The organism is Catellatospora tritici, assembly GCF_019083965.1.
In the GTDB taxonomy this organism is placed as follows: Bacteria; Actinomycetota; Actinomycetes; order Mycobacteriales; family Micromonosporaceae; genus Catellatospora; species Catellatospora tritici.
This window is the reverse complement of record NZ_JAHRCY010000002.1, coordinates 518,464-575,690: the sequence shown is the minus strand read 5'-3', so window position 1 is coordinate 575,690 and position 57,227 is coordinate 518,464. Positions and strand designations below refer to the sequence as shown.

Genomic DNA, 57,227 nt, shown 5'->3' with positions numbered 1-57,227 from the left:
GGTGCACCCGCTGCCGCTTCTCCCACTCGGTACGCCAGAAGATCTCCCGCACGGTGTCGGGGTCCGGCAGGGGCGTCGCGCCCTCGATCCGCCCGACCAGCTCGGCTGCCTCGTCGGGGCGGACCCAGTCCCAGGTGTCGTCGAATTCGGGGCGCAGGACGCGGCCCCAGCCCGGGTCGTACACCCAGCTGCCCTGGCGGTGCAGCCAGAGCAGGCAGTGCTCGTAGCCGGGGTAGCGCGCGTCGGCGACGCTCCGGCCGCTGATCAGGACGGTCATCGGCGGGGCATCGCGGCGGCGGTCGGCCTCGGTCGCGTAGACGACGAGGTAGTGGAGTTCGGCGTTGTAGCCCTCCGGCGGCCGCCCGGGGTCGGGCGGGAGCGGGTCAGAAGGCCGGGCGGGCGGGGGCACGGCGTGGGGCCAGGGCGATGACGGTCGTGACCAGCAGGCCCACCACCACCGCGATCATCGCGCCGAGGTACGCGTCGGCCTGGTAGCTCAGCGAGCGGGACAGGCCCGGCCCGCCGATGCCGTACGCGATGGCGATCAGCAGCGGACCCGCCGCGCCCGACAGCGCGATCAGCGTGCGCGAGCGCCCGGCGCGCCGGGCCGCCAGCCCGCAGATCAGCGCCACGAGCACTGCCAGCACCGGAGCGGTGAACGAGGCGCGCGGGATCGGCTGCAGCGAGCTGATGTCGAGCACGCCCAGCCGGATCGGGTCGTAGTAGTCGCCCAGCGCGTCGCGGTTGCGCCCGAACTGGGCCGTGTCCAGGAACGACACCACCGCCAGCAGCCACATCCCGGCGGTGAACGCCCACAGGTTGGTGCTCAGCGGGCTGCGGGCGACCACGAACAGCGACAGCAGCAGCCCCGCGAGCACGCCCGCGCCGACCGCGAGCGCGGCGGTGAGCTGCGGGTCGAACGACGCGTGCAGCACGGCGTACCGCGCGGGCTGCAGCGTCAGCGGCAGTGAGACCGTGGCGGCGCCCAGGGCGGCGGTGCACGCCGCGAGCGCCCGGACGCCCGCACTGACGCGTCCGGTCTCCCGCTGCGCCATCCCGGCGGCGAAGGTGGCCCCGCCGACGGTCGCGCACAGCGCGAACCAGGCGATCCAGCTCAGCTGCAGGTTCCAGTCGTTGTCGGTGCCGGCCAGGAACTCGCGGTCCAGGCGCAGCGCGTTGAGGCCGTACACGACACCGAACTGTGCCGCCGCGACGAGGGCGGCCAGGCCGAATCCGGCCGCCAACTGCCGTACCCAGAAACGCATCACGCGGGGACCATACGTCGGGTCGGCCGGTCAGTCCACCGGGAGCCGGTAGCCTCTTTTGACCACCGTCTGTACGAACCCGGGGTCGCCCAGGCCCGCCCGCAGCCGCGCCACCGCCATCTCCACCGCGTGCTCGTCGGCGCCGCGTGGCAGCGCGGGCAGCAGCGAGGCGCGCGAACGCACCTTGCCCGGCATCGACGCGAGCGCCCGCAGCACCGCCATCGGCGCCGGGGCCAGCGGTTTCAGCTCGCCGTCGACCATCGCCGCGTGCCCGCGCAGGGTGAGCTCGTGGTCGGCCACCTGCAAGGTGACCGCACGCCGGGGCAGCTCGTCGGCGATGGCGCGGACCATCGCGCCGAGCCGGGCGCGGGCCGGGGCGATGACCGGGATGTTGTGTCGGATCAGCGGCGCCGCGGTCACCGGGCCGACGCAGGCGGCCACGACGTCGTGGCGCAGCGCCTCCAGCAGGGCGTCCGCCCCGGCGCCGGCCGCGGCGATGAGCGCGCCCGCGGCCGGGGCCGAGGTGAACGTGATGGCGTCCACGAGCCGGTTGGAGACCAGGTCGACCAGCCGGTGCAGCGGTGCCGAGTCCAGCGGGGGCGCCCAGCGGTACACGGGCACCTCGATGACCTCGGCCCCGGCGGCGCGCAGCGCGGCGCAGAACTCCGGCTGCTGGTCGCCGTGCAGCTGGACCGCGACGATCTGCCCGGCCACCCCGCGCTTGAGCAGGTGGGCCAGGCACTCGTCGCAGCTCTCGGAGTCCGGTGACCACTGGTCGTGCAGGCCCGCGGCGCGCACCGCGCCGCGAGCCTTGGGCCCGCGGGCGACGATGTACGCCCCGGCCAGCACCCCGCGCAGCGGGTCGGCCAGCCCCCAGCCTTCGGCGGCCTCCAACCAGCCCCGCATGCCGATGCCGGTGTTGGCCACCACCATGTCGGGCGGTGTGTCCAGGCAGCGCCGGGTCGCCTCGCGCAGCTGCGAGTCGTCGTGCAGCGGGACGATCCGCAGCGCCGGGGCGATGACCACCCGGGCGCCGCGGCGTTCCAGCAGCGCGGCCAACTCGTCGCGGCGCCGGTCGGCGGTGACGCCGACGGTGAACCCGGCCAGCTCGGTCATGACCCGTCCTCGTCCCCCGTGGTGGCCCCGGTATGTGAGGTACTCACGGTCGGTCCACCAGGACCTCGACCGTGCCGCCCTCGCACCGCACCGGGTACGTCGGCACGAGCACGCCCGGCAGGTCCAGGCACTCGCCGGTGCGCAGGTCGTAGACCTGCTTGTGCAGTGGTGAGGCGACCGTCGGGACTCCGCTGCGGTCACCGACGATGCCGCGCGACATCACCTGGGCGCCCGCGATCGGGTCGCGGTTGCCGAGGGCGAACAGTTCGCCGTCGTAGGTACGGAAGATCGCGACCTGCACCCCGTCGACGAGCGCGGCCACACCGCGCTCGGGCAGCAGCCGGTCGTATGAGCACACCGCGGTCCAGTACGCGGTCGCAGCTGTGATGGTCACCGGGCACCTCCGATGGTGACGGGCACCGGGCCCTGGCGCGTCGGGACCTTCTGCCCGCGCTCGACCTCGAACTTGATGTCGGGGTCAGGGGTCTCCGGTGCGTTGACGAACGAGACGAAACGGGCCAGCCGGTCCGGGTCGTCCAGGGTGGCCCGCCACTCGTCGGCGTATGCCGTGACGTGCTGGGCCATCTGCGCGTCGAGTTCGGCGCACAGCCCGAGCGAGTCGTCCACGATGACGTCGCGCAGGTGTTCGAGTCCACCGTCCATCGCTTCCAGCCACGCGGCGGTGCGCTGGAGCCGGTCGGCGGTGCGGATGTAGTACATGAGGAACCGGTCGATGTAGCGGACCAGGTCCTCGGTCGACAGGTCGGTGAGGAACAGGTCGGCGTGGCGCGGGCGGAAGCCGCCGTTGCCGGCGACGTACAGGTTCCAGCCGTTCTCGGTGGCGATGATGCCGAAGTCCTTGCTGCGGGCCTCGGCGCACTCGCGGGCGCAGCCGCTGACCGCGGACTTGAGCTTGTGCGGGGCGCGCAGGCCCCGGTAGCGCAGCTCCAGGTCGATGGCCAGGCCGACGGAGTCCTGCACGCCGTAGCGGCACCAGGTCTCGCCGACGCAGCTCTTCACGGTGCGCAGCGCCTTGCCGTACGCGTGGCCGGACTCGAATCCCGCGTCGACCAGCCGCTGCCAGATCACCGGCAGCTGCTCCACGCGGGCGCCGAACAGGTCGATCCGCTGCCCACCGGTGATCTTCGTGTAGAGGCCGAAGTCCCGCGCCACCTCGCCGATCACGATCAGTTTGTCCGGCGTGATCTCGCCCCCGGGGATGCGCGGCACCACCGAGTACGTCCCGTCGCGCTGGATGTTGGCCAGGAAGTGGTCGTTGGTGTCCTGCAGCGCCGCCTGCTCGCCGTCGAGGATGTAGCCGGGGTTGGTGGTGGCCAGGATCGAGGCGATCGCGGGCTTGCAGATGTCGCAGCCGCGCCCGGTGCCGTACTCGCCGACCAGCTCGGAGAAGGACGTGATCCGGCGCACCCGGATGATGTCGAACAGCTCCTGCCGCGAGTAGGTGAAGTGCTCGCACAGCGCCTTGCTCTGCGCCACCCCGCCCGCGGCCAGCAGCTGCTTGAGCAGCGGGATGCAGGAGCCGCAGCCGGTGCCCGCCTTGGTGCACGTCTTCAGGCCGGGCACGTCGGTGCAGCCGGTCGCGATCGCGTCGGTGATGTGGTCCTTGGTCACCGCGTGGCAGGAGCAGACCTGAGCGGTGCCGGGCAGGTCCATCTTGGCGGCACCGTCGCCCGCCGGGGCGAGCATCGCCAGCGGCGCGGCGGGTAGTGGCCCGCCGAGGCTGGCCCGCAGCGTCGGGTACGCACTGGCGTCGCCGACGAGGATGCCACCGAGCAGGGTCTTGGCGTCGTCGGTGAGCAGCAGCTTCGCGTAGACCCCGGTGACCTGGTCGGTCACCACCACGTCCAGGCCGGGCGCGAACGGGGCGCCGAAGCTGGCCACGTCGACCCCGAGCAGCTTGAGCTTGGTGGAGGTGTCCGGCAGCGCCATCTTCGACTCGCCGCCGGTGAGCCGGTCGGCGACCACCTCGGCCATCGCGTACCCGGGAGCGACCAGGCCGTAGCAGACGCCTTCGCCGCCTGCGACGCTCAGCGACGCGCACTCGCCGATGGCCCAGATCGCCGGGTCGGCGGTGGTGCAGGCGTCGTCGACCAGGAAGCCGCCGCGCGGGCCCTTGGCCAGCCCGGCCGCCTCGGCCAGCTCATCGCGCGGCCGGATGCCCGCGGCGATGACGACCACGTCCACGGCCAGCTCGCCGCCGTCGTTGAAGCGCATGGTGGTGACCCCGTCGGGGCCGCCCTCCAGCCCCGCGCAGCCGCGGGCGGTGTGCACGGTGACGCCGAGTGCCTCGATGTGGCGCCGCAGCACGGCGCCGCCGCCCTCGTCGACCTGCAGCGGCATCAGCCGGGGGGCGAACTCGACCACGTGGGTGGTCATGCCGAGCAGGCGGAGCGCGTTGGCGGCCTCCAGCCCGAGCAGACCGCCACCGAGCACGGCGCCGACCCGGCGGCCGTTCGCGGTGGCCCATTCCTTGAGCCGCTCCAGGTCCTCGATGGTGCGGTAGACGAAGACGCCGGGCAGGTCCGCCCCGGCGATCGGGGGGACGAAGGCGCGCGACCCGGTGGCCAGCACGAGCACGTCGTATGGCGTCTCGCCGGCCGGGGTCGACACGACGCGGCGGTCGCGGTCGATCGCGGTGACGGGCTGGCCCAGGCGCAGCTCGACCCCGCCGGGGGCGCCGCCCAGGTCCAGGTCGGCGGCGTCGTATGTGTCGAACCAGGCCGACAGGCGCACCCGGTCGTAGGCGGGGCGGTCCTCCTCGGCCAGGACCGTCACGGTCCAGCCGTCGGTGCCGCGGTCGGCGAAGGCTTCCAGGAATCGCTGCGCCACCATGCCGTGGCCCGCGACGACGAGATTTCTGCTCATGCAGACACCCCCACACTGTCTGAGGTGGACAGCCACGTCATCCAGCCGCCGACCGCATCCTTGCGTCCGGGGCAGCTGGTGGTGGCACGGGCAGCGCCGACGGCGCGGGCCCTCGATCGGGCCGGGAAGCGGCAGCGCATGGTGTCACCGGCTCGGATGCCGGGAGGCGGTGCAAACAGGGGTGGTCCGGTGCTCGACCGCCATCAGGCGGGTGCGACCGGCCGACGAGGGGATGGATGCGACGAGGAGCCGCGGCGCGCCTGCCCGGTCCGCCGGGGGGCAGGACATGGACCCGTCTTTGCTGGCGTCCACCCGCTCCCACGTGACGCCGACGAAGTCCGCCGCCCCACCAGCGGTGGCGCGCCGCAGCTCCTCGAAGACGGCGCGCGGTGCCGCGGGAAACCCGCGGAACCGCACGCCTCCGATGTCGGCGGTGCCGTCATCGGTGTGGCCGAGCCGGGAGGCCAGCTCGGCCGACACCGCCGGATCCGTCCCTACCCCCGGCGGTGGCTTGTGGTGGGTGCGGCGCTCGCGCGCTCCACCCTCCAATGTGGTCATTGTGCCATCTGCTGCAACCCATTGGGCCACAGGTCGGGCCACATCCACTATGGCGAGCGTCTCACCGTGTCGGAATCCTGACGCGGAAGGCCCGTCGGTGGCTCGGTCCGGGTCGGTCCCCGGCGTGGCGCACGGCCCGGCCGCCGCCACTGCTGTGGCGGTCGATGCGGACGGGGCGGGTGCGGCCATGTGCGAAATACTGAGGTCTGGGAGTTTCACTCCCGGGTCCCTTATGTTTCGAACCTGCTAAGACCAACGCACGACGTACCGGTCGACCCTGTTGGTGGCCGCTGGGCTTCTCGTACCCGGCATCCGACTCGAATCTTGCTCTTTGCGGGTGATCCGGACGGGCGACCCTCGATCGATGGACGGGCAGGTCCGGCCGGGTGAGCAGGCGCGGATGGCCGGTCGGTGGATTACCCCATGGAGGTGCTAACGGTTACGATGAAGTCACACTGCGTAAAAGTGCTCAGAAGTAGGCATTCTCACTCACCTTCGTGGCACGAAGAACGGGATGACTGATGGTCACACCGGGCGTAATCTAAGCGGCATGACTGCCAAAGTAACCCTGTCCTTCGCGGACGAGACGATTGAGGAAGCGCGCCGATACGCAGAGCGCGACGGATTGTCACTGTCGGCCTGGATGGATCAGGCCGCCCGGGAGAAAGCCCTCCGGGAGCTGTTCACCGCCCACGCGGACGTGGTCCGCCGGGCCGGGACAGACCGCTTGGAGAAGAACGCGCTGGACGACGAGCGCGAAGTGGAGCTGGTACGCCTGGAATTGTCAGGACGGGGGCGGCGTGCTGCGTAGAGGCGAGATCTGGCGCATCGACGGAGCCCGGGAGCGGCTCGGGCTGGTGATCAGCTCGGATGTGTACAACAGCACCGACGTGCCCATCGTGATCGTGGCCGAGGTGGTCGAGGAAGAGGAACTCCGCGACTCCCCGCTGGCCGTGCCGATGGGCGAACTGGTCATCATGCCCGACCGGGTTTCGTCACCGATGAAGAAGTGGTTCACGGACATGGTCGATGTCGCCGACACCGACACCATGCGCAGGGTCGGTCGAGCACTGCGCATCATCCAGGACCTCTAGCACTCCTCGGTGTCGCCGCAAGCCTCCGCTTCCTTTGGGCAGGCCTCCCGCATCATCGTGTGCAGCGGCGTGAACAGCTCGGTCAACGTGGCGAGCTGTGCCGGCGAGAGCCGGTCGATGAAGATCGCCCGGACCAGCGCCACATGATGCGGGGCCACCCTCTGGATGGTCTCCCAGCCCTGCTCGGTGAGCACGGCGAACTGGCCGCGCCGGTCGTCGGCGCAGCTCTCCCGGCGGACCAGCCCCGCCCGCTCCATGCGGGTGATCTGGTGCGACAGCCGGCTCTTCTCCAGCAGCATCGCCTGGGACAGCTCGGACATGCGCATCCGCCGCTCCGGCGCCTCGGACAGGCTCACCAGCACGCCGTAGTCGGTGCCGGAGAGGCCGTGCTGCGCCATCCCGCGCTCCAGCTCCGCCGTCACCAGCTTCGAGGTGAAGATGAAGCTGCGCCAGGCGGCTTGTTCGGGCTCGGTCAGCCAGTTGGCGTTCGTCGTCGGGGTAGCGGTCGTCGCCATGTATTCCACCCTAGAGGGGTGAGGGCCTTACCCTCACCCCTCGTCCGTTCGGATCAGGCCGTCGTTACGACATCGTCGTAGTCCAGCCGCGGGTTGCGGTCGAACCACGCGTTCTCGCCCGGCTTGCCGATGTTGACCACGGCCAGCACCTTGTGCGCGCCGTCGGGGAAGAAGTCCTTGTTGATGCCCTCGGCGTCGTAGCCGGTCATCGGGCCCGCGGCCAGGCCGGCCGCGCGTACGCCCAGGATGAAGTAGCCGACCTGCAGCGCCCCGTTGAAGCGGGCGACCTCGGCGCGGACGGCGTCGTCACCGGTGAACCAGTCGCGCACGTTCGGCACGTGCGGGAAGGTGCGGTGGAACTCGTCGTGGAAGTCGGTGTCGGCGGCGAGGATCGCCGTCAGCGGGGCGGTCGAGGTCTTGGCCTTGTTGCCGTCACCCATCCGCTCCACCAGGCGGGCGCGGCCCTCCGCCGAGCGGACCAGCACGACCCGCAGCGGCTGCATGTTCAGCGAGGTGGGGGCGTACTTGACCAGGTCATAGATGGCGCGCACCTGCTCGTCGGTCACCGGCTCGTCGGTGAACGAGTTGGCGGTGCGGGCGCTGCGGAACAGCAGATCCTGGGCCTGCTGGTCGAGAACGAGCGACATCTGTATTTCCTCCGAAGTCGGTCTGTGGGCCATGTGCAGCCACTGTTGCCAACTTTGGTGAAGATTCAACTATTCCGCAAGCTCCAGCGGTGTGGCCATCGCCACTGTTGGTATACCGCAGCGTCACCGACCGCCGGGAGGAGGGGCGGTCGGTGACGCGGGTGCGGCGGGTTCGTCAGATGCCGGCGTGGGCCAGGCTCGGGGCCTGTGTGGCCAGCACCCGCTTGCGCAGGTAGCACCACCAGGTGACGGCCAGGCAGACGCCGTACATCACGGCGAACCAGGTGAAGGCGGTGCTGATGCCGCCGGTCGACTTGATCGAGTCACTGATGGCCCGGGGCAGGTAGAAACCGCCCAGCGCGCCGATCGCCCCCGCGATGCCCAGGGTCGCCGCCGACTCCCGCTTCGCGGTGGTCAGGTCGGGCGAGGTCGCCGCGAAGATCGCCGGAATCATCCGGTAGGTCGACCCGTTGCCCGCGCCGGCCGCGGCGAACAGGAACAGGAACGAGGTCAGGAACAGCGCCATGTTGTGCGCCGAGACCGAGGCGACCACGCCGTACGAGCCGAGGCCCATCAGGATGTAGCAGGTGGCGGTGACCCGGGCCCCGCCGACGCGGTCGGACAGCCAGCCGCCCAGCGGCCGGGTCAGCGAACCCACCAGCGGTCCGGCGAAGGCGAGCGTGACGGTGGCCGCACCCACGTGCGCCACCGGCGCCTCCGGGAACTGCAGCTTGAGCACCAGCGGGAAGGCCGCCGAGTAGCCGAGGAACGAGCCGAAGGTGCCGATGTACAGGAACGACATGATCCAGGTGTGCGCCCGCTTGACCGTGGCGAACTGGGCCTTCAGCGGCGAGCGGGCCACGTCGAGGTTGTTCATGAACAGCCGGGCGCAGATCGCGGCGGCCAGCACCAGCGGGACCCACATCAGGCCGCCGTACACCAGCCCGGCCGACAGCACGATCGGGACGAGCAACTGCATGGTGCTGATGCCGATGTTGCCGCCCGCGGCGTTGAGGCCCAGCGCCACGCCCTTCTCCTTCTCGGGGAAGAAGAAGGAGATGTTCGTCATGGAGGAGGCGAAGTTGCCGCCGCCCAGACCGGCGGTCGCCGCCAGCAGCAGCACCACCCAGTACGCGGGCTTGGCGGCCACCGCGAAGATCATCCCGGCCAGCGGGATCAGCAGCAGCACCGCGCTGATCGAGGTCCAGGTGCGGCCGCCGAACCGGGTCACCGCGAAGGTGTACGGCAGCCGCATCAGCGCGCCGATCAGGTTCGGTAATGCCACCAGCCAGAACTTCTGGTCCACCGTGTAGGGGAACTGGGCGGCGGGCAGTGCCACCACCACGACGCTCCAGAGGGTCCACACGGAGAAACCGAGGTGCTCGGCGAAGATCGAGAAGACCAGGTTGCGGCGCGCGACCCTGCGGCCGGTGGACGCCCAGAACTCGGGGTTCTCGGGGTCCCAGTGACTGAGTGCGGCGGCGCGGGCCGGAGCGGGCGCCGGGGCAAGGGCGGTCATGGCGACGAAGTTACGTACGTGTGATTGCCATGTTGTTCCGGTGTTCATACCCCGGATGTGAACCCTGCCGCACCTTGGCGGGTCGGCTGCTGTGAAGAAGGGCCGCGAAACCGGACATCAGGACCGGTAACACAGCAGGGTCGGCCCGTTTTGACCGGCCCCAGGGGCAGCGGGTATCGTTAGCGGCTGTTGTGCGAGAGGTGGCGCCGAGCCGGTATCCCTGATGCTCAGGTAGGCTTGTCGTTCGCGCGCCGACCCGTTCGTGGTCGGCCGGAATCGCAGAATCCGTTGGTCGTGGGCAGTTTCGCCCGCGATCACACAGACCTACGACGAGACAAGGTAGACCTGTGCGTACGTACAGCCCGAAGCCGGGTGAGATCGAGCGTCAGTGGCACGTTATCGACGCTTCTGACGTCGTGCTGGGCCGGCTCGCCACCCACACCGCCAACCTCCTGCGCGGTAAGCACAAGCCGACTTTCGCGCCGCACGTCGACACCGGCGACTTTGTGATCATCATCAACGCCGGCAAGGTGGCGCTGACCGGTAACAAGCGCGCGACCAAGATTGCTTACCGGCACTCCGGTTACCCGGGTGGTCTGAAGCAGATCGGCTACGAGGAGCTGCTGACCAAGCGCCCCGAGAAGGCGATCGAGCTGGCCGTGAAGGGCATGATCCCCCACAACAAGCTGGGCCGTCAGATTCTGTCGAAGCTGAAGGTCTACGCTGGCGCGGAGCACCCGCACGCGGCGCAGCAGCCCGTGCCGTTCGAGATCAAGCAGATCGCGCAGTGAGCGCGGACGAAGGAATCACCATGACCGACACTTCTGTGCCGACCCAGGCCGATGTCGAGGCCGAGGCCTCGGTCGTCGTCGCCGCGAAGGTCCAGGCCACCCCGAAGTTCAAGGGTGACCGGCCGATCCAGACCGTGGGCCGCCGCAAGGAGGCCATCGTCCGGGTGCGTCTGATCCCCGGCACCGGCAAGATCACTTGCAACGGCCGTGAGCTGGACAAGTACTTCCCCAGCAAGGTGGCGCAGCAGTCGGTGCGCGAGCCGCTGGTGACCGCCGAGAAGAACGAGAACCTCGACGTGGTCGCCAACCTGCGTGGTGGCGGCATCACCGGCCAGGCCGGCGCGCTTCGCCTGGCCATCGCTCGGGCGCTGTGCGAGCTCGACCTCGACGACCGCCCGGCGCTGAAGAAGGCCGGCTTCCTGACCCGTGACGCTCGGGTCAAGGAGAGCAAGAAGTACGGTCTCAAGAAGGCCCGTAAGGCCCCGCAGTACTCCAAGCGTTGATCTCTCTTCGCTGAACGGCCGGGCACGCTGCTGCACACAGCTGGCGTGCCCGGCCGTTCGCTTTCCCCAGCGGTGCCCCTTTTGACCCGGCCAGCCGCCGGTCCAGGGCCACGAGCCGGTCCACCTCACCTTTCGCTCACCTTTCGCCTTTCGCACCCCGTCAGAAAGGGCACCCCGATGGCACGCCTCTTCGGCACCGACGGCGTACGCGGTCTCGCCAACGCTGACCTCAGCCCCGAACTCGCCCTGTCGCTCGCGGTCGCCGCGGCGCACACCCTGGCCGACCTGGCCGATCCGGACCGGACGCAGCCGCCGCTGGTGGTGGTCGGCCGGGACCCGCGGGCCAGTGGCGAGATGCTGGAGGCGGCGGTGGTCGCGGGCCTGGCCAGCGCCGGTGCCAACGTGGTCCGGGTGGGTGTGCTGCCCACGCCCGGGGTGGCCTACCTGACCGCCGAGGTGCGGGCGGACTTCGGCGTGATGATCTCCGCCAGCCACAACCCGATGCCCGACAACGGCATCAAGTTCTTCGCCGCGGGCGGGCACAAGCTCACCGACGAGCAGGAGGACGCGATCGAGGCGGCGCTGGGCGAGCGCTGGACGCGCCCCACCGGCGCGGCCGTCGGCCGGGTGCACGACCTGCTCGACGGTGCCGACCACTACACGGCGCACCTGGTCGCCGCGACCGAGCACTCACTGTCGGGCCTGACCGTCGTGGTGGACTGCGCGCAGGGCGCGGCCAGCGACGTCGCGCCCGAGGCGTTCCGGCAGGCCGGTGCCGACGTGATCGCCATCAACGCGGAGCCGGACGGGCTCAACATCAACGAGGAGTGCGGCGCCACCCACCTCGCCCCGCTGCGGGCGGCCGTGGTCGAGCACGGCGCCGACCTGGGTGTCGCCCTCGACGGCGACGCCGACCGGTGCCTGGCCGTGGACGCGAACGGCGCCGAGGTCGACGGCGACCAGATCATGGCGATCCTGGCCCTGGCGATGCGCGACGCGGGCACCCTGGTCGACGACACGCTGGTCGCGACGGTCATGAGCAACCTCGGTCTGCGCATCGCCATGCGCGAGCAGGGCATCACCCTGGTCGAGGCCAAGGTCGGCGACCGGTACGTGCTGGAGGAACTGCGCAGCGGCGGCTTCAACCTCGGCGGCGAGCAGAGCGGCCACGTGGTCTTCACCGACCACGCCACCACCGGCGACGGGGTGCTGACCGGCCTGCGGCTGATGGCGCGGATGGCGCAGAGCGGCACCTCGCTGGCCGGGCTGGCCGCGGTGGTGACCAAGCTGCCGCAGGTGCTGATCAATGTGCGGGTCGCCGACAAGGCGGTCGCGAAGGCGCCGGAGATCCTGGCCGCGGTGGCGGCGGCCGAGGCGCAGCTGGCCGGGGCGGGCCGGGTGCTGCTGCGGCCCTCGGGCACGGAGCCGCTGGTCCGGGTCATGGTCGAGGCGGCCAGCGAGGACACCGCGCAGAAGATCGCCGAGGGGATCGCCGCCGACGTGCGCGCCGCCAGCCCGCTGGCGGACTGACCCCCCATGTACGCCGCCAGCCCGCTGGCGGACTGACCCCCCATGCACGCCGCCAGCCTGCTGGCGGACCACCCGCGTGACGTGAGAGCGGCGTGCCCCGAAGCCCGGGGCACGCCGCTTCGTCGTATGTGCGGTCTCAGCTCATGAAGATCGCGGTGCAGACGACCGTGACGTCGGAGCCGGTGTTCCGCTTCTTCTCGGTGCCGTCGATCGAGATCGTGCAGGTGTCGAGCTTGGTGTCGGCACCGCGGCCGAACGCCATCACCGACACGGCGAAGGTGTCCTGGTCGACCACGACCGTCTTGGACCAGGGCAGGGTCACCGTCTCGCTCTCCGGGCTGCCGGTGCCGGCGTTCCAGGTGATCAGGGCCTCGCCGCTGCCCTCGACCGTGTAGTGGATCGAGTGCGAGTCGCCCGGCGTGCCGGTCTCGACGCCGAGGCTGGGCAGGCTGTCGACGATCTCCTGCGCCTTGTCGCTGGCCTTGTTGTAGAGGATCCAGCCACCGATGCCGCAGGCCGCGCAGAGCAGCAGTACGACACCGACGATGATGCCGATGATCATGCCCGCGTTGCTCTTCTTCGCCGGCTGCTGGATCGGCGAGATGGGCGCGCCGTACTGCCCGTACTGCGGGGGCTGCTGGGGCTGCGCCTGGTTGGGGTCGTACGGAGGGGGGTAACTCATGGGCGGATGGTAGACCGAGGCCCGCGAGGGTGCGGACCTCGTGCCTACTACCCGTCACACTTCGAGATCGCGGATGCAGGTGACCGTGCCCTTGGCGGTCTCCCGCGCGACCTCCTTGTCGTCGACCAGGATCACGCAGGTGAGCTGCTGGCCGGTCACCGTGGCGGAGACCGAGGTGCGCAGGTACAGGCCGTAGCTGGTCCAGCGGTTGGTCCAGGGCAGCGCCGAGACCGTGGTGTTGTAGCCCGCCACGGTCTGGAAATTGATCTTCGCGTTCCCCTTGCCGGTGATGCGGTACTCGACCACGTGCGCCCGGCCGGAGGACGGCGACGGTTCGGGCGTGGGCTCGTCCCAGTACTCGTCGTCGTCCCAGTAGCTGCCGTCGGGATCGTACGTCGAGGAGTTGGCGCGGTCGGCCGCTTCGGACAGCTTGTTGGCCACATACACGCCGCCGATGGCGCACAGGCACACCACGAGCAGCACCACACCCACGATGATGCCGACGACCAGGCCGGTATTGCGCTTCTTCGGCGCGGGTGGGGCCGCTGGTGCGAAGGTCGGAACAGGGGCGTACGGCCCCGGCGCGGGCTGGGCCTGGTACGGCGAGGGCATGGGGGCTCCGGGTGGGGCCCAGGCGCCCGGTGTGGCGGCGGGACCGCCGGGCGGGGCCCAGCCGCCCGTGGCCGGGGTCGACGGGGGCTGCCACGCGGGCGGCGCCTGTGGCGGCTGCCACGGGTTCGCCGGTGGATTCACCGGGGGCGGGGAGGTGGGATCGGACGGGGTGGAGGGGTCGGTCACGCGGAGAGGATACCGGCCCGGGACCAGCGGTTGCTATCCGTGATCAATCATCACGTGTGCGTGAATGACTCGACTTCGAGCATGCAATATGAGCGAAACTCCGCTAGGGTGGCGGTCATGTGCGGGATCGTGGGATACGTAGGAACTCAGTCGGCCCTGGGCGTCGTCGTCGACGGCCTGCGGCGCCTGGAATACCGGGGCTATGACTCGGCCGGGGTGGCCGTGCTCGCCGACGGTCGGCTGTTGCTGGCCAAGAAGGCCGGCAAGCTGTCGAATCTGGAGAAGGCGCTGGCCGAGTCGGCCGAGGCGGAGCTGCGGTCCGGGCTGGCCGGCATCGGGCACACCCGCTGGGCCACCCACGGCGGCCCGACCGACCGTAACGCGCACCCGCACCTGTCGGCAGACGGCCGCATCGCCGTGATCCACAACGGCATCATCGAGAACTTCGCCCGCCTACGCGCGCAGCTGCAGGCCGAGGGCGTCGAGTTCGCCAGCGACACCGACACCGAGTGCGTGTCCCACCTGCTCGCCGCCGAGCTGGCCGGGGTGCCGGGCAGTCCGGCCGCGCTGGCCGAGGCGATGCGCAAGGTGTGCGGGAAGCTGGAGGGCGCGTTCACGCTGCTCGCCGTCGACGCGCAGGCGCCCGGCGCCGTGGTCGGCGCGCGCCGCAACTCCCCGCTCGTGGTCGGCCGCGGCGTCGGCGAGAACTTCCTGGCCAGCGACGTGAGCGCGTTCATCGAGCACACCCGCGAGGCGGTCGAGCTGGGCCAGGACCAGGTCGTCCTGATCACCGCCGACGCCATCGAGATCACCGACTTCGACGGCAACCCGGCCCAGGGCCGCGACTACCACGTGGACTGGGACGCGCGGGCGGCGGAGAAGGGCGGCTACGACTGGTTCATGCTCAAGGAGATCGCCGAGCAGCCGCAGGTGGTCGCCGACACGCTGCGCGGGCGCATCGGCGAGACCGGCGAGATCATGCTCGACGAGGTGCGCCTGACCGACCAGGACCTGCGCGACGTCGACAAGATCTTCATCGTCGCCTGCGGCACCGCGTACCACGCGGGGCTGGTCGCCAAGTACGCCATCGAGCACTGGACGCGCATCCCGTGCGAGGTCGAGCTGGCCAGTGAGTTCCGCTACCGCGACCCGGTGCTCGACCGGTCCACCCTGGTCGTGGCGATCTCGCAGTCCGGCGAGACCATGGACACGCTGATGGCGCTGCGCCACGCCAAGGAGCAGAAGGCGCGCGTGCTGGCCATCTGCAACACCAACGGCTCGACCATCCCGCGCGAGTCCGACGCGGTGCTCTACACCCACGGCGGCCCCGAGATCGCGGTGGCCTCGACCAAGGCGTTCCTCACCCAGCTCGCCGCCTGCTTCCTGGTCGGCCTGCACCTGGCCCAGGTGCGCGGCGTCAAGTACGCCGACGAGGTCGCCGCGGTGGTGGCGCAGCTGCAGGAGATGCCCGACAAGATCGAGAAGGTGCTCGGCACCATGGACCCCGTCCGCGAGCTGGCCCGCGAGCTGGCCACCGCCTCGACGGTGCTGTTCATCGGCCGCCACGTCGGCTACCCGGTGGCGCTGGAGGGCGCGCTCAAGCTCAAGGAGCTGGCGTACATGCACGCCGAGGGCTTCGCGGCGGGCGAGCTCAAGCACGGTCCGATCGCGCTGATCGACCACGGCACCCCGGTCGTGTGCGTGGTTCCCTCGCCCGCCGGTCGCGGGGTGCTGCACGACAAGATCGTCAGCAACATCCAGGAGGTGCGCGCCCGCGGCGCCCGCACCATCGTGATCGCCGAGGAGGGCGACGAGGCCGTCGTCCCGTACGCCGATCTGCTGGTGCGGGTGCCGCGCACGCCCACGCTGCTGGCCCCGTTCGTGACCACGGTGCCGCTGCAGGTGCTCGCCGCCGAGATCGCCGCCTCGCGCGGCCACGACGTCGACCAGCCGCGCAACCTGGCCAAGTCCGTCACGGTGGAGTAGTGCCCGTCCCGGTCACGATGTGCGCCATCGTCTCCAGCGCCGGGCTGGCCGAGTCGAAGTAGCCGGAGTGGGCCGCGAGCGGATCGCGGCCCACTCCGGCGTCGAACACCTGACCGCCGAACTGTGCCGACGACGGGTCCACCCCGTGCCACAGGTCGGCATTGCCGCGGAACACCGCGTCGGTGGCCGCCCCCACGGCGATCAACGCCGGACCGCCGACCGCGTCCAGGGCCACCTCGCCCTTGGAACTCGCCGCCAGGATCACGTCGTTGCGGGCGGTGGCCGCCCACACGTGTGTCGGATCGCGCAGCTCGGCCGCGCTGTCCACGCCCATCCCCGGGCTGCCCAGGGCCACGATCTCGTCGGCGGCGAGAGCGCCGTCGCGGTCGGCCAGGCCCAGCGCGAGCGTGCCGTACGAGTGCCCGATCACCGTCTGGTGCGCCGGCTCGCCCTCGTGCGTGCCGACCAGCCCGTCCTGGAACGAGGCCAGGTCGGGGGCGGCCGCCCGAGCCGACGTCTCCAGCAGCGCGTCCACCCCGTCCGGCGGGTCGTAACCCAGCCACATGATCACCGAGGTGCTCTGCTCCGGGGCGGTGACCACGGCGCGCAGTCGTAGCGCAGCGGCCCGGTTCAGCTCACTCTCGACCGAGTCGATCGTCGCCCCGCTGCCCGGCACGTACGTCGCCACATGGTCGGCGACGTCGGGGTCGCCAAAGGCCACCACCGCCCGGCCGTCCCCGCTCGCGTCGAGGTTGAGCAGGTAGGCACGCGGCTCCTGCTGGTCCAGCCGCGCGGCCAGGCCCGCCAACGTCCGCACCCGGGTGTCGGTGCCGTCCGGCGGATGCGGCGCGTCCAGCACCGCCCGCAGCCGGTCCAGCTCGGCGTCCAGCCGCAGTCGGTTGGCCCGGTCCCGGGCCGCCACCGGCACCCCGTCGAGGCCGCCGATCAGGTCGGGCTGGGTCACCAGCAGCCAGCCGCGCTGCGCCGGGGTCAGCCCGGCCCACCAGGTCGCCACCGGCAGGATCCCGCTCGGCGGCGGCGGGGCCGGGCTGGTCGCCCAGCCGTCGCGAGCACCGACCGCCAGCGCGGTCAGCCGCTGCGCCGTGTCCTCGTCACTGGCCCGCACCCGGCGCAGGATCTCCGCGAGCTGAACCGCCACCCACTTCGCGAACGCGACCTCGCCCGGGTCGGGTTTGACGCTCACCACGTCCAGGCTCACCTCACCCTCGAGGGAGACCCGCACCGGGGTGCCGCGCAGGGAGGCCAGCAGCACCCGTACCCGCTGCTGGAGGGCGCGCACCAGCTCCGCGTGCCGGCACAGCAGCTGGTCCACCTCCAGCAGCACCCCAGGCACCGTCACCAGCCCGGCGCCGATGGTGCGGCAGGCGGCCTCGGCCGCCGGCGCCGCGATCCCGCCCGTCCACGCCTGGCCCAACCGGGCCACCTGCGCGGACAGCTCGTCGGCGTGATCGTCGATGCGATGGCTCAGCCGCCGCCACGAGGCGGCACTGCGTGTCCACAGGTCCAGGTCAGCCGCGAGCAGCTGCGCGTAGGTCACGTTCATCGCGCCGCCCCGATCCGCGCCCCGCCCGCCGCCGCCACGTTCCGGGCCGCCCGCTCGTCCTGGCCGGTGTATTCGGCGCCGGCGGTGCGCAGCCGCCGCGCGTAGCCGTCGAGGGCGGTGCTCAGCCCGCAGAGATGGGTGTGGACCTCGTGCATCAGCCTGACCTGGGCAGACCTGACCGCCCAGCCGTCGGGAGAGGCGGCGAGGTCGGCGGTGCGGGACACGTCGCCGGACAGGGCGCCCGCCAGCTCGGCCAGGTGACCGGCGATGCGGACCAACTCGTGGGGGTCGACGCGGACCGGTTGCGGCGCGTACCCGTCATCGAACTCGACATCCATGGCGGCGATGCTGCCGCCCTCACCTGACCTGCGGATAGACCTGTGGATAACCGGACCCCCAGTTACCCACAGACTTATCCACAACCCTTGCCGCGAGGTCGGGTGCCTGTTAAACGCGCCGCACCACCACCCGCGTCAGTCGAAATCCGGTCACCCGGCGTGGACCAGCCGACCCGCCACCCAGGTGCGCAGCGCCCGGGTCGCGCCGATCTCCGTCACCGGCCCGGCGAACGGGTCTCGGTCCAGCAGGGCCAGGTCGGCCAGCCGCCCGACCGCGATCACCCCCGTCTCGTCCAGATGGTTCACGTACGCCGACCCCGCCGTGTACGCCCGCACCGCCGTCTCCAGGTCGATCCCCTGCTCCGGCCCCAACGGCGGCGCGTCGACCCGGTACGGGACCCGGTTCACCGCGACGTGGATGGCCTGGAACGGGTCCGGGTCCGACACCGGCCAGTCGCTGCCCGCCGCCAGTCGCCCCCCGGTACGCCACACGTCGCCGAACGGGTACTGCCAGGTCGCGCGCGGCTGGCCCAGGAACGGGATGGTCAGCTCATCCATCGCGGGCTCGTGCGCGGCCCACAGCGCCTGCATCGTGACCGTGACCCCGAGCCGCCCGAACCGGGGCACGTCGTCGGGGTGCACCACCTGCACGTGCGCCACGTGATGGCGCAGTCGCGACCCGGCCACCGGCTCGACCGCGTCCAGGATCTCGCGGGCGGCCCGGTCGCCGATGGCGTGGAAGTGCACCTGGAAGCCGTCGCGGTCGAGCAGGGTGACGATCTCGCGCAGGTGGTCGGGGTCGACCCGGGAGATGCCGCGGCGGTCGGTGGCGCAGCCGCAGCCGTCCAGGTACGGGTCGAGCATGGCGGCGGTGAAGTTCTCCGCCACGCCGTCCTGCATGATCTTCACGGTCTCGGTGCGGAACCGCGCCCCGCCGCCGCGCGCCAGCTCGCGACGTTCTCGCAGGTCGTCGAGCTGTTCCAGGCCGCGCGACGGCTCCCACCACAGCGCGCCGCGCACCCGCGCGGTGAGCAGGCCCTCGCGGTCGGCGGCCAGGTACGCCTCGAAGCAGTCCGGCCAGCCGCCGTAGTCGCCGACGATCGCGTCCTGCCACGCCGTCACGCCGAGGGAGTGCAGCCGGGACTGGGCCAGCAGCAGCGCCCGGCGGATCTCGGCCGCGTCGGGGCGCGGGGCGACCGAACTGACCAGCTCCATCGCGCTCTCGTGCAGTACCCCGGTGGGTTCGCCGTCGGCGTCGCGCTCGATCCGGCCGCCCTCGGGGTCGGGGGTGTGCCGGTCGATGCCGGCCAGTTCCAGCGCCCGCGAGTTGCACCAGGCGCTGTGCGCGTCGCGTACGGCCAGGAAGACGGGGCGGTCCGCGACGATGGCGTCGAGGTCCTGGCGGCACGGCTGGTGCCCGCCGAACACGTCGTACGACCAGCCCGCACCCATGATCCATGGCCCGTCGGTGCGCGCCGCGTACGCTGCCACCGCCGCCAGGTAACCGGCCCGGTCGTGCAGTTCGGTCAGCTCGCAGCGCAGCAGATTCAGCCCGGCGAACACCGGATGCGCGTGCGCGTCCTGCAGGCCGGGCAGCAGCAGCCCGCCACCCAGATCCACCACCTCGGTGCCGCGCCCGGCCAGCGCCCCGACCTGCTCGTCGGAGCCGATCGCGGCGATCCTGCCGTCCGCCACGGCCACGGCCGTCGCCTCGCCGTTGCCGTACACGATGCCGCCACGCAGTACCAGATCCACACCTCAGACCTTAAGGTCAGTTCGTGATTGTCTCGGTGGGCAACGACGTGGTCCTGGTCGAACGCTTCGCGCAGGCGCTGAGGCGCACCCCGATGCTGACGGAGCGCCTGTTCACGGAAGCCGAGCGGACCACGCGCTCGGGGAACCCGCGCTCGCCGGAGTCGCTGGCGGCCCGGTTCGCGGCCAAGGAGGCCGTGGCCAAGGCGCTCGGCGCGCCCGCGGGCATGCAGTGGCACGACTGCGAGGTGGTCGTCGACCCCGACGGGCGGCCCTGGCTGACCGTCACCGGCACGGTCGCCGCCGTCGCCGCCGAGCGCGGCGTCGAACGCTGGCACCTGTCGCTGTCGCACGACGGCGGCATCGCCTCGGCGTTCGTCATCGCGGAGGCGGGGCTGTGAGGGCGGCGTACCGGGTCGCCCAGGTCAGGGCGGCCGAGCAGGCGCTGATCCCGACGCTGCCACCGGACACGCTGATGCTGCGGGCCGCGGCCGGGCTCGCGCGCCGCTGCCAGGTCACCCTGCGCGATCAGCGCGGGGTGTACGGCTCCCGCGTGCTGCTGTTGGTCGGCCCCGGCGACAACGGCGGCGACGCCCTGCACGCGGGCGCGATGCTGGCCCGCCTCGGCGTGTCCGTCAGTGCCCTGCTGGCCGATCCGGCCCGAGCGCACGCGGGCGGGCTGGCCGCGCTGCGTGCCGCGGGCGGACGCACCGTCACCGACTGGCCCGCCCGAACCGACCTGATCGTCGACGGGCTGCTCGGCATCGGCGCCACCGGTGCCCTGCGCGGCAGCGCGCTGACGCTGGCCGAGCGCCTGGCCGTGCTCGACCCCCGACCGCCCGTCATCGCCGTCGACATCCCGTCCGGCGTCGACGTGAACACCGGCGACGTGCCCGGCACCGCCGTACGCGCCGACGTGACCGTCGCGTTCGGCTGCCTGAAGCCCGCCCATGTGGTCGGACCCGCCGTCGGCTACACCGGGCAGGTCGAGGTGGTCGACATCGGGCTGCGGCCGTGGCTGCACGGCGACCCGGCGCTGCGGGTGGCCGAAGCCGCCGACATCGCCGCCTGGTGGCCGCGCGCCGAGGCCGGGTCCGACAAGTACACCCGGGGGGTCGTCGGCGTCGCGACCGGCTCACCCGGCTACCCCGGCGCCGCGCTGCTGTCCGTCTCCGGCGCGCTCGCCGGGCCGACCGGCCTGGTCCGGTACGCCGGAGCCGCGCAGGGGATCGTCGTACCGGCGCATCCGAGCGTGATCGGCGCGCCCCGCGTCGCCGACGCGGGCCGGGTCCAGGCCTGGGCCTGCGGCTGCGGTCTCGGCACCGACGAACGAGCCGCCGGTGAGCTGCGCTCCGTGCTCGCCGCGCCCGTGCCCGCCGTGCTCGACGCCGATGCGATCACCCTGCTGGTCGACGGCACCATGTCCGGTGAGCTGCGGCGACGCGACGCGCCGACCGTGCTCACCCCGCACGACCGGGAGTACGCCCGGCTGGCCGGGGAGGACCCCGGCCCCGACCGCGTCGCGGCCGCGCAGAAGCTCGCCACCTGGACCCGGGCGGTGGTGCTGCTCAAGGGCGACCGCACCGTGGTCGCCGGGCCGTCCGGGGAGGCGTGGGTGAACCCGACCGGCAGCCCCGCGCTGGCCACCGGCGGCACCGGGGACGTGCTGGCGGGGCTGCTCGGCTCGCTGCTGGCCGCCGGGCTGCCGCCGATCCGGGCGGCGGTCGCGGCCGCGTACGTCCACGGCCTGGCCGGTCGCGAAGCGGCCCGCTCCGGCCCCGTCACCTCCTCCGACGTGGCCGCCGCCCTCCGCCCCACCCTCGCCGCCCTCCTTCCGTAACCCGCGCCCGCCGCCCGCGCGCCCCGCCCGCGCGCCCCGCGCCGCGCCGCGCCGCGCCGCGGAGATCACTACAGTTTCGGGGAAAGTGCACGAATTCTGCCCAAGATTCCTGCACTTTCCCCGAAACTGCAGCGGAGTTATCCACAGGGGTGGATGGCGGGACGGTGGAGGCGGGAGGGTACGGGGTGTGTCGCGTACTCCGAGGCGCCCGCAGGAACTGGTCGGGCACATCTTCTCCGCCGCCGAAGTGATCTCCTCCGGCATCCTCACCAAGGGCGAACTGCGCAGCAAGGCGTGGCGCCCCCTGTTCCGGGGGGTCTACGCCGACGCCCGAGCCACCCTCTCGCATGAGGCCCGCTGCGAAGCGGCGGCGAAATGGCTGCTCCCGCCACAGGCGGTGATCGCGGGACGCTCCGCCGTCGCGATCCACGGCGGACCGGCACCCGGCGACGGTGACCCGATCGACGTGCTCATCCCGCCCGGCCACCGCTTCGGCCCGGTGCACGGCATCCGCGTACACGCCTCGGAGATCGCCGGCGGCGAGGTGATCGAGCTCCCGCGGCTCACCGTCACCTCCCCATTGCGCAGCTGCTGGGATCTGGCCCAGTGGTACGACTTGGTCGAGGCCGTGGTCCAGGTCGACGCGCTGCTCGGCCTGGGCGCGGTCAAAGCCGACGCGTTGTCCGAACAGGCGGATCTTCGCGTCGAGGCACGGGGCGGCCGCCGTTTCGCGGCGGTGGCCGGGCTCGCCGACGGCGGGGCGGCCTCCCCGCCGGAGTCACGCACCCGCGTCGGCCTGGTGCTGGCAGGCCTACCCCGGCCAGTCACGCAGCACATCATCGACGCGGCGGGCCGCTTCGTGGCCCGGGTGGATCTCGCCTGGCCGAGGTACCGGGTCGCGGTCGAGTACGACGGCGTCTGGCACGCGCAGTCCGATCAGTTCCATCGCGACCGTAGGCGCCTCAACGAACTCGTGGGCCAGGACTGGATCGTCCTGCACCTCACCGCCCGACGCCTGCACACCGACTTCGCCGGCTTCGTCGCCGAGGTCACCCACGCCCTCACCACCCGCGGCTGGCACCGATGACTCCCGGCGGCGAGAGATGGGTGGGACCGGGCCGTCTCAAGCGTCGCTACGCCGATCCGAGGCACCCTGGGTCGAGAGGGCCGGGCGGGCTCAATAACGGTCACGCCACTCCACGTTGCAGCGCGGCGGATCGCGTCCGAGGCGGCTGCAGTTTCCGGGAAAGTGCACGAATGCGGCCCAAGATTCCTGCACTTTCCCTGAAAGTGCATGGATTTTGGGCGGGCAGCCCGCGCGAGTCCGACGTGGCGCGCCAGTGCGGGGCACGGCGGTGCCCGGACGGGTCAGGCGGGGAGGGTGGACAGGCGGGTGGGCCAGGTGCCGCCGTGGGGGATGAGGGCGACCTCGCGGGTGTCGTCGGGGTGGCGGGTGATGCGTACCTCGAGGTGGGAGTCGGCGAGCTGCTCGACCATGCCCTCACCCCATTCCACCAGCGTGACCGAGTCGTCGATCGACGCGTCGAGGTCGAGGTCGTCGACCTGGGCGCGGGGGTCGGTCATCGTGCCGAGCCGGTACGCGTCGACGTGCACCATCGGCAGGCTGCCGCCCGCGGCCCGGTCCGGCCGGTGCACCCGGGCGATGACGAAGGTCGGCGAGGTGACCGTGCCCTGTACGCGTAAGCCCTGGCCGACGCCCTGGGCGAGTGCGGTCTTGCCCGCGCCGAGCGGTCCGCTGAGCACGACCAGGTCGCCGGGCCGCAGCACTTCGGCCAGGCGCGCGCCGAAGGCGCGGGTGTCATCGGCGGTGGGAAGGATCATTTCTGCTCCAGCGCGTCCAGGAAGTCGATGAGCGCGGCGTTGACCTCGGGCGCGTGCTCCAGCATGGTCACGTGCCCGCTGTCGGGGATGATCACGAGCTTGGCGTGCGGCAGCAGGCGGCAGATCTCCTCCGAGTGCGCCTGCGGGGTGATCATGTCGCAGTCGCCGCAGATGACCAGCACCGGCACCCGGTTGAGGGCCCGCAGTGCCGGGTAGCGGGCGTGGCTGTTGATGGTGCGCAGGTAGCGGGCGACGGTCTCGGTGGTGGTGCGCGAGTTCATCTGCTCCACGTACGAGACCAGGGCCGCGCTGGGTTTGTCGCCGCCGAAGCCGTACCGGCGGGTGAGCAGCCAGGCGAGGTCGGTGCTGGCCTGCCGTGCCTTGTCGATCATCGGACCGGTGATCCGGGCGGCCCCGGTGAGCAGCCCGAGCAGTGGCCCGCTGGTCCGGTTGATGATCGCGGGCAGGCCGTAGAAGCCGCCCTGGCCGTCGATCTGGCCGCCGGAGGTGGCGATGAGCACCGTGCCGACGACGCGGTCGACGAACATCTCGGGGTGCTGCTCGGCGAAGGCCATGATGGCCATGCCGCCCATGGAGTGGCCGACGAGGACGACGGGGCCGGTGGGCACGGTCGACTTGATCACGTCGTAGAGCGCCTCGCCGAGGGCGGGCAGCTCGTACTCGCCGTCGGGCAGGGTGCCGGACAGGCCGTGGCCGGGCTGGTCGTAGAAGACCATCCGGTGTTCGCCGAGCCGGTCCAGGGCCTGCCGCTGGAAGTGGAAGGTGCCCTGGTCGAGGCAGAAGCCGTGCACGAAGACGAGGGTCGGCGTGGTCGGTTCGGTCGGTCCGAGTTCGACGGCGACGCCGTCGACCGGTTCGACGATCTCGACGTGCAGTTCGATGCCGTCGTCGGTGGTGACGGTCGTGAACTCGTCGTACGGCAGCCGCCCGAAGGGCTCGTCGGCGTACGGGTCGACGTCGCTGCGCTTGGTGCGCCGCACCACCAGCCGCTCGACGGCGATACCGGCGGCGACTCCGGCGGCGGCGACACCGATGACCGCGCCGATCACTCCGGCGCGGCGGCGCCCGGAGGCCGGGGCCTTGTCGGTCTTGGCGGCGGGCTTGACGTCCGAGGGGGTAGACGTGGTCATGACGAGGAACCACCTCGGTAGACCCGGGGCACCCGGACGCTGCCGAACCGGGTGACGATCTCGTAGTTGATGGTGCCCACGGCGTCGGCCCAGTCGTCGGCGGTCGGTTCGCCCCGGTCACCCGACCCGAACAGCAGCACCTCGTCGCCGATGGCCACCTCGGTGTCGCCGACGTCGACCACGAACTGGTCCATGCAGACCCGGCCGGAGACGGTGAACCGGCGCCCGTTGATCAGCACCGGGCCGCTGTTGGAGGCGTGCCGGGGCACTCCGTCGGCGTAGCCGAGCGGCACCAGCGCCACGTTGGTGTCGCGACTGGTGGTGTAGGTGTGGCCGTACGAGATGCCCTGCCCGGCGGAAAGGCGCTTGGCCAGCAGCACCCGGGCGTGGGCGGTCATCGCCGGGCGTAGCGCGGCGCGGATGGCGGGGTCGTCGACGGGGGACAGGCCGTACACGGCGATGCCGGGCCGGACCAGGTCGAAGTGGGTGTCGGGGCGGGTCAGCACCGCCGCCGAGTTGGCGATGTGGCGCAGTTGCGGGGTGACGCCGAGCCGCTGGGCCGTGTCGAGCGCCTCGGTGAACGCGGCGAGCTGCGCGTCGGTGGTGGCGTGGCCCGGCGCGTCGGCGTAGACGAAGTGGCTCCAGATCCCGACGATCTCGACCAGGCCGTCGGCCTGCGCCTTGGCGGCGGACTCGACCAGCTGCGGCCACTCCGGCGCGGTGGCCCCGCCCCGGGACAGCCCGGTATCGATCTTGAGGTGAATCCGGGCGGTGCGGCCGGACTCCCGGGCGGCGCCGAGCACCGCGGCGAGGTGGGTCTGCCCGGCGACACTGAGGTCGACGTCGCGCTCGATCGCGCGGGCCAGCGGCTGACCGGGCAGCCACAGCCAGGACAGCACCGGCGCGGTGATCATCGAGTCGCGCAGGTTGAACGCCTCTTCGAGGGTGCACACGCCGAGCCAGGTAGCGCCCCCCGCCAGCGCCGCGCGGGCGGAGGCGACCATTCCGTGGCCGTACCCGTCGCCCTTGACCACCGCCATGACCTGGGCCGTCGTACGCGACCGGAGCGTGCGCACATTCGCGCTGATCGCGTCGAGGTCCACCAGGACCTGGGACTGAGCGTCGGCCTGCCACATGCGTACCAGCCTACCCAGCAGTACCCCGCCCGCCCCGGCGGCACAGCGACCCCCGCGCTCAATGGGACGAGAAGGCGGGGACAGTAGGGTGGAGGGGTGTTGGTGCTGGTGATGGATACGGCGACGCCCGCGGTGACGGCCGCGCTGGTGGAGGTCGGTGCGGACACGGTCCGTCAGGTGAGCGCGCGGGCCACGGTGGACGGGCGGGCCCACGGGGAACTGCTCGCGCCGCAGCTCGACGCGGTGCTCGCGGAGGCCGGCGCCAAGCCTCGTGACCTCGGCGCGGTGGTGGCCGGGGTCGGCCCCGGGCCGTTCACCGGGCTGCGGGTGGGGCTGATGACGGCGGCGGTGTTTCAGGCCGGGCTCGGGATTCCGGCGTACGGCGTGTGCACGCTGGACGCGCTCGGCGCCCGGACTACCGGGAAGGCTCTGGTTGCCACGGACGCCCGGCGCCGCGAGGTCTACTGGGCCGTCTATGCCGACGGCAGCCCGCTGACCGGTCCGGCGGTGGACAAGCCCGCCGACATCGCCAACCGACTGACGACCTACGGCGTGACCGCTGCCGTCGGCGAGGGCGCCCAGCGCTACGCCGACGTGCTCGGGATCACACCTGGCGACGCTCTCTACCCGGACCCGCTGGCCCTGGCCGAGCTGGCCGCGCAGCGTATCCGCGTCAAGGCGCCGACCGAGCCGCTCACCCCGCTCTACCTGCGCCGACCCGACGCGGTCGAGCCGGCCGCCCGCAAGGCCGCGCTGTCGCCCGCCGAACAGTCGGAGGCCGGTGCCAAGCTGTCCGCGGGTCACCGATGAAGATCGACCGGCTGCGCTGGTGGCAGATTCAAGAGCTGCTGCCGATCGAGAGCGACCTGTTCGGCGCCGAGCAGTGGACCGCGCCGATGTTCTGGAACGAGCTGGCCAACGGCCACCACTACCTGATCGCCGTCGACGACGACGGCAGCGTGCTCGGCTACGGCGGGCTCGCGGTCGGGCAGGGTGAGGGCTGGATCAACAACATCGCGGTGCGCCGCGACGCGCAGCGGCGCGGCATCGGCCGGGCCCTGCTGGAGGCGCTGCTGGCCGAGGGCCGCCGCCACCACGTCAAGCAGGTGCTGCTGGAGGTCGCCGCCGACAACGCGGCTGCACAGCGGCTCTACGCCGGACACGGCTTCGAGGTGATCGGGGTGCGCCGCGGCTACTACCAGCCCAGCAACACCGACGCCCTGGTGATGAGACGGGACGAAGAGTGAGCATTGACGAACCGCTGGTGCTCGGGATTGAGAGCAGCTGCGACGAGACCGGCGTGGGCATCGTGCGCGGGCACACCCTGCTCGCCGACGCGCTCGCCTCCAGCGTGGACGAGCACGCCCGCTTCGGCGGTGTGGTGCCCGAGGTGGCCAGCCGGGCGCACCTGGAGGCGCTGGTGCCGACGCTGCACCGGGCCCTGGACGAGGCCGGGGTGACCCTGGCCGACATCGACGCCATCGCGGTGACCGCCGGTCCGGGTCTGGCCGGAGCGCTGCTGGTCGGGGTGGCCGGGGCCAAGGGCCTGGCACTGGCCGCGGACAAGCCGATCTACGGGGTCAACCATCTGGCCGCGCACGTCGCGGTGGACACGCTGGAGCACGGGCCGCTGCCCGAGCCCGCGATCGCGCTGCTGGTCTCCGGCGGCCACTCCTCGCTGCTGCGCGTCGACGACCTGGCCAAGGGCGTGACCCCGCTGGGCGCGACCATCGACGACGCGGCCGGGGAGGCGTTCGACAAGGTGGCCCGGCTGCTGGGCATGCCGTTCCCGGGTGGCCCGCCGATCGACCGGGCCGCGCGTGACGGCGATCCGCTGTCGATCAGCTTCCCGCGCGGCCTGACCGGGCCGCGCGACCTGGTCGAGCACCGGTTCGACTTCTCGTTCTCCGGGCTGAAGACCGCGGTGGCGCGCTGGGTCGAGGCGCGCGAGCGCGCGGGCGAGCCGGTGCCGGTCAACGACGTGGCCGCCGCCTTCCAGGACGCGGTCTGCGACGTGCTCACGATGAAGGCGATCGACGCCTGCCGGGCCGAGGGCATCGACACCCTGGTGCTGGGCGGTGGTGTGGCGGCCAACTCGCGGCTGAAGGTGATGGCGGCCGAGCGCGCCGCGAAGTACGGCATCACCGTGCGGGTGCCGCGCCCGAAGCTGTGCACCGACAACGGCGCCATGGTGGCCGCGCTGGGCTCACATCTGGTCGCTGCCGGAGCTGTTCCGTCCAAGCTGGACTTCCCGGCCGACTCCGCGATGCCCCTGACGGTGGTAGGAGTGTAGCTTTGCCCGATGCCGGGGACGACGAAGTGATCGTGCGGATGTGGGAGGTGCGCGCCTACCCGCGCACCTTCACCGACCTGCTGAACTGGGTATGCGACGTGGCCGTGCCACGGCTGGAGGTGGAGCCCCGGCACGTCGCCAGCGAGGTCTTCTCCTCCACCGACCTGCGGGTGGTGGTGATCTCCCGCTGGCGCGGCGAGCCGATGGAGCTGCCCGCCCCGCCGGAGGGTCTGGCCGCCCGCTCGGCGCACGTGTGGGACTTCTCCCCGGTCGACCGGTAGCCGCAGCTCACCGGCGTGTTGTTTGGGATATGGGCCATGCTCCGGCCATCCTGTGCTCGTGTCGACACGATCGGGCCGAACCTCCCGCCGCACCGTTCTGCTGCTGGGCTCCACCGCGGCACTGGGCGTGCTGGGCTCGCGCGCGTTCGCACGCGGCCCGAGCGGCAGCACGCTGGCGCCGCGCACCGACCCGTTCACCCTGGGCGTGGCCTCGGGTGATCCGGCCCCGGACGGGTTCGTCATCTGGACCCGGCTGGCCTGCTCGCCGCTGGATGAGGACGGCCGGGGCGGCATGGCGGGCGTGCCGTACGAGGTGGAGTGGCAGGTCGCCAAGGACGACCGCTTCGCTGACGTCGCCGCGACCGGCACCGCCTGGGCCGATCCGGCCTGGGCGCACAGCGTGCACGTCGAGCTGATGGGCCTGGAGCCGGGCCGGGAGTACTTCTACCGGTTCCGCATCGGCGGGTGGTATTCGCCGATGGGGCGCACCCGCACCGCGCCGCGCGCCACCGAGCTGCCCGCCGCGCTCGCCTTCGCCTTCATGTCCTGCGCGGAGTACGAGCATGGCTGGTTCACCGGCTACCGCCGCGTCGCCGAGTCCGAACCGGAGCTGGTCCTGCACCTGGGCGACTACATCTACGAGTACGCCCCGCACTACTACAACGCGACCAGCGGCAACGTCCGCGACCACACCTCGCCCGAGACCCGGACGCTGGCCGACTACCGGCGCCGTCACGCGCAGTACAAGCTGGACCCGGATCTGCAGGCGGCGCACGCGATCGCACCGTGGCTGGCAGTCCCCGACGATCACGACGTGGCCAACAACTGGGCCGGGCTGGTGCCGATGAGGCCCGATCCGGCCTTCCCGACCAGGCGGGACGCGGCGCTGCGGGCGTACTGGGAGAACATGCCGCTGCGGGCGGCGGCCGCACCCGTGGCCGGGGTTCCGGCGAGCACGCTGCGGCTGTACCGCCGGATCGGCTGGGGCAGGCTGGCGACCTTCCACCTGCTCGACACCCGGCAGTTCCGCGACGACCAGGCCTGCGACGACAGCTACCGGATCTGCCCGCAGGCGTCGGACCCGGCGCGCACCATCCTCGGCGCCGACCAGGAACGCTGGCTGCTCGACGGCCTGGCCGCGAGCTCCGCGGGCTGGGACCTCCTCGGCCAGCAGGTGTTCTTCTCACAGCGGGACAAGAACCCGGGCCCGAGCAAGAGCACCAGCATGGACGCCTGGGACGGGTACGTCGCCTGCCGCAACCGGATCGTCGACGGCTGGGCCCGGGTGCGCAACGCCGTCGTGCTCACCGGCGACGTGCACTCGCACTGGGTGGCCGACGTCAAACGGGACTTCGACGACCCGCACGCCCCCGTGGTCGGCTCGGAGTTGGTGACCACGTCGCTGACCACCAGCGGGGACGGAGTCGACTCCGAGCCGGACGCGCATCCGTTCTTCGCGAACAACCCGCACCTGCGCTTCCACAACAACCAGCGTGGCTTCGTCCGCGCCAGGCTGACCTCCGCCGAGCTGACCGCCGACTTCCTCACCCTGAACCGGGTTTCCCAGCCCGATGCCGAAGCCCTGCTCAAGGCCAGGTTCACCATCGCCGACCGGGTGCCCGGCCCCCGGCTGGGCTACCTGCGTCCGCTGCCCACCGAGCCGACCTCGCCGCTGGCCTGACCTTCGGCCGTCGCGATCGCCGTGGCGGCGGGGCGAGGTGGTCGGCGCTGGTTGTGCCGATGCGGGGGAGTCCGCCAGGGCGGCGGAAAGGGTACCCTCGCGCCGTGCTGGACTACCGGAACGCGCGGCGCGGCGCGGTGCTGTTCGATCTCTTCCAGACGCTGATTCCCGACCGGGGGCAGGACTCGCGCGACGAGGTGAGCCGCCAGATGGGCCGGGCGCTGGGTGTGGACGCCGAAGCGTTCGCGGTGCTGTTTCGCGGCACCACCCGCGAGCGAATGCGCGGTGACCTGGGCGATCTCGGGGAGACCCTGCGTACGCTGGCGCACCGGCTGGGCGGCGTGCCGACCTCGGCGCAGGTGCGCTTCGCGGAGGTGACCCGGATGCGGTTCCAGCGCGAGCTGCTGTGGCCGTCGGCCGCGACCCTGTCGGTGTTGGATGCGCTCCGGGAGCGCGGGCACCGTCTGGGCCTGGTCAGCAACTGCTCGGCGGAGACGGTGACGCTGTGGCCGAGCCAGCCGCTGGCGCCGCGCTTCGCGGTGACCGGGTTCTCGTGCGAGCTGGGCGTGGTCAAGCCCGACCCGACCATCTTCCTCAAGGTCTGCGGTGATCTGGGCGTCGCCCCGCAGGACTGCCTGTACGTCGGCGACGGCGACAGCGGTGAGCTGGCCGCCGCGGCGGCGCTGGGCATGCGCGTGGTGCGGACGACCCGGTTCGCCGACACCGATCCGGCCTGGGCCGGGCCGACCATCGGCGACCTCGCCGAGCTGCTCGGCTGGCGCTTCGAGTGACACGTCACCGCCGGCGTTAATCGCCTTGCTTGTCCATAAAAGGCGGTAAAAAATCGGTAGCGCGAAGAGGGCCGGTCGAGTAAGTTCATCGCCGCTATGCGTTCCTTACCAGTCGGTGATCCCGGCACACCCGACAGCAGGTCAGCCGCCCACTATCTGTGGTGGCTGGCCAAGCAGCAATGGCGCACCGTCGTCTTCGGCATGATGTTCGGCATCGTCTGGATGGTTACCGGGGCGCTGATCCCGATGGTCATCGGCAAAGCCATCGACGCCGGCATCACCAGCCGCGACACCTCGGCCCTGGCCCGTTGGGCCGGGGCTTTCGTGCTGCTGGCGCTGGTGCAGGTGGCGGCGGGCATCATGCGCCACCGCAACGCTGTCTACAACTGGATGGCGTCGAGCTTCCGCACCGTGCAGGTCACGATCGCGCACGCCAACAAGCTGGGGGCCACGCTGCCCAAGCGGCTGGCCACCGGCGAGGTCGTCGCCATCGGCGCCGCCGACACCAGCCACATCGGCCACGCGCTGGACATCACCGCGCGCGGCTCGGCGGCGGTGGTCACGCTCGTCGTGGTCACCACCATCCTGCTGACCTCCTCGGTCAAGCTCGGTCTGGTGGTGCTGATCGGCGTGCCGGTGCAGATGGCCGTGGTCAGCCTGCTCATCAAGCCGCTGCACCGGCGCCAGCAGGCCTACCGCGACCAGCAGGGCGCACTGACCGGGCGGGCCACCGACATCGTGGCCGGGCTGCGGGTGCTGCGCGGCATCGGCGGCGAGCAGGTCTTCTCGGCCCGCTACCGGGAGCAGTCGCAGCAACTGCGGGCCGCGGGCGTACGCGCCGGACGGGTCGACTCGCTGCTGGAGGCGATCCAGGTGCTGATGCCGGGACTGTTCCTGGCCCTGGTCACCTGGCTCGGTGCCCGCTACGCCGTCGCCGGGGAGATCACCCCCGGTCAGCTGGCCGGTTTCTACGGGTACGCCGCGTTCCTGGTCGTGCCGATGCGCACCCTGGCCGAAGTGCTGGACAAGATGACCCGAGGTCACGTCTCGGCCGGTCGGGTGCTCAAGGTGCTGCGCCTGGAACCGGAGATCGCCGACCCCGTCCAGCCGGTGGCGCTGCCCGAGGCCGGGGTGCTCACCGACGTCCGCTCCGGACTGTCGCTGCGTCCCGGCGCGCTGACCGTGCTCGCCGCCGACCGCCCCGAGGACGCCATCGACATCGCCGACCGCCTCGGCCGGTACGCCGAGGGCGAGGTGACGCTGGGCGGCGTGCCGCTGGCCGCGGCGACCCGCGCCGACGTGCGCGCCCGCATCATGGTCGCCGACAACAACGCGCGCCTGTTCAGCGGCCCGCTGCGCGACGAACTCGACCACAGCGCCGAACTCGACCACAGCGCCGAGTCCGGCGCCGGTGGGGAGCCGACGGCAGCTCGCCCGAACGGCGAACGGTCGAGACGAGCCACCGGCGCAGCGGCTGACGACGGCCGGATCATCGCCGCGCTGCACACGGCCAGCGCCGAGGACATCATCGAGGCGCTGCCCGACGGCCTGGACTCGTTCGTCGCCGAGCGGGGCCGCGAGTTCTCCGGCGGCCAGCAGCAGCGGCTGCGGCTGGCCCGTGCGCTGCTGTCCGACCCGCCGATCCTGATCATGGTGGAGCCGACCAGCGCCGTCGACGCGCACACCGAGGCCCGGATCGCCCAGCGCCTCGGCGCCCACCGGGCCGGGCGTACCACCCTGCTCGCCAGCACCAGCCCGCTGCTGCTGGATCGCGCCGACCACGTCGTCTTCGTCGAGGATGGCAAGGTCACCGCCGAGGGCACCCACCGTGAACTGCTGGCCAACGAGCCCCGCTACCGGGCCGTCGTGACGAGGAGTGTGGACTGATGGCACGCGTCGTGCTGCCCGTGGCGGACACCGCCTCGGTCCGCCGGTACGCCCGCAGGCTGATGTCGCGCCACCCCGGGCAGCTGTCCGCCGTCATCGGCCTGCACGGCCTGGCCGCCCTGGCCGGCCTGGGCACGCCGTACCTGCTGGGCCGGTTGGTGGACGGGATCCAGCAGGGCACCGGCGTCGGCGCCGTCGACCGGATCGCGCTCGGCCTGGTCACCTTCGTGATCGTGCAGGCGGTGCTGGTGCGCTTCGCCGCGTTCTCCTCGGCCAACCTGGGCGAGCGGGTGCTCGCCGAGCTGCGCGAGGAGTTCGTCGACCGGGTGCTGGCGATCCCGCTGTCCACCGTGGAGCGGGCGGGCACCGGTGACCTGGTCACCCGGACCAGCCGGGACGTGGCACAGCTGTCGCACAGCGTGCGCCGGGGCGTGCCGGAGACCCTGATCGCGCTGGTCACCCTGGTGCTGACCGCGGGCGCGCTGATCTGGCTGTCCCCGGTGCTGGCGCTGCCGTGCCTGGTCGGCGTGCCCTTCCTCGTGGGCGCCTCCCGCTGGTACTTCCGCCGCGCCACCAAGGCGTACCTGCGCGAGAACGCCGCCTCGGCCGAGGTGATCGACGGGCTGACCGAGACGCTGGACGGGGCCCGCACCACCGAGGCGCTGGGCACGGTCGCGCGCCGCCGTCGCCGCACCGATCGCGACCTGCACGAGCAGTTCCAGGCCGAGACCGCCACGCTCAACCTGCGCACCGTGTTCTGGCCCATCGTCGATCTGGGCTTCAACATGCCCGTGGTGTCCACGCTGTTCTTCGGCGGCTGGGCGTACGCGCAGGGCTGGGTCGAGCTGGGCCAGGTCGTCACCGCGGTGTTCCTGGTGCAGCAGCTCATCGAGCCGATCGACCGGCTGCTCGGCTGGGCCGACGAGCTCCAGGTCGGCGCCGCCTCGCTGGCCCGGCTGCTGGGCGTGGCCGAGATCGGCGACGACCGCACCGTCACGCAGGTGCGGCCCGACTCCGAGCGGCTCACCGCGGTCGACGTGCGGTACGCGTACACCGAGGGCCGCGACGTGCTGCACGGGGTCGACCTGACCCTCGCGCCGGGGGAGCGGCTGGCCGTGGTGGGGCCGTCCGGGGCGGGCAAGTCGACGCTGGGACGGCTGCTCGCGGGCATCGACGCGCCGCGCACCGGCACCGTCGCGGTCGGCGGGGCGCCGCTGGTCGAACTGCCGCTGGAGCAGCTGCGCGGCCACGTCGCCCTGGTCACCCAGGAACACCACGTCTTCACCGGTACGCTGCGCGACAACCTCGCCCTGGCCCGGCCGCAGGCGTCCGACGACGACATCCGCGCCGCGCTGGCCGCCGTCGACGCGCTGGGCTGGGTGGACGAGCTGCCCCGGGGCCTGGACACCGAGGTCGGCAGCGGTCGGCACGAGGTGTCCCCGGCGCAGGCGCAGCAGCTCGCGCTGGCCCGACTGGTGCTGGCCGACCCGCACACGCTGGTGCTCGACGAGGCCACCTCGCTGATCGACCCACGCGCCGCCCGGCACCTGGAGCGCTCGCTCGCGGCGGTGCTGGACGGGCGGACGGTCGTCGCGATCGCGCACCGGCTGTTCTCGGCCCACGACGCCGACCGCGTCGCGGTGGTGGAGGACGGCCGCATCGCCGAGCTGGGTTCGCACGACGAGCTGGTCGCGGCGGGCGGCTCGTACGCGGCGCTTTGGCGCTCCTGGCAATCCTGACCCCGCTCAGCCGCTCTCGCCCCGCTGAGCCAGTCCTGCCCCGCCTAGCATTGACGCTGGCCTATCTAGAGGACGATTCTCATGAAATCGTCTTCTAGATAGGCCAGCGTCGATTAAAAGCGGGGCGGGGCGGGGCGGTCCGTCCGGTCGCGGGCGAGTCACCCCAGAGGGTCGGCGAGGAGGTTCTCGAAAGCGAGTTCCGCCGCGCCGATCAGGGCCGCGTCGCGACCCAGCTTGGGGGTACGCAGCCGGACGTGCTCGCGGGTGGCGGGCAGGCTGATGCTGTTCAGGCGGCTGCGGACCTGCGCCGCGGCGGCCAGGTACACGTCCCGCAGCGTGCCGCCGAAGATCACCAGCTCCGGGTTGAAGATGTTGACCAGGTTGGCCACGCCGAAGCCCAGCCAGTCGCCGACCTGCCGTACCGCCGCCTGCGCGGTCGCGTCGCCACGGGCGGCCGCGTCGACCACCGCCAGGATCGCCTCGGCACCCTGGATCCGGCCTTCGCCGTCCCGTCCGGCGGCACGCAGCAGGGCGTACTCGCCGATCTCGGTCTCCCAGCAGCCGCGTGAGCCGCAGCCGCAGGAGCGGCCGTGCGGGTTGACGACCATGTGGCCGACCTCGCCGCCGTAGCCGCCGTGGCCGGTGACCCGGCGGCCGCCGGCGATGATGCCCGCGCCCACGCCGACGTCGCCGTACACGTAGATGATGTTGTCGCAGCCCACGGCGACGCCGCGGGTGTGTTCGGCCAGGGCGCACAGGTCCGCCACGTTGCCGACGGTGACCTGCGGCAGTAGTTCGGGCACCCGGTCCTGCAGGGCGTGCCCGAGCGGCTCGTCGAGCCAGCCCAGGTGCGGGCCGAGCCGGACCAGGCCGTCGTCGCGGCGGACCAGCCCGCAGACGGCGATGCCCGCGCCGATGCACCGGGCTTCGGGGTCGACCGTCGCGGCCATCGCGGCGATGAAGTCCGCGATGGGACGCACCGCCTCGATCGCCTCGCCGCGCGGACGCGCCGCCTCCCGCTGGTCGAGGATGACGCCGCCCAGCCCCACCCGGGCGACCCGGATCCGGTCCACCTCCACGCTCGCGGCGTAGACGTAGACCAGCTCCGAGGAGGGGCGCACCACCAGCGACGGCCGGCCGGCGCGCCCCGTCTCCCGCGGCGCCTCCTCGCTGACCAGGCCGACGCCGGCCAGGTCAGCGGTGAGGGCGCCGATGGTGGAGCGGTTGAGACCGAGTTCGGAGGTGAGCTCGGCTCGGGAGATCTGCCCACGTACGTGCACGAAACGGAGCAACGCGCCCAGGTTCTGCCGCCGGATCTCCTCCTGGCTCGGTCCCGCTCGCATGTTTCTCCCGTTGGCCATGCAGTTCAGGTCAGCGGCTGGCCGCCGCGCGGCGGCGGGTGAGGGCGTCCACGCTCGCGGCGAGCAGCAGCACCCCGCCGGTGATTATGAACTTCACGCCGGCCTTCCAGTCGACCAGACCCATGCCATTGATGATCACCGCGATCACGAGGGCGCCGAGCACGGCGTCGATGACGCGGCCCTTGCCACCGAAGAGGCTGGTGCCGCCGATGACGGCCGCGCCGACCGCGTACAGCAGCACGGTGGAGCCACCGGTGTTCGGGTCGACCGAGGCCGCCTCGCTCGCCGCGACGATGCCGCCGACGGCCGCCATCGCCGAGCAGATGACGAACGCGGAGATGCGGATCAGGTCCACGTTGATACCGGCGCGCCGGGCCGCCTCACGGTTGCCGCCGACGGCGTAGATGTGGCGGCCGAACTTGGTACGACGCAGCACGAACGTCCAGATCACCAGCAGCGAGGCGATCACGGGCACCACGTTGGGCACGCCGCGCAGGTCGCCGAGCGCCACCGCGCGGTTGACGTTCAGGGTGTCGACCGCGTAGATGGTCAGTGCGGCCAGGCCGCCGACGCGCAGCGCCACGATCGGCCACGGCACCGTGACCAGCCCGCGCTTGCGCCGGTTGACCAGCGAGTACAGCTGCACCGCGGCGTAGCCGAGGATGACGATCGCGGCGAAGGCCCAACCCATGGCCTCGCTCATGTTCGCCTTCTGGATGCCCAGGATCACCGTGTCCCGGATCGAGATGTTGGTGCCCTCCTTGAGCAGGGTCAGCACCACACCCTGGAACACCAGGAAGCCCGCCAGGGTCACCACGAACGACGGAATGCCGATCTTGGCGACCAGGAAGCCGATGATCGCGCCGATCACGATGCCGGTGGCGATCGCCATCAGGGACGCGACGTACCAGGGCATGCCCCACTCGGCCAGCGACTTGGCCAGCACCGCGGCGCAGACGCCGGAGGCGAACCCGGCGCTCAGGTCGATCTCGCCCAGCAGCAGCACGAAGACCAGGCCCATCGCGATCATCATGAGCGGCGCGGCCTGGGTCAGCAGGTTGGCGAAGTTGAGCGGGGTGAAGAAGCGGGGCCGGGCGATCGAGAAGACCAGGCACAGGACCACCAGCCCGGCGACGGCGGGCAGGGAGCCCAGCTCACCGCCGCGCAGGCGACGGCCGTAGTCCTTGGCGTACGACCACACGCCGGCCTTCTCCTCGACCACCGGCGCCTGCTCGGCTGGGGCGTTGCTGGTGGCAGTTACGGCGCTCATGCCACCGCCCCTTCCTCGACGAGGCCGAGCGAGCCGCTGCGGCCGGAGGTGATCAGCTCGACCACCTGCGCGTGGGTGACGTCGGTCGTCTTGACCTGCGCCGCCATCTGCCCCAGGTAGAGCGCGGCGATGCGGTCGGAGACGGCGAAGACGTCGTTCATGTTGTGCGAGATCAGGACGACGGCCAGGCCGTTGTCGGCCAGCCGCCGGACCAGCTCCAGCACCTGGGCGGTCTGTGCGACGCCGAGCGCGGCGGTGGGCTCGTCGAGGATCACCAGCTTGCTGTTCCACAGCACGGCCTTGGCGATGGCGACGGTCTGCCGCTGGCCACCGGACAGGCTCGACACCAGCTGCCGCACCGACTTGACGGTCCGCACCGACAGTCCGGCCAGCGTCTGTGCGGCCAGCTGCTCCATGCTGGGCTCGTCCAGGATGATGCCGCTGCGGCGCTCGCGCCCCAGGAACATGTTCTGCACGATGTCGAGGTTGTCGCAGAGCGCCAGGTCCTGATAGACGATCTCGACGCCCAGGTGGGCGGCGTCGCGGGGGCTGTGCACATGGACCGGCTTGCCGTCCATCAGGTACTCGCCGGAGTCGGTCGAGTAGATGCCGCCGATGCACTTCACCAGCGTCGACTTGCCGGCGCCGTTGTCGCCGACGAGTGCGGTTACCTCGCCTGGGTGGACCGAGAAGTCGACGTTCCGGAGCACCTGCACCGGGCCGAAGCTCTTGTTGATTCCACGCAGTTCGAGTAGAGGGGTTCCCATGCGGGCGCTCCGTTCGAGGGGGTCACTGCGATTGCTTACAGGCTGCGCCACTACAGGGACGTGGTCCCCGGACACCGTGGAGGTGGCGTCCGGGGACCACGTCGGCAGCCGGGAGGTCAGCTGATGCCGGCCTCGGTGCACTTGGCCGCGAAGTCGGCGGTGCACAGCTCGTCCTTGGTCACGTAGCCGTCGGTGACGACGTCCTTGACGTTGTTGAAGAAGATCGCCTGCGGAACCAGCAGCACCGAGGGGACGTCACGGCCGGACTCGGTGTCCTTGGTGGTCTGGTCGGTGGTCTTCTGCTCGCCCTTGGCCAGCGAGATCGCCAGCGCGGCGGCCGCGTCGGCCTCCTGCTTGACGGCCTTGTACACGGTCATGCACTGGTCGCCCGCGAGGATGTTCTGCAGACCCTGCACGGTGGCGTCCTGGCCGGTGACCGGGACCTTGCCGTTGACCTTGTTCTTCTTCAGCACGGTGATGGCCGCGTTGCCGAGGCCGTCGTTCGCGGCGAGCACGCCGTTGATCTTGCCACTGGCCTGCGTGAACATCTGCTCGAAGATCACGCCAGCCTGCGCGTTGTCCCAGTCCGGCACGGGCTGGTCGGCGACGAGGCTGTACTCCTTGGCGTCGTACTTCGGCTGGAGCACACCGACCGCGCCGGCCTTGAACAGGGTCGCGTTGTTGTCGGTCGGCGAGCCGTTCAGCTGCGCGATCGCCGGGTTCGCGACGTTCTTGTCGGTCAGGCACTTGACCAGGCCGTCACCCTGCAGCTTGCCGACAGCCTTGTTGTCGAAGCTGACGTAGTACGACGCGGAGCCACCCAGGGTCAGGCGGTCGTAGTCGATGGTCGGGATGTTCTGCGCCTTGGCCTTGTCCAGCACGGCCTTGCCGGTGCCGGAGTCCAGGTTGACGATCAGCAGCACGGTCGCGCCGTTGGTGATCATCTGGTCGGCGATCGTCTGGAACTGGGTCTTGTCACCCTGCGCGTTCTGGATGTCGGCCTTGATACCGGCGGCATCGAACGCGGCCTGGAGGTACTTGCGGTCCGCGGTCTCCCAGCGGGCCGAGGACTTGCTGTCCGGCAGGATCACGCCGATCTTCGGCGTCTTGGGGGCGCCGGTGTCGGCGCCCTTGTCCTCGGCACAGGCGGCGAGGCCGGTCACAGCCAGCAGGCCGGACGTGGCCAGAGCCAGGAACCCTTTGCGCATCGTTGCTCAAATCCTCTCGGATTCAGGGGTTGTTACTCGGGGTGGTGGCGGAGCGTGCGACTCTCCGGATCCGGGGTCCGGGGGGGAGCCGCGGCGGCGAATCCGGGGTGCGGTTCGCCCGTATCTACAGTGCGTGAGGCCGGTCACACGGTTTTTGTTGTGTGCGACAACGTATGGCGAACAAATGCGTTCGCGCAAGCCTCGGGTTTGTTGTTGGCAATAACAATTCAGCAACGTGCTCGTAACCACTGCGCCGCCGGAGGTTGTGAAAAGCGTCCGGGCAGGACAAATCACCCAGCGTCAGGACGGGAGCGTCCGGATGTCGGGACGACGGGGAGAACGGGGGTGGTTTGGGTCAGGAACGGGCGATGGGGGCGAGGACCGCGGCGGTCAGCCGGATCAGGTCGGCGGGGGCCAGACGGAGCTGGAGACCCCTCTTACCTGCGGAAACATACATCGCCTCGCCGTCCAGTGCCGACTCGTCGATCACCGTCGGCAGGCGCTTGCGCTGCCCCAGCGGACTGATGCCGCCACGCACGTAGCCGGTGGTCTTCTCGGCCAGATCGCGGTCGGCCATCGCGGCCCGCTTGCCGCCCGCCGCCGCGGCGAGCGCCTTGAGGTCGATCTCACCTGTGACCGGCACCACGGCCACGGTCAGGGCTCCGTCGACTTCGGTGACCAGCGTCTTGAACACGCGGGCCGGGTCGGCGCCGAGCGCGTCGGCGACCAGGGCGCCGTAGTTGGGGGAATCGGCCGACACGTCGTACGTGTGCAGTGTGTGTGCCACCTTCTGCTTGGCGAGCAGCGCCGTCGCCGGAGTCCCCTGACTTCCCACGATCGCCGATGCTACGCGGCCCCCGCCCAACCCCGTCCGCGCCCGCCCGCGTGCCCGTCCGTTGGGACCGGGTGGGTGAGGAGGGCCAGGGGGCCGGTAGGGGTGCGGGTGAGAAGGAGGGAGGCGGGGTTGGGGCCGGAGAGGCGCAGGTCGCGGCGGAGCTGTTCGACGTCGAGGGCGGAGCCGCGTTTGAGGATCTCCAGGCGGCCCACCTGGCGGTCGCGGAGGGTGGCGCGCAGGCGTTTGAGCGAGAACGGGAGGGCCTCGTCGATGGCGAAGCAGCGGCCGAAGGGTGAGGTCACAGGGGTGTCGGTGTAGACGTACGCGATGGACGGGTCGGCCAGGCGGCCGTCGTGGGCGGCGGCGAACTCGGCGACCAGGTGGGAGCGGACGACGGCGCCGTCTGGGTCGGTGACGTACGCGCCGATCTCGCCGACCGGGGCGGTGGCGTCGCCGGTGCCGGTGAGCTCGTGGGCGGTGCCGTCGCGCAGGACCGTGGCCCGGCGCGGCACCCGGGCCAGCGGCCCGCACCAGGCGGCGGCCTCGACCACGTCGCCGTCGACGGAGACCAGCTCCAGTTCGGCGCCGGGCGGCAGCAGTTCCTGGTCGATGCCGGGCGCGAGCTTGAGCACGGTGTGCGGCACCCGCTGCGGCAGCGCCGCCACCCAGTCCCAGGGCGGCGAGTAGTCCTCGGGCCGGAACACGCGCCGCCCGCCGCTGCGCCGGGCCGGGTCGCAGAACGCGGCGTCGACCGCGCTCAGGTCGAAGTCGCGAGCATCGCCGCAGGTCACAGTCGCGTTGGGAGCGTTGAGGGCGGCGCAGGCGGCGGTCACCGGGTCGGCGTCGACGCCGTACCCCCGGATGCCCGCGGCCGTCACCGCGCGCAGGTCGGCGCCGAGCCCGCAGCCCAGGTCGGCCAGGGCCGACACCCCGGCCGCGGCCAGCCGCGCGGCCCGGCGCACCGCGACGATCTCGCGGGTGGCCTGCTCCAGCCCGGCCCGGGTGAGGAAGACGCGGTCGGCGTCGGCGCCGAACTTCGGTGCCGCCTTGCGGCGCAGCGCGACCTGGGTCAGCGCCGCATTGGCCAGTTCGGGGGCGAAGCCGCGCGAGCGCAGGGCGGTCGCGGCGGCCAGCGAGTCGGTGTCGGCCAGCGCCGCGGCGGCGGCCAGGGCCGCTTCACCCTCGGGGGTACGCAGCGCCGCCAGCTGGTCGAGATCCACGTCTTATTCTGGCAGCGGCACCGAGATCACCTGGAACGGTGCCCCGGCCTCGGCGCGGTTCAGTTGCGAGTTGACCAGCAGCAGCCGATCGCGCGCGTACGCCAGCGTGGTGGGCACGTCGAAGGCGTCCGCGCGCCAGCGCCGCACCTCCACCCCCGACCGACCGTCGGCGGCGACGCACACCTCGGACAGGTAGAACACCACGTCGGCGTGGCTGGTCCCCTCGTTGACCAGCCCGTACAGGGCGTCGCCGAGCAGCAGCATGCCGTCGGGCCCGAACGGCGCACCCACCTCGATCCGCGTCGCCTCGGCCGTGGCCAGGTCGATGCGCCACAGGCTGTCGTCGCCCTGCGCTCCGACCAGCAGCGCACTCCCGTCCGGCGTGGCGGTGACCCCGTTGAGGTACGGCAGCTCGCCCGCGCCCTCGACCCGGGCGAACACCTCGAACTCGCCGGTCGTCGCGTCGCTGTCACCCAGTGCGAGCCGCCACACCACCGGCGTGTGCGAGTCGGTGACGTACGCGGTGTCGCCGACGATCCACACGTCGTTGAGCAGCGGATTCTCCGACGGCACGGACCGCTGGGCGACCAGCGCCGCGGTCTGCAGGTCGTACACGTACAGGTGACCGGTGGCGCCGCCGCAGGCGACCAGTCGCGCCTGGGCGTGCACGGTCAGCCCGAGCACGCGGGTGCGACCGTCGGTCCCGGCGGGCAGCCACACCTCGGTGTCGGGGTGGTCCAGGCGGCCGCGGTAGATCGTGCCGTCGCGGCTGCTGCCGACGTAGAAGGTGCCGTCGGGTGCGGTCGTGATGCCCTCGGGGAAGACCGCGTCGCCGGGAAGGGTGTAAGCGGCGTGCATGGCCGCACCCTACGCGACCCGCCCCGCGCGCCCGGTCGGTGATCATCCAAGTTGCCGGGCAAGCGTGCGTATCTTGGCCGGTCACTCCCACGATTGCCGGGCAACTCGCGCCCTGGTCCGGGGCGCGCGGGATTCGGGGAATCCCGGTGTTCACGTGCGGGACGGAGTAAGTTGGCCGACGTGGCGACTAGCACTCTCCTTGACTGAGTGCTAGCGGCGACATAATGTTCGAGTTAGCACCCTGGCTGCCAGAGTGCTAATGCACTACCGCCCGGCCGGTGGCGACACCCGCGACGACGCCACCCACGGGGCGGTGACAACCCAGCAGACAAACACACCTGGGTCTCGTGGTGCGAGACCTGGGCTATACCCCAGGAGGGTATGCTCGTGACTACCGCGACGAAGGTTGCGATCAAGCCGCTCGAGGACCGGATCCTGGTCCAGGCGAACGAGGCTGAGACCACCACCGCGTCGGGCCTCGTGATCCCCGACACGGCCAAGGAGAAGCCGCAGGAGGGCACCGTCCTCGCTGTCGGCCCCGGCCGGGTCGACGACAAGGGCAACCGCATCCCGGTCGACGTCAAGGTGGGTGACAAGGTCATCTACTCGAAGTACGGCGGCACCGAGGTCAAGTACGCCGGCGAGGAGTACCTGCTGCTCTCCGCCCGCGACGTCCTCGCGGTCGTCGAGAAGTGATCTCAGCGATGCCCCGGCTCGCCCGCGAGGGTGGCCGGGGCATCGTCACGTTAAGGAGACGATAGATGCCTAAGATCCTCAGCTTCTCTGACGACGCCCGCCACCTGCTGGAGCACGGGGTCAACACGCTCGCCGACGCGGTCAAGGTCACGCTGGGCCCCAAGGGCCGCAACGTGGTGCTGGACAAGAAGTTCGGCGCGCCCACGATCACCAACGATGGTGTGACCATCGCCAAGGAGATCGAGCTGTCCAACCCGTACGAGAACCTGGGCGCGCAGCTGGTCAAGGAGGTGGCGACGAAGACCAACGACGTCGCCGGCGACGGCACCACCACCGCGACCGTGCTCGCCCAGGCGATGGTGCGCGAGGGCCTGCGCAACGTGACCGCCGGTGCCAACCCGGCCGGTCTCAAGCGCGGCATCGACCAGGCTGTCACCAAGATCAGTGACGCCCTGCTCGGCAAGGCTGTCGCGATCGCGGACAAGTCCGACATCGCGCACGTCGCCACGATCTCCGCCCAGGACCGCACCATCGGTGAGCTCATCGCCGAGGCGATGGACAAGGTCGGCCGCGACGGTGTCATCACCGTCGAAGAGGGCTCGACCATGACCACCGAGCTCGACGTCACCGAGGGCATGCAGTTCGACAAGGGCTTCATCTCGCCCCACTTCGTCACCGACCCCGAGTCGGGCGAGGCGGTGCTGGACGACCCGTACATCCTGATCACCACCAGCAAGATCTCCTCGATCGAGGAGCTGCTGCCGCTGCTGGAGAAGGTCCTGCAGACCGGCAAGCCGCTGCTGCTCGTGGCCGAGGACGTCGACGGCCAGGCGCTGAGCACCCTGGTGGTCAACTCGATCCGCAAGACCATCAAGGTCGCCGCGGTCAAGGCGCCCGGGTTCGGCGACCGCCGCAAGGCGATGCTGCAGGACCTGGCCATCCTGACCGGTGGCGAGCTGGTCGCGCCGGAGCTGGGCTACAAGCTCGACGCCGTCGGCATCGAGGTGCTGGGCCAGGCCCGCCGCGTGGTGATCACCAAGGACACCACCACCGTCATCGACGGTGTCGGCAAGCAGAGCGAGGTCGACGCCCGCGTCGGGCAGATCCGCAAGGAGATCGAGGCCTCGGACTCCGACTGGGACAAGGAGAAGCTGGGCGAGCGTCTGGCCAAGCTCTCCGGCGGCATCGCCGTGGTCAAGGTCGGCGCCGCGACCGAGGTCGAGATGAAGGAGCGCAAGCACCGCATCGAGGACGCGATCTCCGCCACCCGCGCCGCCGTCGAGGAGGGCATCGTCCCCGGTGGCGGTGCCGCGCTGGCTCAGATCACCTCGGTGCTCGACGGTGACCTCGGCCTGACCGGTGACGAGAAGACCGGTGTCTCGATCGTGCGCAAGGCGCTGGTCGAGCCGCTGCGCTGGATCGCCCAGAACGCCGGCCACGACGGCTACGTCGTGGTGCAGAAGGTGCAGTCCAGCGACTGGGGCCACGGCCTCGACGCGGCCAAGGGCGAGTACGTCGACCTGGCCAAGTCCGGCATCGTCGACCCGGTGAAGGTGACCCGCAACGCCGCGATCAACGCGGCGTCGATCGCCAGCCTGCTGCTGACCACCGAGTCGCTGGTGGTCGAGAAGCCGGCCAAGGCCGAGCCCGCCGGCAACGGCGGCCACGGTCACTCGCACGGCCACGGCGGCCACTCGCACTGATCGTGGCCCGACTCCGTCGGGCCACGAGTAAGGAAGGGCACCTTCTTATCGCATTGCGATGTAGAAGGTGCCCTTCTTAACTCTCCGGCCAAGCCGGGGCTTGATGTACCAAGCCGGTCCGGCCGCGGCGACGAATCAGCGGTAAGTGATCGGTAATGCCTGCGGTCATGTTCATCGGGAGCCGCGGCGCGCAGACTGGGGGCGTGATGACTCGGGTGCGGGCGATGACCGCGGGGTTGGTCTCGGCGGCGGTGGCGCTGGGCGTGGCGGAGTTGGTCGCGGTGTTCACCGGGCCGCGTACCTCGCCGCTGATCGCGGTGGGCGGGGCGGTCATCGACGCCACCCCGGAGGCGGTCAAGCACGTCGCGATCCAGCTCTTCGGGGTGTACGACAAAGTCGCCCTGCTCACCGGCACCGTGCTCCTACTGGCCGCCTTCGCGGCCGTGGTGGGCCTGCTCGCGCGGCGCGACTTCCGCTGGGGCGTCGCGGGCATCGGCCTGTTCGCCCTGGTCGGCGTGGCCGCGGCGGTGACCCGCCCCAACGCGGGCCCGCTGGCGCTGCTGCCGACCGTGATCGGCTCCGCCGCCGCGATCGCGGTGCTGCACTGGCTGCTGGGCGCGGCGCAGACCGCCGAGGCGGACGCCGCCGCCCCCGCCGCCCGCCGCCGGTTCCTGCGGTTCGCGCTGCTCGGCGCGGGTGGTGCCGCGGTCGCCGGGTTCCTGGGCCGGTCCTTGTCGTCGCGCCGCGACGTGCAGGCGGCCCGGGAGCAGCTCGCCCTGCCGACACCGGGCAGCCCGGCTCCGGCGCTGCCCGCGACGGTCGATCCGCCCGTCTCGGGCCTGTCCTCGTACGTCACCGGCAACGACGTCTTCTACCGCATCGACACCGCGCTGGTCGTGCCGCAAGTCGACCCGGACTCGTGGCGACTGCGCATTCATGGGCGGGTGGCCCGGCCGATGGAGCTGACCCTGCGGGAGTTGCTGGCCCGGCCGACCGTGGAGCGGTACGTCACGCTGACCTGCGTCTCCAACGAGGTCGGCGGCGACCTGGTCGGCAACGCCCGCTGGCTCGGCGTGCCGGTCAAGGACCTGCTGGACGAGGCGGGCCCGCTCGACGGGGCCGACCAGGTGGTCAGCCGGTCGGTCGACGGCTGGACCTGCGGCACCCCGACCTCGGTGCTGCGCGACGGTCGCGACGCGATCCTCGCCTTCGCCATGAACGGCGAGCCGCTGCCGGTCGACCACGGCTTCCCGGTCCGCATGGTGGTGCCCGGCCTGTACGGCTACGTCAGCGCCTGCAAATGGATCACCGAGATGGAGCTGAGCTCCTTCGCCGACTTCGACGCGTACTGGGTGCGCAAGGGCTGGGCCGCGCAGGGGCCGATCAAGACCGAGTCGCGTATCGACGCGCCCAAGGCGTTCGGCACGGTCTCACCCGGCGACACGATGATCGCCGGGGTGGCCTGGGCGCAGCACCGCGGGGTGTCGGTGGTCGAGGTGCGGGTGGACGAGGGTCCGTGGGAACCGGCCACGCTGGCCGGAACGGTCGGTCCCGACACCTGGCGCCAGTGGAGTCTGCCGTGGAAGGCGACGCCCGGCAGTCACACCATCTCGGTGCGTGCCGCCGATTCGACCGGGGCGCTGCAGCCCGAGGACCGGGCCGACCCGTTCCCCGACGGTGCGCAGGGCTGGCACACGATCAGCGTGCAGGTGCGCTGAATTCGGGCTCGGGCTCCAGTCGAGCCTCCAGCCGCTTGACGTCGACGCGGGCACCGCAGCGGTCGACGACGTCGCGCCAGCCGATCTGCAGCAGGCGGTGCCGCTCGTGCTCGGTGAAACCACCCCACACGCCGTACGGCTCGCGGGTGGTCAAGGCGTGGGCGGCGCACTCGGCGCGTACAGGGCAGGAGCCGCACACCTTCTTCGCGGCGGTCTCCCGGCGGCCCCTAGATGAGCCCCGCTCACCATCGGGGTGGAAGAACTGCAGGCTGTCACGTCCTCTACACGCTCCGTGATGCTGCCAGTCCCAAACGTCGGCTATCGGACCGGGGAGTCTGCGGAAGTGGGCCATCTGACCTCCTAGGGGATGGGAGGCTTGAGGACAAGCGAAGAGATTTGGGACAACGTCAGCACGTTACTCCTCGTACGTCCGCTTGTCGCCATCGAGTGGATGATCAGGTAGAGCTGGACTGAGTTTTCGACGGAATCCCCGGAAAGTGCGTAATGATCTGGGTGTCTCGTGGTCTTCTTCGCAGGAGAGAGGGGGATCACCGTGCAGACCGTCCTCGTTTGCGTCCGCACCACCACGGCTGCGGCCACGATCGCGACCTGTGCCGAGCGGCTGGGGATTGCCGCAGGGGTGCGTACCGCGACCAACGCCGTCGAGGCGATAGCGCAGTTGGCCACGTTCCCGGCCGGGATCGTGCTGGCCGACACCGCGCTCACTCGCCCGGACACCGTCGGCTTCACCCGCAAGGTGCTCGCCGCCGTGCCGCACGCGCAGCTGGTGCTGTTCGGCCCGGAGGAGCCGGCCGCCGCGCAGGCAGCCATCCGGGCCGGGGCCCGGGGGCTGATCGGCGGCACCGATCCGGATCCGGTCAGCACCGCCGCCAAGGCGTTGCTGCTGGTCAGCAGACCGGCCGCGCGTACCGAGGCGGTGCGTCCCGCCGTCGCCGGGGTGATGGCGGGTGCCGCCAGACAGGCGGGTCGACCGCTGCCCGCCGGTCCGGGGGTGGCGAACCCCTATCCCGGCCGCCAGGGCGGCACATCCGCGGCCGCGGTCGTGCCCGCCCAGCGTGGCGATCTGCCCGGCGAGCAGGTCGGCCAGCCGATGCGCCCGGCCCGCTCGGTCACGCTGACCGAGCGCGAACTGCAGGTCCTGCGGGGTATGGCAGACGGTCAGAGCAACGCCGAGATCGGCCGCGACCTGTTCGTCTCCGAGGACACCGTGAAGACCCACGCCCGCCGGCTGTTCCGCAAGCTGGGCGCGCGCGACCGCGCCCACGCGGTCGCCGCTGGCTTCCGGGCCGGACTGGTGTTCTAGGGACTCCACCCCGGTGCGCTACCCGCCGCCTCCCCGTCTAAACCCGGCCGGCGGGTGGAAAATCTCGACTTTCGGCTCAGTCTTCGACCATGTCGTCCACCGCGTCGGCGTAGCCGCGCGCGTACTCCCAGGTCACATAGTGGTCGGGGTCGGGATCGTAGGCGGGCTCGTGCACTCGCGGTCGGCCCGAGTCGAGCAGGTGCCGCAGGTTGCCCCGCAGCAGGTCCCAGTCGAAGTAGTGCGGTTCGCGGCAGTCCTCACAGTCGACGACGAGCCCCCGAATGCCCTTCGGGGACAGCAGCACCTGGTAGACCTCCAGTTCGGCCAGGTCGGCCAGGAGGTCGGCGCGTTCCTGCGTCGAGAGTTCGCCGTACGCGTCACCCTCGGGGTCGTCCAGACCCGCGGTGGGGTCGGCCGGGTCGCCGTGGAACGGATCAATGGGCTCGTCGTGCACCCCTTCACGTTAGTCTCCCGCACGCGGCAGTGGGGGCGCAGACACAGGCCCGCTTCCCGACAGCCCGTACCGGCTGGTCCGGCGCAGGTCAGCTCACCGGTAGCATGCATCACGTCCCGTTGCCCCGCGATTGCCCGTTTCAGGGCGAGCCGCCGGGGAACGGGGATGTGCCCGCGAGACTCCACCAGGCCGCACCGGCGACGACCGTCCTGCTCGTGCCCGGCGAACCGGCCTCGCGGTAGCGTTTGTTCAACTGGACCGCGGAGGAGATACCCGTGCGAGACATCGTCGAGATCGGCCTGGGCAAGACCGCGCAGCGCGGCTACCACCTCGATGACATCGCCATCGTGCCGACACGCCGCACCCGGGACGTGGACGACGTCTCGACGAACTGGCAGCTCGACGCATACCGCTTCGGCATCCCGTGCGTGGCGCACCCGTCCGACGCCACCATGAGCCCGGCCAACGCGGTCGCGCTGGGTAGGCTCGGCGGCCTGGGCATCCTCAACGTCGAGGGTCTGTGGACCCGCTACGAGGACCCGAGCAAGCTGCTGGCCGAGCTCGCGCACGCCGCGCGTGAGGGCGACGACGACAACATGACCGGTCGGCTGCAGCAGCTGTACGCCGCCGAGCCGATCAAGCCGGAGCTGATCGCCGAGCGGGTCCGCGAGATGCGTGACCTGGCCGCCAAGTCCGGCGGCGGCGTCACCGTCGCGGTACGGGTGTCGCCGCAGCACACCCTCGCGCTCGCTCCGGTCATCCTGGACTCCGGCGTGGACCTGCTGGTCATCCAGGGCACCATCGTCTCGGCCGAGCACGTGTCGACCGTGGACGAGCCGCTGAACCTGAAGGAGTTCATCGCCGACCTGGACCTGCCGGTCATCGTCGGCGGCTGCACCAACTACCAGACCGCGCTGCACCTGATGCGTACCGGCGCGGCCGGGGTCATCGTCGGCATCGGTGCCGACCACCTGTCCACCACCGACACCGTGCTCGGCATCCGGGTGCCGATGGCCACCGCGATCGCCGACGCCGCCGCGGCCCGCCGCGACTACCTCGACGAGACCGGCGGCCGGTACGTCCACCTCATCGCCGACGGTGACCTGCACACCTCCGGCGACATCGCCAAGGCCCTGGGCTGCGGCGCCGACGCGGTCATGCTCGGCGCGCCGCTGTCGCTGGCCGAGGGCGCGCCCGGTGGCGGCCTGTGGTGGCACCCGTCGGCCAGCCACCCGAAGCTGCCGCGCGGCTCGATCGGCTTCACCGCCGAGCCGATGGGCACCCTGGAGGAGGTGCTGTTCGGGCCCGCGACCGACCCCGACGGCCTGCTCAACCTGTTCGGCGGTCTCAAGCGGGCCATGGCCAAGTGCGGCTACCGCGACCTCAAGGAGTTCCAGAAGGTCGGCCTGATGCTCGACCGGCCCTGACGGTCGGCTGGGCGCCGCAGCTCGGCTCCAAGATCGCTGTCTCCGGCCAAGGTCTGCGCCCACAGCGCGCATCGGACCGGAGACGGCGATCTTTCGCGTGAGCCCAGGAGGAAGATCGCAGCTCGCGGTCGGAATGTGCTGCCCAGGAGCGGGTTCCGGCCGCCGGCGGCGATCTTCGTCGTCCGCCCGTCCGGGCGCGCGCCAAGGGGGTCGGGGCGGTGCCGAGTCGTGACCTTTGCGGTGGCAACGCAGGTCGTGGCCAGGAGGTCATAGAGTCTGGGTAAGTCGTGACACTGGGAGGGGCTCATGACCAAGCGCGCCGGGATCGCCGTCGCCACGGGAGCGGCCGTACTGCTCGCCGCGGGTTGCACGGCGACCAAGGAACCGCTGTTCACCGGCCCGACCGGCGGCTTCCCCGAGCCTTCGGCCGCCCCGGCGGCAGCGGCCGACCTGGGCAGCGCCGGTGACCCCTACTACCCGGGCTACGGCAACAGCGGCTACGACGTCGACTCGTACGACCTCAAGGTCAAGTACGACCCGGCCAGCGACCGCCTCACCGGCGTCGCCACCGTGACCGCGACCGCCACCGAGGTGCTCACCCGCTACCACCTCGACCTGCACGGGCTCTCTGTCGAGCAGGTCACCGTGGACGGCAAGGCCGCCACCACGGCCCGCAAACAGGACGAGCTGATCATCTCGGTGCCCGCGGCGATCCCGACCGGGCAGAAGTTCGTCACCGTGGTCACCTACGGCGGCGTCCCCACCCCGATCACCGGCCCCGAACTGGGCGCCACCGGCGTGCTCTCCACCAGCGACGGCGCCTTCGTCATCGGCGAGCCGGAGTCGGCCACGACCTGGTACCCCGTCAACGACCACCCGCGTGACAAGGCCACGTACACGATCGCGCTGACGGTGCCGAAGGGGCTGTCGGCGCTGAGCAACGGCATCCTGCGCGGCAAGCAGGACGACGCGGGCTGGACCACCTGGAACTGGCAGGTCACCTCGCCGATGGCGTCGTACCTGTCCATGTTCGTGATCGGCAAGTACCGGGTGGCGCAGAGCGAGCACAAGGGCAAGCCGGTGCTGACGGCCGTGTCCCAGAGCATTCCGCGGGGGAACGTCGACACCGCGGTGGCGCGTACCCCGGAGATCATCGACTTTCTGGAGCAGAGCTTCGGGCCGTATCCGTTCGACGCCTACGGCGGCATCGTCATCCACGACGACCGGGTCGGCTACGCGCTGGAGACCCAGACCCGGCCGGTCTACTCCGACGCGTTCTGGAGTCGCGGACAGAACACCGTGGTCGTCGCGCACGAACTGGCGCACCAGTGGTTCGGCGACAGCGTGTCGGTCGACACCTGGCGCAACATCTGGCTCAACGAGGGCTTCGCGACGTACGCCCAGTGGATGTGGGGCGAGCACATCGGCGAGACGACGATCCAGGACGAGTTCGACCGGCGGTACGAGGACACCGGCAACCAGATCTGGCGCGTCGCCCCCGGCGAGCCCGGCAAGGAGAATCTCTTCTCCGGCAGCGTCTACCAGCGCGGCGGCATGACCCTGCACGCGCTGCGCAAGAAGGTCGGCGACGAGAAGTTCTTCACCATCCTCAAGACCTGGACCTCGGAGAACAAGGACCGCAACGTCACCACCGAGCAGTTCATCGCGATGGCCGAACGCATCAGCGGCCAGGATCTCGACGCCTTCTTCGACGCCTGGCTCTTCCAGGCCAAGCGCCCGGAGCAGTGAGCGAAAGACGGGCGCGTGCGTGCTCGGTTGCGAGCCATGGGCACGCACGCGCCCGCGTTCAGCGGCCCAGATATGGGCGTACGAGTGCAGGTTCGTGACCGAACCAGTCCTCGAATTGCACGATCAACCGTCCTCCTCGTACCCGCTCGTCGCAGGGGTGAGGTCGGCCGCAGTGTCGGCAGCACCCGACACCGTCGCGCCGATGGGCCTGGAGCAGGCGCCGCCCGTAGGCGGCCTGCGCCTCGGCATATTCGCGAAACTCCCGTTCGGCGATGGGCGTGTCCGTCCGCACCTGTTCCCCCTTCGGCTCGGTATGACCATGCCAGCCACCCGGCGTGGCGCACACCTGCTGGTCGGAGCGAGGACACACGGATCCAAGGGCGGCGTTTTCCGAGCGTGACGGTCGCGTCCCACTCTTTGCCCATTCGAATGGGTAATGTCGGGTGGCATCGATATCGGTGCACACGGATCATGCGGACGGGGGGAGGACGATGGCGGTCGCCACGAGGCGAGCGGAGAGTCCACAGACACGAGGTCGGCAACTCGCGCAGGAAGGGCGCCGACTGTGGCAGGACCTGGGATCGGTGAAGCTGGCCGCGACCGAGCTGATGAATCGTCACCGCGACGTTCCCAGTCTCCAGGCCTATCGGTACGCGGCAGGACTCTCCCAGGATCAGGCGGCGGCGAGGTACAACGAGGTCACCGACCATCAGACCAGCCTCGGTGGGACCACGATCAAAGCTTGGGAGACGTGGGCGCGCGGTCGAGGTGCCGGGTCGGCTCCACCGCTGGCGAGCCTGCTGATCCTGGCCATGGCGTACGGCCGTGGCCCGTTGGGGGTTGCCGAGGAGGATCTCTCTCCGGGAGATCTCGTTGCGGAGGCCTATGAGCGGCTTGCGCCAGAAGATCAGCTGGGGCTCAGGCGCGTGCCCGCTCAGCGCAGACATGAGGCCGACAGGCTACTTGGCCAGCCTCGCCGCCGCGAGGCGCGTATGTCGTCGGCGGAACAGAGATGGCCGGGCCGGACTTCGCGCTCACCGTGCCGGTCCTCGGCGACGGCAACCCCGTCATCCGGCCGTTCTCACTGCCCAACCCACAGCCCGGTCAGTTGCTTGACCTGGATTGGGAGACGTTCGGCTACGGGATCGAGCGGTTGGCGCGGCAGATCAAGAACCACGGTCACCGTCTTGACGTGGACATCTGTTTCGGAGTGAACGAGGCGGGGTTGGTCATGGCGACCTTCCTGGCCTCGGGACAGTTCTCCCGTTGTCCGATCGGCTATCTGAAGTGCAACAAGGTGCGCGACGACATCGCGCTGGACGGTCAGTCCTTCTTTCCCGAGGCGGGCGCGGCGCCCACGATCGTCATCTGCGACTTCGAGGTCAAGCATGCCGACGTCGTCGGATATCTCGCGCAGGAGCTGAGATCGCGGTACCCGGAGGCACGACTGTACTTCGCGGTGTTCGGGGCCATGACCAAGGACAACGACCTGGCGGTCGCCGACTTCGATGACCTCACGGGCGCGAGCATCATGAGGGCCGCAGGCTTCGCCGCCGTCTTCATCGCGGCGACGATGAGCCCACCGGGTATCGAACCGCCAATGGAGCTGCGCTGACCCACACCCGGAGGCGACCACCGTGCATGACCTTCAGCTGACCGACATGGCAAATGGCGCGGCGGACCTGGTCCGCACGATCATGGCGGAGATCCGGCCGAAACTGATCGAGGCCGCCGTCTCCGGTGACCGCGGCGAACGGCGCAACGCCCGTCACGCGGGCAACTTCCTCTCTCGGCACGACCTGTGGATGCACAGCCGTTACCGGGAGTTGCTGACGCCGCTGCTCAGGCGATTCGTGTACGCCTCCGAGGAGGCCGAACCGCAGGTCATCGGCGATGATCCCGATCCTGACCTGTGTGTCCTCGTCGACCCGCTGGACACCAGCGAGCTGGCGGTTCGGGGACTGAACGGCTACACGCATCTGATGATCTACTCGCGGTCACTGGCTCGGCCGGTCGTCGCTGTGGTGGGCGACATCTTCCACCATGTCCAGCTCTATGTGGCCGCACGTGACGGCACGGGAAGCGACCGCGCTGTCCTGACGACAGCGGATGGACAGGTCCATCCGCTGCGCTCCCCGCAGCCCCGCCGACTGTCAGACGCACTTATCACGAACTTTCTGATGCGGCCCACGGAACGGTTCGTGCCGCTGGCGAAGCAGACCCGGTTGATAGAGGCGCTCGGGGCGGCTGATGATGCCGGTCAAGCGCGGGGTCGCCTGGGAGTCGACTTCGGCTCGATCGGCCTCTGCCACGTCGCGGCAGGGTTCACCGATGCGATGATCGAGTTCGCCAAAGGCTTCGCCGTGTGGGATCTCGCGCCTGGGCAGTACGTGCTCGCAGCGGCGGGTGGTGTGGTCGTCGGCTTGGACGGGCGCGAATTGCCGCTGGACTTCGGATTCGACTCGCTTGACGGCATTGCCGCCGCCATGACGCAGCGCAGGAAGTTCATCGCCACCGGCACCCTCGACCTCGCCGAAGCTCTCGTCGACCGCCTCGAACACTGACCTGGGGCCCAAACGAGGCTGCAGTTTCGGGGAAAGCGCACGAAAGCGGGCCATGATTCCTGCACTTTCCCCGAAACTGCCCGGCCCGCGGCGCGACGGACCCCTGGCGCGTGACTTACTGGCGGGTAATAATCCTGCGCATGGCTCGCTACGACGTGGTGGTGATCGGGTCGGGGTTCGGCGGGAGTGTGGCCGCGCTTCGGCTCGCCGAGAAGGGGTACTCGGTCGCGGTGCTGGAGGCGGGTCGCCGCTTCGCCGACCGGGACTTTCCCAAGACCAGCTGGCGCGTGCGCAAGTTCCTGTGGGCGCCCGCGCTGGGCTGCTACGGCATCCAGCGGATCACCCTGCTGCGGCCGGACAAGGGCGAGCGCGGCGCGGGCGTGCTGGTGCTGTCGGGCGCCGGGGTCGGTGGCGGTTCGCTGGTGTACGCCAACACGCTCTACCGCCCGCTGCCGGACTTCTACGCCGACCCGCAGTGGCGCGACATCACCGACTGGAAGACCGAGCTGGCCCCGTACTACGACACCGCCGAGCGGATGCTCGGGGTGACCACGTACGACCGCACCACCCCCGCCGACGAGGCGTTCCGCAAGGTGGCCGAGCGGATGGGCGTCGGTGACACGTTCCACGCCACCCCGGTCGGGGTGTTCCTGGGCATGCCCGGCGCGACCGTGCCGGACCCGTACTTCGGTGGCGAGGGCCCGGCGCGGGCGGGCTGCCTGCACTGCGGCGAGTGCATGACCGGCTGCCGCCACAACGCCAAGAACACACTGGTCAAGAACTATCTGTGGCTGGCCGAGAAGGCCGGGGCGGTGGTGTTCCCGCTGACCACCGTCACCGCGGTGCGGCCGCGCGAGGGCGGGGGCTACACGGTCGAGACGGCGCGGACCGGCGCGCTGCTGGCCAAGCGGCGGCGCTCGCCCGCGGACGCGGTGATCGAGGCGGACCAGGTGGTGTTCGCGGCGGGTGCGCTCGGTACCCAGCGGCTGCTGCACGCGATGAAGGAGCGGGGCATCCTGCCCCGGCTGTCGGGGCGGCTGGGTGCGCTGACCCGCACCAACTCGGAGTCGCTGGTGGGCGCGACGATGCTGCCCGGCGACGCGCGCAAGCGAAAGCCGCGCTTCACCGAGGGTGTCGCGATCACCAGCTCGTTCCACCCGGACGGGCGGACCCACATCGAGCCGGTGCGCTACGGCCGGGGCTCGAACGCGATGGGGCTGCTGCAGTCGGCGCTGACCGACGGCGGCCCGGGGCGGGGGCGGCGCTGGCTGCGGGAGATGTTCCGCTGGCCGCTGCCGTACCTGCGGGCGATGTCGGTGCGCGGCTGGTCGGACCGGACCATCATCGCGCTGGTGATGCAGTCGCTGGACAACTCGCTCACGGTGCGCTGGCGCCGGGGCGGGCTGCGCTCGACGCTGGGCCACGGGGCGGCGAACCCGACCTGGATCCCGGCGGGCAACGAGGCGGTGCGGCTGCTGGCCGAGGAGATCGGCGGGTTGCCGGGTGGGGCGCTGCCGGAGGTGCTGGACATCCCGCTGACCGCGCACATCCTGGGCGGGGCGGTCATCGGCGCGGACGCGGACAGCGGCGTCGTGGACCCGTACCACCGCGTCTTCGGGCATCCGGGCCTGCACGTCGTCGACGGCGCCGCGGTCTGCGCGAACCTCGGGGTGAACCCGTCGCTGACGATCACCGCGCAGGCGGAGCGGGCGATGGCGGCGTGGCCCGCGAAGGGCGAGGCCGACCGGCGGCCCGCGCCGGGCGAACCGTACCGAAAAATTACCGCCGCGTGACCCGAAGGCGACGCGTACGCCCGACCCTGTCGGGGTGACCGTCGCCGCGACCACGCCCGACCCCGCCGCGGTCCCGCCGCGCGGCGGCCGGGCCGACGTGGTCTATGTGCTGCTGCTGGTGCAGGCCGGGGCAGGCCTGCTGGGAATGCTCGGTGAGCTGCTGTTCATGGGCGGATTGCCGTTCTACGCGATCGCGCCGCTGAGCCGGGTGATCGTCACCTTCATGTTCGCGGCGATGGTGGTGCGGGGTCGGCGCGGCGCCCTGATCGGGGTGCTGGTGCTCCAGGCGCTGTCGCTGGTCGGGCTGGTGCTGAGCCTGGTGCTGGGGGCGTTGCCGGGCGTCGACTTCACCCCGACGCTGACCGGGTTGCTCACCGGGCTGCTGCTGCCGGTGCTGGTCACGGTGCAGTGTGTACGGCTGCTGGCCACCCCCGAGCCCGGGGCCGGTGTCCGGTGAATCCGGTCGAGACGCTGCTGACCGGGATCGCGCCCGAGCACACCGCCGCCCTGACCGCGGGCATCCTGGCCTGCTGCTTCCTGCCGTGGCTGGCGGGTCCGGCGGTGAACCAGGTCGCCCGCTGGGCGTACGTGCTGCTCGGCGCCGCCGCCGTGGTGCACCTGGCGCTGCCGCTGGGCCACCGGGACAGCGCCTGGCTGACCGCCGGCTTCCTGCTCAGCGGCGTGGCGTACGGGGTGTTGGCCTGGCGGGCGCGCGGTGACCGGCGCGGCTGGCGGTTCGGCACGGCGGTGCTGGTGCCGCTGAACCTGCTGGCGTACCTGATCGTCATCGGACGCGGCGGTGAGGAGGCCGACCAGGTCGGCATCGCGGCGGCGCTGGTCGAGTTGGTCGCGTTCGGGCTGGCGGTGGTGCCGCAGCGGCGGCCGGGGCGCCCGCGCCGGTTCCTGCGCGCGCTGGGCTCGACCTCGACGGTGTTCGCGGTGTTCGCCACCGGCGCGGTGGTGTGGATCTCCACGCTCGTGGCGCACCAGGCGGCGGGCGCGTCGGCGGGGGCGACCCAGGCGCCCGCGGTCGGGCACAGCCACGCGCACGGGCACGAGCACCTGCTCCGGGCCCAGGCCGGGGTGATCATGCGGCAACTGATCGGCGACCACCATCCGTCCGCCGCGCAGGCTGACGCCGCCGCGCACCTGGCCGCCGACACCCGGCAGTCGGTACGTCGGTTCGCGAAGCTGTCCGACGCGCTCGCGGCCGGGTACCAGCTGCCCATCACCGGGAAGACCGGCCCCGACGTGCATATGGACAACCCGGCGTTCAAGTCGGACGGCGCGGTGCTGGACCCGCGGCGTCCGGAGACGCTGGTGTTCACGATCGAGGACGGGAAGGCCACGCTGCTGGGCGTGGTCTACGTGATCGAGCGGGCCGGGGTCGCCGGTCCGGAGCCGGGCGGCCCGGTCACCCGGTGGCACGCGCACAACCTGTGCATCTCGCTGGCCCCGCCCGGCATCGGCGTGGTCACGCCGTACGGCGGGTGCCCGACGTTGTCGGTGGCGCTGACGACGCCGGAGATGATGCACGTCTGGGTGGTGGACCCGCCCGGCGGCGCCTTCGCCGAGGGCGTGGACGCGAAGTGGGCTCGCGACTACCACCGCACGCACGGACTGCCGACCGCTTAAGGTGTTCGGCATGGGGAGGACGTTCTCGCGGGCTCGTGTCGCGACAGTCGTGCTGGTGATGTCGTTGCTGGCCACCGGCTGCGGCGACGGGCGGCAGCCGAAGTTCGAGGCGGCGCCGTCGGCGTCGCCGGTGCTGGAGTCGGCGGTCGCCTCGCCCTCGGCCGTGCCGTCGCCGCAGGCATCGCCGTCGGTCAAGCCGTCGGCCTCGCCGAAGCCGGTCAAGAACGGCAACGTGCTCAAGCACGGCGCGGGCACGTTCCGCACCGCCGCCGGCGGCACCGACGTGATCGGCACCGCGGGCGCGCTGCGGACGTACTACGTGCAGGTGGAGAGCGGGATCACCACGTTCGACCCGGACGGCTTCGCCGCCGCGGTGGACCAGATCCTGGCCGACCCGCACAGCTGGATCGCGTCGAAGAAGTGGCGGTTCAAGCGGGTCAGCACGGGGGTGACGCCGAAC

At 71.4% G+C, this 57,227-nt stretch carries 55 protein-coding genes (2 of these 55 only partly in view); 29 read left to right on the top strand and 26 right to left on the bottom strand.

Translation table 11 applies throughout. The features are described from left to right. From KUA19_RS06440 to KUA19_RS06415, 6 genes are all read right to left on the bottom strand, one after another. A protein-coding gene (locus tag KUA19_RS06440) for a hypothetical protein (protein ID WP_217395160.1) crosses the window boundary here: on the bottom strand, positions 1-409 show its 5' portion. Its footprint begins 764 nt before the window's first position; 409 of the gene's 1,173 nt are visible here — the first part of the coding sequence; the start codon lies at positions 407-409; its stop codon lies beyond the left edge, outside the window. Further along, entirely contained in the window at positions 384-1,268 is an 885-nt protein-coding gene (locus tag KUA19_RS06435; protein WP_217395159.1) for a hypothetical protein, read from the bottom strand. Before KUA19_RS06435 ends, KUA19_RS06440 begins: the two co-directional genes overlap by 26 nt. Positions 1,269-1,295: 27 nt before the next feature. Further along, entirely contained in the window at positions 1,296-2,381 is a 1,086-nt protein-coding gene (locus tag KUA19_RS06430) for a uroporphyrinogen-III synthase (RefSeq protein WP_217395158.1), read from the bottom strand. A 43-nt stretch (positions 2,382-2,424) separates the two neighbouring features. Further along, entirely contained in the window at positions 2,425-2,769 is a 345-nt protein-coding gene (gene nirD, locus KUA19_RS06425; RefSeq protein WP_217395375.1) for a nitrite reductase small subunit NirD, read from the bottom strand. 2 nt (positions 2,770-2,771) lie between these two features. After that, a complete protein-coding gene (gene nirB, locus KUA19_RS06420) occupies positions 2,772-5,267 on the bottom strand; it encodes a nitrite reductase large subunit NirB (RefSeq protein WP_217395157.1) in 2,496 nt (831 codons plus the stop codon). A 144-nt stretch (positions 5,268-5,411) separates the two neighbouring features. Then, a complete protein-coding gene (locus KUA19_RS06415; RefSeq protein WP_217395156.1) occupies positions 5,412-5,747 on the bottom strand; it encodes a hypothetical protein in 336 nt (111 codons plus the stop codon). A gap of 628 nt (positions 5,748-6,375) precedes the next feature. Here KUA19_RS06415 and KUA19_RS06410 point away from each other — a divergent pair. Further along, the gene (locus tag KUA19_RS06410; protein WP_217395155.1) at positions 6,376-6,636 is read left to right on the top strand and encodes a DUF6364 family protein; all 261 of its coding nucleotides are present in this window, start codon (positions 6,376-6,378) and stop codon (positions 6,634-6,636) included. After that, on the top strand, positions 6,626-6,919 hold the full coding sequence (locus KUA19_RS06405; RefSeq protein WP_217395154.1) for a type II toxin-antitoxin system PemK/MazF family toxin: 294 nt from the start codon (positions 6,626-6,628) through the stop codon (positions 6,917-6,919). The genes KUA19_RS06410 and KUA19_RS06405 overlap by 11 nt, the downstream gene beginning before the upstream one ends. Here KUA19_RS06405 and KUA19_RS06400 read toward each other — a convergent pair. From KUA19_RS06400 to KUA19_RS06390, 3 genes are all read right to left on the bottom strand, one after another. Next, positions 6,916-7,434, bottom strand: a complete 519-nt coding sequence (locus KUA19_RS06400; protein ID WP_217395153.1) for a MarR family winged helix-turn-helix transcriptional regulator — start codon at positions 7,432-7,434, stop codon at positions 6,916-6,918. The genes KUA19_RS06405 and KUA19_RS06400 overlap by 4 nt on opposite strands. A 53-nt stretch (positions 7,435-7,487) precedes the next feature. Further along, positions 7,488-8,081, bottom strand: a complete 594-nt coding sequence (locus KUA19_RS06395) for a malonic semialdehyde reductase (protein ID WP_217395152.1) — start codon at positions 8,079-8,081, stop codon at positions 7,488-7,490. Between the two features lie 175 nt (positions 8,082-8,256). Then, positions 8,257-9,600: an MFS transporter gene (locus KUA19_RS06390; RefSeq protein WP_217395151.1), complete on the bottom strand. Its 1,344-nt coding sequence runs from the start codon at positions 9,598-9,600 to the stop codon at positions 8,257-8,259. Between the two features lie 347 nt (positions 9,601-9,947). On the opposite strand from KUA19_RS06390, the gene rplM reads away from it, so the two are divergent. From rplM to glmM, 3 genes are all read left to right on the top strand, one after another. Next, the gene (rplM, locus tag KUA19_RS06385) at positions 9,948-10,391 is read left to right on the top strand and encodes a 50S ribosomal protein L13 (RefSeq protein ID WP_217395150.1); all 444 of its coding nucleotides are present in this window, start codon (positions 9,948-9,950) and stop codon (positions 10,389-10,391) included. Positions 10,392-10,411: 20 nt separating this feature from the next. Then, entirely contained in the window at positions 10,412-10,894 is a 483-nt protein-coding gene (gene rpsI, locus KUA19_RS06380; RefSeq protein ID WP_217395149.1) for a 30S ribosomal protein S9, read from the top strand. A gap of 177 nt (positions 10,895-11,071) precedes the next feature. Further along, positions 11,072-12,424 (top strand): phosphoglucosamine mutase, encoded by a 1,353-nt coding sequence (gene glmM, locus KUA19_RS06375; protein ID WP_217395148.1) that lies wholly within the window; start codon positions 11,072-11,074, stop codon positions 12,422-12,424. Positions 12,425-12,560: 136 nt separating this feature from the next. On the opposite strand, the gene KUA19_RS06370 is transcribed toward glmM, so the two are convergent. Together KUA19_RS06370 and KUA19_RS06365 are read right to left on the bottom strand one after the other, a co-directional pair. Further along, positions 12,561-13,106, bottom strand: coding sequence for a hypothetical protein (locus tag KUA19_RS06370; RefSeq protein ID WP_217395147.1), 546 nt, complete (start codon positions 13,104-13,106; stop codon positions 12,561-12,563). Between the two features lie 54 nt (positions 13,107-13,160). After that, complete coding sequence (locus KUA19_RS06365) at positions 13,161-13,904, bottom strand: hypothetical protein (protein ID WP_217395146.1); 744 nt, start codon at positions 13,902-13,904, stop codon at positions 13,161-13,163. 117 nt (positions 13,905-14,021) lie between these two features. On the opposite strand from KUA19_RS06365, the gene glmS reads away from it, so the two are divergent. Continuing rightward, positions 14,022-15,890: a glutamine--fructose-6-phosphate transaminase (isomerizing) gene (glmS, locus tag KUA19_RS06360; protein ID WP_217395145.1), complete on the top strand. Its 1,869-nt coding sequence runs from the start codon at positions 14,022-14,024 to the stop codon at positions 15,888-15,890. Here the strand turns inward: glmS and KUA19_RS06355 are convergent. The 3 genes from KUA19_RS06355 to KUA19_RS06345 all read right to left on the bottom strand — a co-directional run bounded on the left by KUA19_RS06355 (position 15,877) and on the right by KUA19_RS06345 (position 19,547). After that, a complete protein-coding gene (locus KUA19_RS06355; protein WP_217395144.1) occupies positions 15,877-17,454 on the bottom strand; it encodes an alpha/beta hydrolase in 1,578 nt (525 codons plus the stop codon). The two genes, glmS and KUA19_RS06355, sit on opposite strands and share 14 nt — an antisense overlap. Next, positions 17,451-17,792: a WXG100 family type VII secretion target gene (locus KUA19_RS06350; RefSeq protein ID WP_217395143.1), complete on the bottom strand. Its 342-nt coding sequence runs from the start codon at positions 17,790-17,792 to the stop codon at positions 17,451-17,453. The genes KUA19_RS06355 and KUA19_RS06350 overlap by 4 nt, the downstream gene beginning before the upstream one ends. 150 nt (positions 17,793-17,942) lie before the next feature. Beyond that, positions 17,943-19,547: an amidohydrolase gene (locus KUA19_RS06345; protein WP_217395142.1), complete on the bottom strand. Its 1,605-nt coding sequence runs from the start codon at positions 19,545-19,547 to the stop codon at positions 17,943-17,945. Positions 19,548-19,570: 23 nt separating this feature from the next. On the opposite strand from KUA19_RS06345, the gene KUA19_RS06340 reads away from it, so the two are divergent. The 3 genes from KUA19_RS06340 (at position 19,571) to KUA19_RS06330 (ending at position 22,471) form a co-directional block, all read left to right on the top strand. Continuing rightward, entirely contained in the window at positions 19,571-19,945 is a 375-nt protein-coding gene (locus tag KUA19_RS06340; RefSeq protein ID WP_212827658.1) for a holo-ACP synthase, read from the top strand. Continuing rightward, positions 19,942-21,384 (top strand): NAD(P)H-hydrate dehydratase, encoded by a 1,443-nt coding sequence (locus tag KUA19_RS06335; protein ID WP_217395141.1) that lies wholly within the window; start codon positions 19,942-19,944, stop codon positions 21,382-21,384. Before KUA19_RS06340 ends, KUA19_RS06335 begins: the two co-directional genes overlap by 4 nt. A gap of 187 nt (positions 21,385-21,571) precedes the next feature. Continuing rightward, entirely contained in the window at positions 21,572-22,471 is a 900-nt protein-coding gene (locus KUA19_RS06330) for an endonuclease domain-containing protein (RefSeq protein ID WP_217395140.1), read from the top strand. A 281-nt stretch (positions 22,472-22,752) separates the two neighbouring features. Here the strand turns inward: KUA19_RS06330 and tsaE are convergent, their stop codons facing one another. Genes tsaE through alr form a run of 3 tightly spaced genes read right to left on the bottom strand, consistent with a single transcriptional unit; the run spans position 22,753 to position 25,513 of the window. Beyond that, entirely contained in the window at positions 22,753-23,226 is a 474-nt protein-coding gene (tsaE, locus tag KUA19_RS06325; RefSeq protein WP_217395139.1) for a tRNA (adenosine(37)-N6)-threonylcarbamoyltransferase complex ATPase subunit type 1 TsaE, read from the bottom strand. Further along, positions 23,223-24,377, bottom strand: a complete 1,155-nt coding sequence (locus KUA19_RS06320; RefSeq protein WP_217395138.1) for an alpha/beta fold hydrolase — start codon at positions 24,375-24,377, stop codon at positions 23,223-23,225. Before KUA19_RS06320 ends, tsaE begins: the two co-directional genes overlap by 4 nt. Continuing rightward, positions 24,374-25,513, bottom strand: a complete 1,140-nt coding sequence (gene alr / locus KUA19_RS06315; RefSeq protein WP_217395137.1) for an alanine racemase — start codon at positions 25,511-25,513, stop codon at positions 24,374-24,376. Before alr ends, KUA19_RS06320 begins: the two co-directional genes overlap by 4 nt. Before the next feature lie 96 nt (positions 25,514-25,609). On the opposite strand from alr, the gene tsaB reads away from it, so the two are divergent. The 8 genes from tsaB (at position 25,610) to KUA19_RS06275 (ending at position 34,185) form a co-directional block, all read left to right on the top strand. Next, positions 25,610-26,323: a tRNA (adenosine(37)-N6)-threonylcarbamoyltransferase complex dimerization subunit type 1 TsaB gene (gene tsaB / locus KUA19_RS06310; protein ID WP_217395136.1), complete on the top strand. Its 714-nt coding sequence runs from the start codon at positions 25,610-25,612 to the stop codon at positions 26,321-26,323. Further along, positions 26,320-26,760: a ribosomal protein S18-alanine N-acetyltransferase gene (gene rimI, locus KUA19_RS06305; protein ID WP_217395135.1), complete on the top strand. Its 441-nt coding sequence runs from the start codon at positions 26,320-26,322 to the stop codon at positions 26,758-26,760. Before tsaB ends, rimI begins: the two co-directional genes overlap by 4 nt. A gap of 2 nt (positions 26,761-26,762) precedes the next feature. Next, entirely contained in the window at positions 26,763-27,806 is a 1,044-nt protein-coding gene (gene tsaD / locus KUA19_RS06300) for a tRNA (adenosine(37)-N6)-threonylcarbamoyltransferase complex transferase subunit TsaD (RefSeq protein ID WP_217395374.1), read from the top strand. A gap of 26 nt (positions 27,807-27,832) precedes the next feature. Continuing rightward, positions 27,833-28,087, top strand: coding sequence for a hypothetical protein (locus tag KUA19_RS06295; RefSeq protein ID WP_217395373.1), 255 nt, complete (start codon positions 27,833-27,835; stop codon positions 28,085-28,087). Between the two features lie 58 nt (positions 28,088-28,145). Continuing rightward, entirely contained in the window at positions 28,146-29,768 is a 1,623-nt protein-coding gene (locus KUA19_RS06290) for an alkaline phosphatase D family protein (protein WP_217395134.1), read from the top strand. A gap of 104 nt (positions 29,769-29,872) precedes the next feature. After that, positions 29,873-30,559 (top strand): HAD family hydrolase, encoded by a 687-nt coding sequence (locus KUA19_RS06285; protein WP_308167354.1) that lies wholly within the window; start codon positions 29,873-29,875, stop codon positions 30,557-30,559. A gap of 96 nt (positions 30,560-30,655) precedes the next feature. After that, the gene (locus tag KUA19_RS06280; protein ID WP_217395132.1) at positions 30,656-32,446 is read left to right on the top strand and encodes an ABC transporter ATP-binding protein; all 1,791 of its coding nucleotides are present in this window, start codon (positions 30,656-30,658) and stop codon (positions 32,444-32,446) included. Beyond that, positions 32,446-34,185, top strand: a complete 1,740-nt coding sequence (locus KUA19_RS06275; RefSeq protein ID WP_217395131.1) for an ABC transporter ATP-binding protein — start codon at positions 32,446-32,448, stop codon at positions 34,183-34,185. Before KUA19_RS06280 ends, KUA19_RS06275 begins: the two co-directional genes overlap by 1 nt. A 158-nt stretch (positions 34,186-34,343) precedes the next feature. Here KUA19_RS06275 and KUA19_RS06270 read toward each other — a convergent pair whose 3' ends face one another. The 7 genes from KUA19_RS06270 to KUA19_RS06240 all read right to left on the bottom strand — a co-directional run bounded on the left by KUA19_RS06270 (position 34,344) and on the right by KUA19_RS06240 (position 41,704). Continuing rightward, positions 34,344-35,528, bottom strand: a complete 1,185-nt coding sequence (locus tag KUA19_RS06270) for an ROK family protein (RefSeq protein WP_217395130.1) — start codon at positions 35,526-35,528, stop codon at positions 34,344-34,346. Between the two features lie 28 nt (positions 35,529-35,556). After that, a complete protein-coding gene (locus KUA19_RS06265; protein ID WP_217395129.1) occupies positions 35,557-36,816 on the bottom strand; it encodes a sugar ABC transporter permease in 1,260 nt (419 codons plus the stop codon). After that, on the bottom strand, positions 36,813-37,583 hold the full coding sequence (locus KUA19_RS06260; RefSeq protein ID WP_217395128.1) for an ATP-binding cassette domain-containing protein: 771 nt from the start codon (positions 37,581-37,583) through the stop codon (positions 36,813-36,815). Before KUA19_RS06260 ends, KUA19_RS06265 begins: the two co-directional genes overlap by 4 nt. A gap of 116 nt (positions 37,584-37,699) precedes the next feature. Next, positions 37,700-38,791 (bottom strand): sugar ABC transporter substrate-binding protein, encoded by a 1,092-nt coding sequence (locus KUA19_RS06255; RefSeq protein WP_217395127.1) that lies wholly within the window; start codon positions 38,789-38,791, stop codon positions 37,700-37,702. Positions 38,792-39,146: 355 nt separating this feature from the next. Further along, entirely contained in the window at positions 39,147-39,626 is a 480-nt protein-coding gene (gene ybaK, locus KUA19_RS06250; protein WP_217395126.1) for a Cys-tRNA(Pro) deacylase, read from the bottom strand. A gap of 11 nt (positions 39,627-39,637) precedes the next feature. Further along, positions 39,638-40,846, bottom strand: coding sequence for a class I SAM-dependent methyltransferase (locus KUA19_RS06245; RefSeq protein ID WP_217395125.1), 1,209 nt, complete (start codon positions 40,844-40,846; stop codon positions 39,638-39,640). Between the two features lie 3 nt (positions 40,847-40,849). Further along, a complete protein-coding gene (locus KUA19_RS06240) occupies positions 40,850-41,704 on the bottom strand; it encodes an SMP-30/gluconolactonase/LRE family protein (protein ID WP_217395124.1) in 855 nt (284 codons plus the stop codon). A 387-nt stretch (positions 41,705-42,091) separates the two neighbouring features. Here KUA19_RS06240 and groES point away from each other — a divergent pair, with 387 nt between their 5' ends. The 3 genes from groES to KUA19_RS06225 all read left to right on the top strand — a co-directional run bounded on the left by groES (position 42,092) and on the right by KUA19_RS06225 (position 45,821). Next, entirely contained in the window at positions 42,092-42,400 is a 309-nt protein-coding gene (groES, locus tag KUA19_RS06235) for a co-chaperone GroES (RefSeq protein WP_428835559.1), read from the top strand. A 65-nt stretch (positions 42,401-42,465) separates the two neighbouring features. Beyond that, positions 42,466-44,103 (top strand): chaperonin GroEL, encoded by a 1,638-nt coding sequence (gene groL, locus KUA19_RS06230; protein ID WP_217395123.1) that lies wholly within the window; start codon positions 42,466-42,468, stop codon positions 44,101-44,103. 206 nt (positions 44,104-44,309) lie between these two features. Next, entirely contained in the window at positions 44,310-45,821 is a 1,512-nt protein-coding gene (locus KUA19_RS06225) for a molybdopterin-dependent oxidoreductase (RefSeq protein ID WP_217395372.1), read from the top strand. On the opposite strand, the gene KUA19_RS06220 is transcribed toward KUA19_RS06225, so the two are convergent. Further along, positions 45,802-46,173, bottom strand: a complete 372-nt coding sequence (locus KUA19_RS06220) for a WhiB family transcriptional regulator (protein ID WP_217395122.1) — start codon at positions 46,171-46,173, stop codon at positions 45,802-45,804. The genes KUA19_RS06225 and KUA19_RS06220 overlap by 20 nt on opposite strands. A 201-nt stretch (positions 46,174-46,374) precedes the next feature. Here KUA19_RS06220 and KUA19_RS06215 point away from each other — a divergent pair, with 201 nt between their 5' ends. Further along, positions 46,375-47,145: a helix-turn-helix transcriptional regulator gene (locus tag KUA19_RS06215; RefSeq protein ID WP_217395121.1), complete on the top strand. Its 771-nt coding sequence runs from the start codon at positions 46,375-46,377 to the stop codon at positions 47,143-47,145. Positions 47,146-47,221: 76 nt separating this feature from the next. Here the strand turns inward: KUA19_RS06215 and KUA19_RS06210 are convergent, their stop codons facing one another. Then, entirely contained in the window at positions 47,222-47,599 is a 378-nt protein-coding gene (locus KUA19_RS06210; protein ID WP_217395120.1) for a DUF5319 domain-containing protein, read from the bottom strand. Between the two features lie 275 nt (positions 47,600-47,874). Here KUA19_RS06210 and KUA19_RS06205 point away from each other — a divergent pair, with 275 nt between their 5' ends. The 8 genes from KUA19_RS06205 to KUA19_RS06170 form a co-directional block, all read left to right on the top strand. Continuing rightward, positions 47,875-49,026, top strand: a complete 1,152-nt coding sequence (locus tag KUA19_RS06205; protein WP_217395119.1) for a GuaB3 family IMP dehydrogenase-related protein — start codon at positions 47,875-47,877, stop codon at positions 49,024-49,026. 306 nt (positions 49,027-49,332) lie between these two features. Then, a complete protein-coding gene (locus tag KUA19_RS06200) occupies positions 49,333-50,775 on the top strand; it encodes a M1 family metallopeptidase (RefSeq protein WP_217395118.1) in 1,443 nt (480 codons plus the stop codon). Positions 50,776-51,787: 1,012 nt separating this feature from the next. Further along, on the top strand, positions 51,788-52,390 hold the full coding sequence (locus KUA19_RS06195; RefSeq protein WP_217395117.1) for a hypothetical protein: 603 nt from the start codon (positions 51,788-51,790) through the stop codon (positions 52,388-52,390). Positions 52,391-52,412: 22 nt separating this feature from the next. Beyond that, entirely contained in the window at positions 52,413-53,339 is a 927-nt protein-coding gene (locus KUA19_RS06190) for an inositol monophosphatase family protein (protein ID WP_217395116.1), read from the top strand. Between the two features lie 140 nt (positions 53,340-53,479). Then, positions 53,480-55,132, top strand: a complete 1,653-nt coding sequence (locus KUA19_RS06185) for an FAD-dependent oxidoreductase (RefSeq protein WP_217395115.1) — start codon at positions 53,480-53,482, stop codon at positions 55,130-55,132. A 34-nt stretch (positions 55,133-55,166) separates the two neighbouring features. Further along, positions 55,167-55,589, top strand: a complete 423-nt coding sequence (locus KUA19_RS06180) for a hypothetical protein (protein WP_217395114.1) — start codon at positions 55,167-55,169, stop codon at positions 55,587-55,589. Beyond that, entirely contained in the window at positions 55,586-56,767 is a 1,182-nt protein-coding gene (locus KUA19_RS06175; protein ID WP_217395113.1) for a hypothetical protein, read from the top strand. The genes KUA19_RS06180 and KUA19_RS06175 overlap by 4 nt, the downstream gene beginning before the upstream one ends. 10 nt (positions 56,768-56,777) lie before the next feature. Next, on the top strand, positions 56,778-57,227 hold the 5' portion of the coding sequence (locus KUA19_RS06170; protein ID WP_217395112.1) for a DUF3152 domain-containing protein. It continues 330 nt past the right edge of the window; only the first 450 of its 780 coding nucleotides appear in the window; it begins with the start codon at positions 56,778-56,780; its stop codon lies beyond the right edge, outside the window.

Coding starts and splice junctions, on each gene's coding strand:
- KUA19_RS06200 (WP_217395118.1), top strand. CDS start 49,333: ATGACCAAGCGCGCCGGGATCGCCGTCGCCACGGGAGCGGCCGTACTG.
- KUA19_RS06275 (WP_217395131.1), top strand. CDS start 32,446: ATGGCACGCGTCGTGCTGCCCGTGGCGGACACCGCCTCGGTCCGCCGG.
- KUA19_RS06280 (WP_217395132.1), top strand. CDS start 30,656: ATGCGTTCCTTACCAGTCGGTGATCCCGGCACACCCGACAGCAGGTCA.
- KUA19_RS06350 (WP_217395143.1), bottom strand. CDS start 17,792: ATGGATGTCGAGTTCGATGACGGGTACGCGCCGCAACCGGTCCGCGTC.
- glmS (WP_217395145.1), top strand. CDS start 14,022: ATGTGCGGGATCGTGGGATACGTAGGAACTCAGTCGGCCCTGGGCGTC.
- KUA19_RS06240 (WP_217395124.1), bottom strand. CDS start 41,704: ATGCACGCCGCTTACACCCTTCCCGGCGACGCGGTCTTCCCCGAGGGC.
- KUA19_RS06220 (WP_217395122.1), bottom strand. CDS start 46,173: ATGGCCCACTTCCGCAGACTCCCCGGTCCGATAGCCGACGTTTGGGAC.
- KUA19_RS06320 (WP_217395138.1), bottom strand. CDS start 24,377: ATGACCACGTCTACCCCCTCGGACGTCAAGCCCGCCGCCAAGACCGAC.
- KUA19_RS06195 (WP_217395117.1), top strand. CDS start 51,788: ATGGCCGGGCCGGACTTCGCGCTCACCGTGCCGGTCCTCGGCGACGGC.
- rimI (WP_217395135.1), top strand. CDS start 26,320: ATGAAGATCGACCGGCTGCGCTGGTGGCAGATTCAAGAGCTGCTGCCG.
- KUA19_RS06390 (WP_217395151.1), bottom strand. CDS start 9,600: ATGACCGCCCTTGCCCCGGCGCCCGCTCCGGCCCGCGCCGCCGCACTC.
- KUA19_RS06370 (WP_217395147.1), bottom strand. CDS start 13,106: ATGAGTTACCCCCCTCCGTACGACCCCAACCAGGCGCAGCCCCAGCAG.
- KUA19_RS06265 (WP_217395129.1), bottom strand. CDS start 36,816: ATGAGCGCCGTAACTGCCACCAGCAACGCCCCAGCCGAGCAGGCGCCG.
- KUA19_RS06355 (WP_217395144.1), bottom strand. CDS start 17,454: ATGAACGTGACCTACGCGCAGCTGCTCGCGGCTGACCTGGACCTGTGG.
- KUA19_RS06395 (WP_217395152.1), bottom strand. CDS start 8,081: ATGTCGCTCGTTCTCGACCAGCAGGCCCAGGATCTGCTGTTCCGCAGC.
- nirB (WP_217395157.1), bottom strand. CDS start 5,267: ATGAGCAGAAATCTCGTCGTCGCGGGCCACGGCATGGTGGCGCAGCGA.
- rpsI (WP_217395149.1), top strand. CDS start 10,412: ATGACCGACACTTCTGTGCCGACCCAGGCCGATGTCGAGGCCGAGGCC.
- glmM (WP_217395148.1), top strand. CDS start 11,072: ATGGCACGCCTCTTCGGCACCGACGGCGTACGCGGTCTCGCCAACGCT.
- KUA19_RS06430 (WP_217395158.1), bottom strand. CDS start 2,381: ATGACCGAGCTGGCCGGGTTCACCGTCGGCGTCACCGCCGACCGGCGC.
- KUA19_RS06260 (WP_217395128.1), bottom strand. CDS start 37,583: ATGGGAACCCCTCTACTCGAACTGCGTGGAATCAACAAGAGCTTCGGC.
- KUA19_RS06410 (WP_217395155.1), top strand. CDS start 6,376: ATGACTGCCAAAGTAACCCTGTCCTTCGCGGACGAGACGATTGAGGAA.
- KUA19_RS06225 (WP_217395372.1), top strand. CDS start 44,310: ATGACTCGGGTGCGGGCGATGACCGCGGGGTTGGTCTCGGCGGCGGTG.
- tsaE (WP_217395139.1), bottom strand. CDS start 23,226: ATGATCCTTCCCACCGCCGATGACACCCGCGCCTTCGGCGCGCGCCTG.
- KUA19_RS06270 (WP_217395130.1), bottom strand. CDS start 35,528: ATGCGAGCGGGACCGAGCCAGGAGGAGATCCGGCGGCAGAACCTGGGC.
- KUA19_RS06185 (WP_217395115.1), top strand. CDS start 53,480: ATGGCTCGCTACGACGTGGTGGTGATCGGGTCGGGGTTCGGCGGGAGT.
- KUA19_RS06400 (WP_217395153.1), bottom strand. CDS start 7,434: ATGGCGACGACCGCTACCCCGACGACGAACGCCAACTGGCTGACCGAG.
- KUA19_RS06255 (WP_217395127.1), bottom strand. CDS start 38,791: ATGCGCAAAGGGTTCCTGGCTCTGGCCACGTCCGGCCTGCTGGCTGTG.
- alr (WP_217395137.1), bottom strand. CDS start 25,513: ATGTGGCAGGCCGACGCTCAGTCCCAGGTCCTGGTGGACCTCGACGCG.
- groL (WP_217395123.1), top strand. CDS start 42,466: ATGCCTAAGATCCTCAGCTTCTCTGACGACGCCCGCCACCTGCTGGAG.